Origin of the sequence: Flexivirga endophytica (assembly GCF_014640635.1) — a bacterium.
Taxonomy (GTDB): domain Bacteria; phylum Actinomycetota; class Actinomycetes; order Actinomycetales; family Dermatophilaceae; genus Flexivirga; species Flexivirga endophytica.
In genome coordinates this window covers 229,574-286,292 of record NZ_BMHI01000002.1, presented here as the reverse complement: position 1 = coordinate 286,292, position 56,719 = coordinate 229,574, and the positions used below count along the sequence as shown (strand labels likewise).

Annotated in this window: 54 protein-coding genes (1 of these 54 only partly in view); 25 read left to right on the top strand and 29 right to left on the bottom strand. The window is 68.1% G+C overall.

All coding sequences use genetic code 11. The features are described from left to right. Nucleotides 1-231: 231 nt before the first annotated feature. Nucleotides 232-699, bottom strand: a complete 468-nt coding sequence (locus IEX71_RS06325; protein ID WP_188836139.1) for an NUDIX domain-containing protein — start codon at nt 697-699, stop codon at nt 232-234. A 450-nt stretch (nt 700-1,149) separates the two neighbouring features. Here IEX71_RS06325 and IEX71_RS06320 point away from each other — a divergent pair, with 450 nt between their 5' ends. Then, nucleotides 1,150-1,641 (top strand): aminoglycoside adenylyltransferase domain-containing protein, encoded by a 492-nt coding sequence (locus IEX71_RS06320; protein ID WP_188836138.1) that lies wholly within the window; start codon nt 1,150-1,152, stop codon nt 1,639-1,641. 101 nt (nt 1,642-1,742) lie between these two features. Here IEX71_RS06320 and IEX71_RS06315 read toward each other — a convergent pair whose 3' ends face one another. The 3 genes from IEX71_RS06315 to IEX71_RS06305 form a co-directional block, all read right to left on the bottom strand. Beyond that, entirely contained in the window at nt 1,743-2,375 is a 633-nt protein-coding gene (locus IEX71_RS06315; protein WP_229749521.1) for a GrpB family protein, read from the bottom strand. Nucleotides 2,376-2,419: 44 nt separating this feature from the next. Further along, a complete protein-coding gene (locus IEX71_RS06310; RefSeq protein ID WP_188836137.1) occupies nt 2,420-3,181 on the bottom strand; it encodes a phosphotransferase in 762 nt (253 codons plus the stop codon). 333 nt (nt 3,182-3,514) lie between these two features. Then, the gene (locus IEX71_RS06305) at nt 3,515-3,934 is read right to left on the bottom strand and encodes a hypothetical protein (protein WP_188836136.1); all 420 of its coding nucleotides are present in this window, start codon (nt 3,932-3,934) and stop codon (nt 3,515-3,517) included. A gap of 38 nt (nt 3,935-3,972) precedes the next feature. Here IEX71_RS06305 and IEX71_RS06300 point away from each other — a divergent pair, with 38 nt between their 5' ends. The 3 genes from IEX71_RS06300 (at nt 3,973) to IEX71_RS06290 (ending at nt 7,776) form a co-directional block, all read left to right on the top strand. Beyond that, nucleotides 3,973-5,355 (top strand): MFS transporter, encoded by a 1,383-nt coding sequence (locus IEX71_RS06300; RefSeq protein WP_188836135.1) that lies wholly within the window; start codon nt 3,973-3,975, stop codon nt 5,353-5,355. Between the two features lie 33 nt (nt 5,356-5,388). Continuing rightward, nucleotides 5,389-5,952 (top strand): dienelactone hydrolase family protein, encoded by a 564-nt coding sequence (locus tag IEX71_RS06295; RefSeq protein WP_188836134.1) that lies wholly within the window; start codon nt 5,389-5,391, stop codon nt 5,950-5,952. A 243-nt stretch (nt 5,953-6,195) separates the two neighbouring features. After that, nucleotides 6,196-7,776 (top strand): DHA2 family efflux MFS transporter permease subunit, encoded by a 1,581-nt coding sequence (locus tag IEX71_RS06290; protein ID WP_188836133.1) that lies wholly within the window; start codon nt 6,196-6,198, stop codon nt 7,774-7,776. Nucleotides 7,777-7,835: 59 nt separating this feature from the next. Here IEX71_RS06290 and IEX71_RS06285 read toward each other — a convergent pair whose 3' ends face one another. After that, nucleotides 7,836-8,303, bottom strand: a complete 468-nt coding sequence (locus IEX71_RS06285; RefSeq protein ID WP_188836132.1) for a PPOX class F420-dependent oxidoreductase — start codon at nt 8,301-8,303, stop codon at nt 7,836-7,838. 124 nt (nt 8,304-8,427) lie between these two features. Between IEX71_RS06285 and IEX71_RS06280 the strand changes: the two genes are divergently transcribed. Next, nucleotides 8,428-9,477 carry an OmpA family protein gene (locus tag IEX71_RS06280; RefSeq protein WP_188836131.1) on the top strand — a complete coding sequence of 350 codons (1,050 nt, stop codon included), beginning with the start codon at nt 8,428-8,430 and terminating at the stop codon, nt 9,475-9,477. 69 nt (nt 9,478-9,546) lie between these two features. Further along, the gene (locus tag IEX71_RS06275; protein WP_188836130.1) at nt 9,547-9,861 is read left to right on the top strand and encodes a hypothetical protein; all 315 of its coding nucleotides are present in this window, start codon (nt 9,547-9,549) and stop codon (nt 9,859-9,861) included. Between the two features lie 20 nt (nt 9,862-9,881). Here IEX71_RS06275 and IEX71_RS06270 read toward each other — a convergent pair whose 3' ends face one another. Then, nucleotides 9,882-10,469, bottom strand: a complete 588-nt coding sequence (locus IEX71_RS06270) for a TetR/AcrR family transcriptional regulator (RefSeq protein WP_188836129.1) — start codon at nt 10,467-10,469, stop codon at nt 9,882-9,884. 95 nt (nt 10,470-10,564) lie between these two features. Here IEX71_RS06270 and IEX71_RS06265 point away from each other — a divergent pair, with 95 nt between their 5' ends. After that, entirely contained in the window at nt 10,565-11,617 is a 1,053-nt protein-coding gene (locus tag IEX71_RS06265; RefSeq protein WP_188836128.1) for an NAD(P)-dependent alcohol dehydrogenase, read from the top strand. 4 nt (nt 11,618-11,621) lie between these two features. Here the strand turns inward: IEX71_RS06265 and IEX71_RS06260 are convergent, their stop codons facing one another. From IEX71_RS06260 to IEX71_RS06250, 3 genes are read right to left on the bottom strand one after another with little or no spacing between them, the layout of a single operon-like run. Further along, nucleotides 11,622-12,281: a response regulator transcription factor gene (locus IEX71_RS06260; protein WP_188836127.1), complete on the bottom strand. Its 660-nt coding sequence runs from the start codon at nt 12,279-12,281 to the stop codon at nt 11,622-11,624. Further along, complete coding sequence (locus tag IEX71_RS06255) at nt 12,278-13,549, bottom strand: sensor histidine kinase (protein WP_188836126.1); 1,272 nt, start codon at nt 13,547-13,549, stop codon at nt 12,278-12,280. Before IEX71_RS06255 ends, IEX71_RS06260 begins: the two co-directional genes overlap by 4 nt. Then, on the bottom strand, nt 13,546-15,732 hold the full coding sequence (locus IEX71_RS06250) for an MMPL family transporter (protein WP_188836125.1): 2,187 nt from the start codon (nt 15,730-15,732) through the stop codon (nt 13,546-13,548). The genes IEX71_RS06255 and IEX71_RS06250 overlap by 4 nt, the downstream gene beginning before the upstream one ends. A 337-nt stretch (nt 15,733-16,069) precedes the next feature. Between IEX71_RS06250 and IEX71_RS06245 the strand changes: the two genes are divergently transcribed. Beyond that, entirely contained in the window at nt 16,070-17,416 is a 1,347-nt protein-coding gene (locus tag IEX71_RS06245; protein WP_188836124.1) for an aminoacyl--tRNA ligase-related protein, read from the top strand. A 64-nt stretch (nt 17,417-17,480) separates the two neighbouring features. Here IEX71_RS06245 and IEX71_RS06240 read toward each other — a convergent pair whose 3' ends face one another. After that, nucleotides 17,481-18,197, bottom strand: a complete 717-nt coding sequence (locus IEX71_RS06240; protein ID WP_229749520.1) for an ABC transporter ATP-binding protein — start codon at nt 18,195-18,197, stop codon at nt 17,481-17,483. After that, a complete protein-coding gene (locus IEX71_RS06235; protein ID WP_188836123.1) occupies nt 18,194-19,261 on the bottom strand; it encodes an ABC transporter permease in 1,068 nt (355 codons plus the stop codon). Before IEX71_RS06235 ends, IEX71_RS06240 begins: the two co-directional genes overlap by 4 nt. Before the next feature lie 183 nt (nt 19,262-19,444). Between IEX71_RS06235 and IEX71_RS06230 the strand changes: the two genes are divergently transcribed. The 4 genes from IEX71_RS06230 (at nt 19,445) to IEX71_RS06215 (ending at nt 22,717) form a co-directional block, all read left to right on the top strand. Beyond that, entirely contained in the window at nt 19,445-20,659 is a 1,215-nt protein-coding gene (locus IEX71_RS06230) for a sensor histidine kinase (protein WP_229749519.1), read from the top strand. Further along, the gene (locus IEX71_RS06225; protein WP_188836122.1) at nt 20,656-21,276 is read left to right on the top strand and encodes a response regulator; all 621 of its coding nucleotides are present in this window, start codon (nt 20,656-20,658) and stop codon (nt 21,274-21,276) included. The genes IEX71_RS06230 and IEX71_RS06225 overlap by 4 nt, the downstream gene beginning before the upstream one ends. Nucleotides 21,277-21,440: 164 nt before the next feature. Next, complete coding sequence (locus tag IEX71_RS06220) at nt 21,441-22,283, top strand: pepsin/retropepsin-like aspartic protease family protein (RefSeq protein ID WP_188836121.1); 843 nt, start codon at nt 21,441-21,443, stop codon at nt 22,281-22,283. A 101-nt stretch (nt 22,284-22,384) separates the two neighbouring features. Further along, the gene (locus IEX71_RS06215; protein WP_188836120.1) at nt 22,385-22,717 is read left to right on the top strand and encodes a PASTA domain-containing protein; all 333 of its coding nucleotides are present in this window, start codon (nt 22,385-22,387) and stop codon (nt 22,715-22,717) included. Nucleotides 22,718-22,764: 47 nt separating this feature from the next. On the opposite strand, the gene IEX71_RS06210 is transcribed toward IEX71_RS06215, so the two are convergent. The 3 genes from IEX71_RS06210 to IEX71_RS06200 all read right to left on the bottom strand — a co-directional run bounded on the left by IEX71_RS06210 (nt 22,765) and on the right by IEX71_RS06200 (nt 23,931). Next, nucleotides 22,765-23,079 carry a type II toxin-antitoxin system RelE/ParE family toxin gene (locus IEX71_RS06210; RefSeq protein ID WP_188836119.1) on the bottom strand — a complete coding sequence of 105 codons (315 nt, stop codon included), beginning with the start codon at nt 23,077-23,079 and terminating at the stop codon, nt 22,765-22,767. Then, on the bottom strand, nt 23,064-23,315 hold the full coding sequence (locus IEX71_RS06205; protein ID WP_188836118.1) for a ribbon-helix-helix protein, CopG family: 252 nt from the start codon (nt 23,313-23,315) through the stop codon (nt 23,064-23,066). The genes IEX71_RS06210 and IEX71_RS06205 overlap by 16 nt, the downstream gene beginning before the upstream one ends. Before the next feature lie 313 nt (nt 23,316-23,628). Further along, nucleotides 23,629-23,931 (bottom strand): hypothetical protein, encoded by a 303-nt coding sequence (locus IEX71_RS06200; protein ID WP_188836117.1) that lies wholly within the window; start codon nt 23,929-23,931, stop codon nt 23,629-23,631. Nucleotides 23,932-24,041: 110 nt separating this feature from the next. Between IEX71_RS06200 and IEX71_RS06195 the strand changes: the two genes are divergently transcribed. Beyond that, nucleotides 24,042-24,353, top strand: a complete 312-nt coding sequence (locus IEX71_RS06195) for a MazG-like family protein (RefSeq protein ID WP_188836116.1) — start codon at nt 24,042-24,044, stop codon at nt 24,351-24,353. A gap of 232 nt (nt 24,354-24,585) precedes the next feature. On the opposite strand, the gene IEX71_RS06190 is transcribed toward IEX71_RS06195, so the two are convergent. The 4 genes from IEX71_RS06190 to recC all read right to left on the bottom strand — a co-directional run bounded on the left by IEX71_RS06190 (nt 24,586) and on the right by recC (nt 34,995). Next, nucleotides 24,586-26,043 (bottom strand): HNH endonuclease signature motif containing protein, encoded by a 1,458-nt coding sequence (locus tag IEX71_RS06190; RefSeq protein ID WP_188836115.1) that lies wholly within the window; start codon nt 26,041-26,043, stop codon nt 24,586-24,588. A gap of 338 nt (nt 26,044-26,381) precedes the next feature. After that, nucleotides 26,382-28,253, bottom strand: a complete 1,872-nt coding sequence (gene recD, locus IEX71_RS06185) for an exodeoxyribonuclease V subunit alpha (RefSeq protein WP_188836114.1) — start codon at nt 28,251-28,253, stop codon at nt 26,382-26,384. After that, a complete protein-coding gene (locus tag IEX71_RS06180) occupies nt 28,253-31,618 on the bottom strand; it encodes a UvrD-helicase domain-containing protein (RefSeq protein WP_188836558.1) in 3,366 nt (1,121 codons plus the stop codon). Before IEX71_RS06180 ends, recD begins: the two co-directional genes overlap by 1 nt. Further along, on the bottom strand, nt 31,618-34,995 hold the full coding sequence (recC, locus tag IEX71_RS06175; RefSeq protein ID WP_188836113.1) for an exodeoxyribonuclease V subunit gamma: 3,378 nt from the start codon (nt 34,993-34,995) through the stop codon (nt 31,618-31,620). The genes IEX71_RS06180 and recC overlap by 1 nt, the downstream gene beginning before the upstream one ends. 118 nt (nt 34,996-35,113) lie before the next feature. Here recC and IEX71_RS06170 point away from each other — a divergent pair, with 118 nt between their 5' ends. The 4 genes from IEX71_RS06170 to IEX71_RS06155 all read left to right on the top strand — a co-directional run bounded on the left by IEX71_RS06170 (nt 35,114) and on the right by IEX71_RS06155 (nt 38,368). Beyond that, complete coding sequence (locus tag IEX71_RS06170; protein WP_188836112.1) at nt 35,114-35,437, top strand: antitoxin; 324 nt, start codon at nt 35,114-35,116, stop codon at nt 35,435-35,437. Nucleotides 35,438-35,687: 250 nt separating this feature from the next. After that, nucleotides 35,688-37,193, top strand: a complete 1,506-nt coding sequence (locus IEX71_RS06165; RefSeq protein WP_188836111.1) for an MFS transporter — start codon at nt 35,688-35,690, stop codon at nt 37,191-37,193. An 84-nt stretch (nt 37,194-37,277) separates the two neighbouring features. Then, nucleotides 37,278-37,955: a class I SAM-dependent methyltransferase gene (locus IEX71_RS06160; protein WP_188836110.1), complete on the top strand. Its 678-nt coding sequence runs from the start codon at nt 37,278-37,280 to the stop codon at nt 37,953-37,955. 32 nt (nt 37,956-37,987) lie between these two features. Further along, a complete protein-coding gene (locus IEX71_RS06155) occupies nt 37,988-38,368 on the top strand; it encodes a DUF1304 domain-containing protein (protein WP_188836109.1) in 381 nt (126 codons plus the stop codon). Nucleotides 38,369-38,463: 95 nt separating this feature from the next. On the opposite strand, the gene ald is transcribed toward IEX71_RS06155, so the two are convergent. From ald to IEX71_RS06140, 3 genes are all read right to left on the bottom strand, one after another. Further along, entirely contained in the window at nt 38,464-39,579 is a 1,116-nt protein-coding gene (gene ald / locus IEX71_RS06150; RefSeq protein ID WP_188836108.1) for an alanine dehydrogenase, read from the bottom strand. A gap of 120 nt (nt 39,580-39,699) precedes the next feature. Further along, entirely contained in the window at nt 39,700-40,230 is a 531-nt protein-coding gene (locus IEX71_RS06145) for a GNAT family N-acetyltransferase (RefSeq protein WP_188836107.1), read from the bottom strand. Between the two features lie 76 nt (nt 40,231-40,306). Continuing rightward, nucleotides 40,307-41,194, bottom strand: a complete 888-nt coding sequence (locus tag IEX71_RS06140; protein ID WP_188836106.1) for a MurR/RpiR family transcriptional regulator — start codon at nt 41,192-41,194, stop codon at nt 40,307-40,309. Between the two features lie 70 nt (nt 41,195-41,264). Here IEX71_RS06140 and IEX71_RS06135 point away from each other — a divergent pair, with 70 nt between their 5' ends. Then, nucleotides 41,265-42,050 (top strand): glucosamine-6-phosphate deaminase, encoded by a 786-nt coding sequence (locus IEX71_RS06135; RefSeq protein WP_229749518.1) that lies wholly within the window; start codon nt 41,265-41,267, stop codon nt 42,048-42,050. 14 nt (nt 42,051-42,064) lie between these two features. On the opposite strand, the gene IEX71_RS06130 is transcribed toward IEX71_RS06135, so the two are convergent. Next, the gene (locus tag IEX71_RS06130) at nt 42,065-42,358 is read right to left on the bottom strand and encodes a YrhK family protein (protein WP_188836105.1); all 294 of its coding nucleotides are present in this window, start codon (nt 42,356-42,358) and stop codon (nt 42,065-42,067) included. A 19-nt stretch (nt 42,359-42,377) separates the two neighbouring features. Then, on the bottom strand, nt 42,378-43,709 hold the full coding sequence (locus tag IEX71_RS06125) for a lipase family protein (protein WP_188836104.1): 1,332 nt from the start codon (nt 43,707-43,709) through the stop codon (nt 42,378-42,380). Nucleotides 43,710-43,851: 142 nt separating this feature from the next. On the opposite strand from IEX71_RS06125, the gene IEX71_RS06120 reads away from it, so the two are divergent. Further along, on the top strand, nt 43,852-44,271 hold the full coding sequence (locus tag IEX71_RS06120) for a hypothetical protein (protein WP_188836103.1): 420 nt from the start codon (nt 43,852-43,854) through the stop codon (nt 44,269-44,271). 22 nt (nt 44,272-44,293) lie between these two features. Here the strand turns inward: IEX71_RS06120 and IEX71_RS06115 are convergent, their stop codons facing one another. Then, nucleotides 44,294-44,878, bottom strand: a complete 585-nt coding sequence (locus tag IEX71_RS06115; protein WP_188836102.1) for a TetR/AcrR family transcriptional regulator — start codon at nt 44,876-44,878, stop codon at nt 44,294-44,296. A gap of 142 nt (nt 44,879-45,020) precedes the next feature. Between IEX71_RS06115 and IEX71_RS06110 the strand changes: the two genes are divergently transcribed. Both IEX71_RS06110 and IEX71_RS06105 read left to right on the top strand, forming a co-directional pair. Next, on the top strand, nt 45,021-46,019 hold the full coding sequence (locus tag IEX71_RS06110; protein ID WP_188836101.1) for a zinc-dependent alcohol dehydrogenase family protein: 999 nt from the start codon (nt 45,021-45,023) through the stop codon (nt 46,017-46,019). Between the two features lie 17 nt (nt 46,020-46,036). Next, nucleotides 46,037-46,513 (top strand): aminoacyl-tRNA deacylase, encoded by a 477-nt coding sequence (locus tag IEX71_RS06105; protein WP_188836100.1) that lies wholly within the window; start codon nt 46,037-46,039, stop codon nt 46,511-46,513. A 13-nt stretch (nt 46,514-46,526) separates the two neighbouring features. Here IEX71_RS06105 and IEX71_RS06100 read toward each other — a convergent pair whose 3' ends face one another. Beyond that, nucleotides 46,527-47,798 carry an MFS transporter gene (locus tag IEX71_RS06100; RefSeq protein ID WP_229749517.1) on the bottom strand — a complete coding sequence of 424 codons (1,272 nt, stop codon included), beginning with the start codon at nt 47,796-47,798 and terminating at the stop codon, nt 46,527-46,529. 82 nt (nt 47,799-47,880) lie between these two features. On the opposite strand from IEX71_RS06100, the gene IEX71_RS06095 reads away from it, so the two are divergent. Continuing rightward, nucleotides 47,881-48,549, top strand: coding sequence for a class I SAM-dependent methyltransferase (locus tag IEX71_RS06095; protein WP_229749516.1), 669 nt, complete (start codon nt 47,881-47,883; stop codon nt 48,547-48,549). Nucleotides 48,550-48,568: 19 nt separating this feature from the next. Here the strand turns inward: IEX71_RS06095 and IEX71_RS06090 are convergent, their stop codons facing one another. The 3 genes from IEX71_RS06090 to IEX71_RS06080 form a co-directional block, all read right to left on the bottom strand. Next, nucleotides 48,569-49,888 carry a lipase family protein gene (locus IEX71_RS06090; RefSeq protein WP_229749515.1) on the bottom strand — a complete coding sequence of 440 codons (1,320 nt, stop codon included), beginning with the start codon at nt 49,886-49,888 and terminating at the stop codon, nt 48,569-48,571. 78 nt (nt 49,889-49,966) lie between these two features. Further along, complete coding sequence (rocD, locus tag IEX71_RS06085) at nt 49,967-51,190, bottom strand: ornithine--oxo-acid transaminase (protein WP_188836099.1); 1,224 nt, start codon at nt 51,188-51,190, stop codon at nt 49,967-49,969. A gap of 24 nt (nt 51,191-51,214) precedes the next feature. Continuing rightward, entirely contained in the window at nt 51,215-52,213 is a 999-nt protein-coding gene (locus tag IEX71_RS06080) for a GNAT family N-acetyltransferase (RefSeq protein ID WP_188836098.1), read from the bottom strand. 177 nt (nt 52,214-52,390) lie between these two features. On the opposite strand from IEX71_RS06080, the gene IEX71_RS06075 reads away from it, so the two are divergent. From IEX71_RS06075 to IEX71_RS06065, 3 genes are all read left to right on the top strand, one after another. Next, the gene (locus IEX71_RS06075) at nt 52,391-52,660 is read left to right on the top strand and encodes a heavy-metal-associated domain-containing protein (protein WP_188836097.1); all 270 of its coding nucleotides are present in this window, start codon (nt 52,391-52,393) and stop codon (nt 52,658-52,660) included. Continuing rightward, the gene (locus IEX71_RS06070) at nt 52,657-53,604 is read left to right on the top strand and encodes a DUF8832 domain-containing protein (protein WP_188836096.1); all 948 of its coding nucleotides are present in this window, start codon (nt 52,657-52,659) and stop codon (nt 53,602-53,604) included. The genes IEX71_RS06075 and IEX71_RS06070 overlap by 4 nt, the downstream gene beginning before the upstream one ends. 62 nt (nt 53,605-53,666) lie before the next feature. Beyond that, nucleotides 53,667-55,952: a heavy metal translocating P-type ATPase gene (locus tag IEX71_RS06065; RefSeq protein ID WP_373284568.1), complete on the top strand. Its 2,286-nt coding sequence runs from the start codon at nt 53,667-53,669 to the stop codon at nt 55,950-55,952. Nucleotides 55,953-56,015: 63 nt separating this feature from the next. On the opposite strand, the gene IEX71_RS06060 is transcribed toward IEX71_RS06065, so the two are convergent. Beyond that, nucleotides 56,016-56,719, bottom strand: partial view of a lactonase family protein gene (locus IEX71_RS06060; protein WP_188836095.1) — the 3' portion only. The gene runs 454 nt beyond the window's last position; only the last 704 of its 1,158 coding nucleotides appear in the window; its start codon lies off the right edge, out of view; the stop codon is at nt 56,016-56,018.

Genomic DNA, 56,719 nt, shown 5'->3' with positions numbered 1-56,719 from the left:
GTTGGGGTGGCGTAGCTCGTCCGTGGTTCATCGTTGGTGCAGATCGCATGGCTGGTGTCGGCATGTTGGGACCGTAATGCGGCCGCGGTTGGGTCTCCAGGGACAGGCATGGGGAAGCGGCTGCGGTGATTCGCGTCTTCCCCGACCAGCTCTCTATGCCACTCCGTCGGCTAGGGGTCTCCGCGCCTCACAAGACGATCGGTCTGCGGGAAACCCACTGCAGCCGCGACCTCAGCTGTCAGGCCTGGCACGACGTGATCGGAACCAGTCCAAAGCCGCGGGAACGATCTCTGCCATGTCCTCCGCAAGGATCGCTGCCTCGAGGTCATCTGGGGTAAACCAACGGCACTCCAAGATCTCGATGCCATCGGGTCGCGGTCGGACCTCGCGGCACATGACGTGCCCGAACATCGTCACGGTGTAGCTCTCCGAGGACCCATCGGCGTATTGAACGGTGTAGATCGGGGACCCACCGAAGGTTCCGAACATCTCCAGGTCCCCGAGTGGGAGACCGGCCTCCTCACGCACCTCGCGCAGAGCCGCAACTTGAGTCGATTCGCCGGCCTCGACGGAACCGCCGAATGTTGCCCACCGATCGTCGTGCGCATGGCGACCGAGCAGCAAGCTGCCCGAGCCGTTGAAGACGGCTACCCCAGCAGCCGCAGTCGGCCCATGCGGTGACACGGAATCGATCGCCATAACGGGATCATGGCACGCACCCACATAGCCGCACCCAGGCTCCAGGCTTGATAATCCAGCTTCGCCGTATGTCGATCCACTTGCGGCGCAACTGTGTCGTTCGTTTCGACGACTCGGAGCTTTGGGACAAATGTATTGACGCACCCGGTTTGCGGTCACGAGGATGCGAGACATGGAGTCAGTCATCAAACAGTTGCTGGGGTACCTGGACCACGTTGCGCCAGGCAACCTGCGCGGTGTCTACCTGACGGGCTCGTGGGTTGTCGGCGACCGCGCTACACCACTATGCGGGACTCAACTGGGCTGCGGCCCGATAGCGATATCGATCTACTCCTCGTGACCGCCCGATCGTTGTCCTTCCATGAGCGAAATGAACTGATGGCCTTCCTTCTGCGATTCTCAGGACGGAGGGCCACAGTCACACCAGGACGTCCCCTGGAACTGACCTCAGTGGTGCTCGACGATGTCGTGCCATGGAAGTACCCACCAGTCTGCGACTTCCTCTACGGCGAGTGGTTACGGGACGAGTTCATCGATGGCGGCATCCCGCGGCGGCGAGTCAATCCCGATCTGGCCGTACTCATCGCCAGCTCACGACAGCACGCGGAGTGTCTACGCGGCCCGCACCCGCGCGACCTCCTCGATCCAGTTCCGAATGCCGATTTGCGCCAATCCATCCGCGACAGCGTCGAGCCACTGCTGAGCAACTTCCTCGGGGATGAACGCAACGTGCTTCTCACGCTGGCACGGATGCTTGTCACCGCGCAGACCGGTCAGATTGTCTCCAAGAACGAGGCAGCCGAACGGGTTCTACCGCTCCTGCCCTCACGACACCGGCGCGTCCTCTCCCTGGCCTCGGACGCTACGTGGGAAACGTCGTCGACGACTGGGGCCAGCACGAACACGAAGCGCACGACACGACAGAACACCTCACAGCCTTGATCCACGAACGGATCGCCAACTGATCCGAACGACACGAGGAACTGCCCAGTCAACGTTCCGCAAACGGATCGTCTACCGACGCAGGTCGAGCGTTGCGTGGGCTACGCGTCAGGTGACCAGCCCGTCTCGGTCGACCATTGCTCGGCCAGGTCCATTAGTAGTCGCCACGCCGGCTCCTTGATTGCTCCGTAGGCAGCCAGGTCGTCCGCGGCCTCGGCCGCCGCGATCTTGAAATGCGCCCAGGTCCGGGCATGCCCAGGGCTCGCACGCAGAAAATCGCGGAACAACAAAGCCACCCGTGTTGTGGGCACACCCGCAAGCCGCACGTGGATGTTCACCGCACGACCACCTTCGGGTGGAGCGAACACCATCTTCGGCCACAGCCGGCCCTGCGCCGGCTCATCGTTGTTCCACGGTTCCGGGCGGCGGCGGTATCCCACCTCGGTCAGCGACGTACCTGCTGTCGTCGTGTCGAGGTCAGCGACCACGATCATCATGTCGAGGCAGTCCTTGGCGCTCATGCCCGGGATCGAAGTCGATCCGATGTGCTCGACTACAACTGCGTCCGGAACCAGCGCACGCAGACGAACAGTGAGTTCGTGCGCCTCGTCTGCCCACTCCTGCTGATACCCGAGAACACGAACACCGGTCGGCGCGAGTTCGTCGGGAAATGGCACGTTCGAAGTGTAAAAGGCCTGAAGAGAACGGATGACTATCCACGCATCCGGTTGCACTGCGCGACAGTGCCACACACGAGCGTCGACCGATACCGGGTCGGCTACTCCGACGAGGTCGCGTGGTGCCAATAGGACTCGTGCAGGACGGCGTAGTCTGCCGCGTTCGCCCAGTAGGTGCCATGTCCGGAGGTGAACATGGCAGCCCAAGGTTGCCGACCATTGTCCGCCGCGGTTCGGAGTAGCTGGTGCATCGCGGCTGTCCTCTGAACGATCGCCGCCGGAAGCTGTTGCCGCATCTGCTCGTTGGGTGCGTATCCGGCGATGAGGCAGCTCAGCCGCCGGGCGGCAACCTTTGGGGCATTCGACGGGTCGATCCCCGCGAACGATTGCGCGGCATAGGCCAGGTCCCACACGCGGGTGCTCGGTCCTGCGCCGTCCCAGTCGATGAAGACCATCACGCTGCCGTTCAGCACAAGGTTCCATGGCGCTAAGTCGTTGTGACATAGCAGGCTCGCCGTGTCGGGTGGTGGAATCAACACATCCCAAGCCTCATCGACGAAAGGGATCGACTCGCTTGCATCGTGGATACGACGGATAAGCCGCCCGACCGCGGTGAGTTGTCCCTCGCTCAGCGGGCCATGCTCGTGAGCGAGCGTTCCATACATGAACTCGATGACTTGTCTGCCTCGGTTGTCGCAGCCGAAGTGTTGCGGCACGGGTACGGCACGAGTTGCCAACGCGTCGATGTACTCGCGTACCAAGGGCGTGCTTGCGGTCCATGGCTTGCGCACAGTGTCGCCGCGCCGAACTGCCCCACCGGGGGTCGCGTTGCCTCCCGTCAGTGGCTGCTCTCCCTCGGACATGCCACTCACTTTAGGTAATGACGGATCTCGTAGCCCGCCGATTCGTGGGCGCACGATCCTGCGCGCTGGCTGTCTCACATGACGTTCCACAAAAGGCGAACGGGAAGGTCAAGACGCGATCTACCCGGCCGGGCGATACCGATCCCCGCACAAGCCGTCCGGACTTCTTCCCCGGGACGGGGACGTCCTACGCGACGTCGAATCCTGAGGATCTGGACAAGATGATGGAATCCGCGTCTCCGCGGCCTTGTCAGCCCCCAGGCCACAGCGAGGTCGACCACGACGAGCAGGTGACGTCCAAGGGGCGTCGTGACTGCGGGACCAGCGAGCGGGTCAGGTGAGTTGGGCCACGACTTCTGCGACGTATGACGCCACGGCGTCGCTCGCGTGCGAAGTCCCCTCGAGTGGCGGGCCGACATACTCCGGTGCCAGCAGGCCGGCGTCGGCGAGCGCGTGCACCAAGGCGTGTTTGACCTGCGGGCGCGACATGCCCGCAGGCACCGGAAACGCATAGATGTCAGCGGCTTCGGTGTCGATCTTCGGGAAGCGCTTCCTGACCCTGCCGACCTCCTTGTCCTTGGAGTGCAGGTGCAACCAACTGCGCAGCGCCGGAGTCATCCCGGTCGTGCCGACATACAGGATGTTCGCGCGCGGGTCGGGACTGTCCGGCAGCCGCCAGACATAGACCCACGAATCCGGGCGATCGCCCACGAGCTCGCCGTCCCGGACATGCCAGACCTCTGTGTCGTCCACGTCCCAGTTGTACCGCGGATGCCGATACGTTTGAAGGCATGACGGAGTCGCGCCCTGATCTGACCAAGACTCCCGTGGCGGCAGCGCCACCTGCCGACGACCCGTTGCTGCGCAGCGCCGTGCGTCGGTCGGTGCGCAGACTCGTCCCGTTCGTGGCGTTGCTCTATTTCGTCAACTACCTGGATCGCACCAACATCGGGTTCGCCGGCCCGAACGGCATGAACGACGACCTGCACCTGTCCGGGTCGATGTTCGGCTTCGCGTCCGGCATCTTCTTCCTGGGCTACCTGCTGCTCGAGGTGCCGAGCAACATGGCGCTGCACAAGTTCGGCGCGCGGCGCTGGATCGCGCGCATCCTCGTCACCTGGGGCATCGTCGCGGCCGCGATCACCTTCGTGCCCAACGCCGGCACGCTCTACGTGCTGCGCTTCCTGCTCGGTGTCGCCGAGGCAGGCTTCTTCCCCGGCATCGTGCTCTACCTGACGTTCTGGTTCCCACAACGCGAACGCGCCCGGATGACAGCGCTTTTCATGGTCGCCGTCCCTCTGTCCAGCGCGATCGGCACACCGATCTCGTCGCTGTTGATCGAGCACGCGCACGGCTGGATCGGACTCGACGGCTGGCGGGTGATGTTCCTCATCGAGGGTGTGCCGGCGGTCGTGCTCGGTGTCGTCACGTGGTTCTACCTCACCGACCGTCCGGAGAACGCCAAGTGGATGCCACTGGCCGAACGCGACGCACTGCAACGGACTCTCGACGCCGAGGAACGCGGCCGCAGTCGCGCATACCAGGTCAGCATCCTGCAGTCGTTGACCCGGCCTCGTGTCTGGGCGCTCGCCTTCGTCTACTTCGGGATCGTCTACGGGCTCTACGCACTCGGCTTCTTCCTGCCCTCGATCATCTCCGGCTTCTCCGAGCAGTTCGGCACCAACTACTCGGTGGTGGAGCGCGGTCTGATCAATGCCGTGCCCTACGTCATCGGCGCCGCGGTCATGATCCCGTGGGCACTGCACGGCGACCGGACCCGCGAACGTGTCTGGCACGTCGCCGGTCCCACCATCGTCGGCGGGATCGCCATCCCGATCACGCTCTATCTCGGCAGCCCGTTCGCGGCGATGGTCGCGGTGACGATCTGCGCCGTCGGCATCATGTGCGCGCTGCCGACCTTCTGGGCGCTGCCGACGAACTTCCTGTCCGGCGCCGCCGCCGCGAGTGGGATCGCGCTGGTCAACTCGGTCGGCAACTCGGCCGGATTCTTCGCGCCATACTTCACCGGCTGGCTCAAGGACGGCACCGGCACCGAGAAGACCGGCCTCTGGCTAGTGGGCATCGTGATGGTCCTCGGTGGGCTGCTCGCCGTGCTGCTGCGTGCGGCGCCGCCGCCGAAGGACGAGAATGCTGCCGAGGCACTCGAGGCATGAACGCCTCACTCACGTGAAGGGAGCGATCAGCCAATGGCCACCATCCTGCTGTTGCACTCGGCGTTCGGACTGCGGCCGGCGGTGCTCCGCTTCGCGGACGCGTTGCGCGAGCGCGGCCACGAGGTGGTCGCTCCTGACTATTACGCCGGCAACGTCTTCGACGACACGTGTGCCGGTCTCTCCCATCGCGACGACGTCGGTCCGGCGCAGCTGCTCGCGCGAGTGCGTCCGGTGATCGACGAGCTGCCGGCCGACACCGTGCTGGCCGGGTTCTCACTCGGCGCGGCGTTCGCCCAACGACTCGCCGCCGACCGACCGGAAGCGGCCGCGGTGATCCTGATGCACAGCGTGGCGGCACCGCGGCACGGCACGTGGAGCGGGCAGCCGGTGCAGATCCATCGGTATGCCGAGGACCCCTTCGTCGACCCGGCCGATCTGCAAGCACTTTGCGACGCAGTCCGTGCCTCCGGTGCCGAGTTCGAGGACTTCGTCACTGCGGGCAAGGGGCACTTGTTCACTGACACCGACCTTCCCGACGGGGACGCCGCCGCGACCGCCTCGACGCTGGACCGGGTCGACGCGCTGCTGCATCCGTGACGCTGACCACAAAATAACTATTTCCGGAGACAGCCTCCGAGTAATACGCTGGTCGGGTTGCCCGGGGGCGGCGTGCGCGCTGTGCTGCAACGTTAGTGGTGAAACCATCGTGAAACCGGCCCCGGTCAGGCTACGGCTACCAGCTTTCGAATGTCCTGAAGGAGCCCTCAGCGTGTTATCCGCTGCCCTTGAATACCGAGAACAGTCCTCGCGGGCGCGAGGACACCAGATGAGGAGGCGCGCATGAGCACCAGCGCTGCCCCGGAATATCCCGAGGAGATCGACGGCGCTGTCCTGAAGGTCGCCGGCGTCGTCGTGCTCGGCGCGATCATGTCGATCCTCGACATCACCGTCGTCAACGTCGCGTTGCCGACCTTCCAGCGTGTCTTCGCCGATGGCGGTGACCCTGTTGCCTATTCGACCGTCGCGTGGACGGTGACGGCCTACACCCTCTCGCTCGCGACCGTCATCCCGCTGACCGGCTGGGCGGCCGACCGCTTCGGCACGAAGCGGCTCTACATCCTGGCGATCCTGCTCTTCACGATCGGCTCCGCGCTGTGCGCGACGGCCGGCTCGATCGAGGTGCTCATCGGCTTCCGAGTGCTGCAGGGCCTCGGTGGCGGCATGCTTATGCCGCTCGGTATGACGATCCTGACCCACGCGGCCGGCCCGAAGCGGATGGGCCGGTTGATGGCCATCCTCGGTGTGCCGATGCTGCTGGGCCCGATCGGCGGCCCGATCCTCGGTGGCTACCTCATCGAGCACGCGAGTTGGCACTGGATCTTCCTGATCAACGTCCCCATCGGCATCTTCGCGATGGTCTACGCGTGGTTCGCGCTGGAGAACGACAGCCCGACCCCGTCGGAGTCCTTCGACTTCGTCGGCATGCTGATGATGTCGCCGGGTCTGGCGCTCTTCCTCTTCGGTGTCTCGTCGATCCCGACCGATGGTGTGGGTTCGACCAAGGTGCTGGTCACCGGCATCATCGGCCTGGCCCTGATCGCGCTGTTCATCCGGCACACCTTCAAGCCGAAGCACCCGCTGCTCGACCTGCGGCTCTTCAAGAACAAACTGCTGTCGATGTCGACCATCACGATGTTCCTCTTCGTCGCCGCCTTCTTCGGTGGTCTGCTGCTGGTGCCGACCTACTTCCAGGCGGTCCGTGGTGAGTCGACCTTCGACTCCGGCCTGCTGGTGGCAGCACAGGGCATCGGCGCGATGATCACCATGCCGCTCGCCGGCTCCCTGGTCGACAAGATGCCGGTCGGACGCATCGTGCCGTTCGGTCTCGTCGGGATCATCGTCGGCATGTTCATGCTGACCCAGATCGACGAGAGCACCAGCTACTGGTACATCCTGCCGGTGCTGTTCCTGATGGGTCTGGGCATGGGCGGCACGATGATGCCGATCATGACCTCGGCGCTGAAGACGCTGAAGCACCACGAGATCGCACGTGGTTCGACGCTGATCAACATCGTGCAGCAGATCGGCTCGTCCGTCGGTGTCGCCGTGATGTCGACGGTGCTGACCGACCGCCAGAAGGCGTCGCACTACGTGCAGATCGGTCAAGCGGTGCAGGAGCGGGCGCAGCACAAGCCGCCGCTGCCTCCGACGACCGAGCAGATGCACGCGATCGCGCAGGCCGGTGGCCAGAAGCAGTTCATGGCCCACGCGCTGCACGACCTCGCGGGATCGTTCGGCACGACGTTCTGGGTGGCTGCCGTGCTGTGTCTGCTGACCGTCATCCCGGCGCTGATGCTGCCGCGCAAGCCGCTGCCGGAGCCGGTTGCCGGTGAGGACGCCGCACCGATCATGATGCACTGAGCCTCACCCCACGAAAGGCGCCCGTACTCAGTCGAGTACGGGCGCCTTTGCGTATGTCGTCAGTCGTTCGCCAGCTCGGGTGGGAAGCCGCCGGTTGCGATCGGTCCCCAGTCGGTGACGGTGACCGCGATGAGCGACTTGCCCTGGTCGCGCATGGCCTGGCGGTATTCGTCCCAGTCGGGGTGCTCGCCGGAGATGCAACGGAAGTACTCGACCAGCGGCTCGACCGAGTCGGGCAGATCGATCACTCGAGCCGTGCCGTCGAGCTGGACGTAGGCGTCGTTCCAGTCGTCGGACTGGATCAGCAACGACACCAACGGGTTACGTCGGATGTTCGCAGCCTTGGCGCGCTGAGGGTAGGTGGAGATCAGCACTTCTCCCTGCTCCCCCACACCACAGGTGACCAGCGACAGCTGGAGGCCGCCGCTGCGCTTGTGGGTGACGAGCGTGGCCCGGTGGCGAGTGCGGACGAAGTCCAGTAGCGCGTCACGATCGACGCGCTGTGCGGTGGCGATGCGAGGTGACATGCTTCGATCGTAGGGGCGTCGGCACCGGTGCGGTCCCACGTGCTCGGGTCGACGATGGAGCGTTTCGGGGCGTTGCTGCGTCATACCGTGTGACCCGGTGAGGAAAGCGGAAGGACCAGGGGACATGAAGCGAATCACGTCGTTGACCACGGCCACGGTGGTGCTGGCAACTGCCGGGATGTTGAGCGCGTGCCAGCAGCAGGACGGCCCGGCGGTCACCGCCGGCACGGCGTCGTCGCAGGCGACCGGCGGCGCGGACGCCGCGCCGACGTCGACCGGCGGGTCCAGCAGCGGGCCGTCGAAGTCGTCGGACTCCGCGAGCTCCGGCACGTCGACATCGTCCGGCAAGGTCGGACCCGAGGACGGCGCACTGGGCGACGACGGTGGTTGGTATGCCGAGGGCAGCAAGGTCACCTTCGTCTACAACAACGGCATCCGCTTCACCGTCGACGCCGGCGCGCCGGTGACCGACCTGCATCACACCAACAGCAAGACCCCCAAGGGATCGCTCACGCTGACCGACAGGCAGGCGACGTGGGTCGCCGCGAGCGGAGTGCCGTCCACGGTGAACACCAAGGGCGCCGGCGTGATCGCGGATCCGTCCGGCGTCATCGGGGTGCTGCCCGACGGCTCGGTCACCTGCGCCAACAAGAAGGGGCTGCAGTTCGTCGGCTCCGACGGCGCCAAGGGTTCGGCGGACGAGAGTGGCCTCTTCTACGTCGACAAGTCCGGAAAGAAGACCGTGGTCGGCAAGCAGCCGGACGGTGGCAAGCTCGCCGGTCGGTATGTCGTCTGCAACGTGGGCAACACCTCGACCGTCGACCTGAAGGCCGATGTGCTCTTCGCCTTCGGCAGCGCGAAGCTGACACCGAGCGGCAAGCAGGTGGTCGACCAGTCCGCCATCTCGATCAAGTCGCACGTCAAGGGCAAGACCGTCGCCGTGGTCGGCAACACCGACTCCAAGGGCAGCGACGCGTTCAACCTGAAGCTCGGCAAGCAGCGCGCCGATGCCGTCGCCGCGGAGTTGCGGAGCAAGCTGCCCGGCATACAGCTGAAGGTCACCAGCAACGGCGAGTCGAAGCCGATCGCCGCCAACACGAAGTCGGACGGCTCGGACAACCCGACCGGCCGTGCGAAGAACCGCCGGGTCACGATCTCCTGGCCCAACAAGTAGCCCCGTTGATCGTAGCGCTGGAGGAGTCCCGCGCTATATCGCTCAGACTCGCGGATTACTCTCGGCCACATGGCTTTTCGTAACGTGACCGACGTCCGGACCGCACCCATCGCCGCCCTCGGACTGGTCGGTGGATTCCTGACCGCCCGCGAGACCGGCATCCGCCCCCTCGGTGGTGTCGTACTGGCGGCAGCCGGTGCGTATGCCGGCCGCACCTGGCTGGCCAAGTCCGGCCCGGCCGGCACGGCCGCACTGAGCGCGCTCTACCTCGGGTCGTTCGGTGCCTCACACCCGCTGGCGAAGAAGATCGGCGCGTGGCCGTCGGTGTTCACCGCGGCTGCCGTCAGCGCGGGCGCGGCATACCTCGTGGCGGACCGGGGCTGACACCGTCCAGCGCCGACGCCTCAGTCGATGAGCACCGCGCGCCGGACGCATTCACGCAGCAGTTCACTACGAGCTCGGTGGACCCGCTTCGACTCCGCCGCGGTGGCGGCGTAAACGTTGCTGACCGGTGACCAGGCCATCGACATACCGATGACCAGCGCCATGATGTCGAACGGATCGCCCGGTTGCACCGACCCGGCTGCCTGACCCTCGGCGATGACCCGCAACTTCCGGTCGTCCAGCCGATCGACGTCCTCGACCAGGTGCCCGGCCGGACGGCGCTCGAGGCGGTGCCACGTGGCCAGCCGGATGAGGTCCGGCCGCCGCAGGTATTCGTCATACAGGCGCACCGCCCAGTCCGCGAGGTCCGCCGACTCGAGTGGGACGACCTCGACGATCCGCTCCAGCGACGCCCCGAAGATCGCGTCGAACAACCCGTCCTTGCTGCCGAAGTAGGCGTAGAGCTGCGCCTTGTTGGTGCCGGCAGCGGCGACGATGCGCTCCACCCGGGCGCCGGCGATGCCGTGCTCGGCGAACTCGGCGGTCGCCGCGTCCACGATCCGGCTGCGCGTCGCGGCCCCGCGCGCTGTCAGTTCCTTGTCGGGCATCACCCCACGCTACACAACAGACCGGTTGGTTTGTTTTTTGCCGCTGCGCGGCCGTACGCTGAAATAGACCGAATAGTCTGTTTAAGGATGACCTCATGCGAAGCACCCGAGGCTGGGCCGCTGCCGGACCCACCACCGTGCGCACGACTCTGCTCGAGCGGCGCGAGCTACGGCCCGACGACGTCGCCGTCCGCGTCGACTACTGCGGCGTCTGCCACAGCGACCTGCACGCGCTGCACTCGCACGCGCCCGGCTCCACGGTGCCGCTCGTACCCGGTCACGAGTTCACCGGTGTCGTCACCGACATCGGCAGCGCTGCCCGACGCTTCGCGGTGGGTGACCCCGTCGCGGTCGGCAACATCGTGGACGCGTGCCTCAGCTGCGACACGTGCGAGGCTGGTCAGGAGAACTTCTGTCGCGAGTTCCCCACACTGACGTATGGCGGGACCGACCGGCGAGACGGCCTGCCGACGTTCGGCGCCTTCGCCCGCGAGTACGTGGTGCGCGAGGAGTTCGCCTACCCGCTGCCCGCACCCCTCGACCCCGCTGCCGCAGCACCGTTGCTCTGCGCCGGGATCACCGTCTGGGAACCGTTGCGAACATTGGGTGTTGGGCCCAAGACTCGGGTCGCCGTCGTCGGGCTGGGCGGTCTCGGCCACTTGGCCGTCAAGCTGGCAGTGGCGCTCGGCGCCGAGACGACGGTCATCAGTCGCTCCGCGGACAAGGCCGACGACGCCCACCGGCTCGGCGCGCAGGGCATGCTGGTGTCCACCGATGCCGCCGCGATGTCCGCGGCCCGCGGTCGCTTCGACGTCATCATCGACACCGTCGCCGTCACCCACGACCTCGGCCCCTACCTCGCGCTCCTCGCCCTCGACGGCGCGCTGTCGCAGGTCGGTTATCTGGGGCCGGTCTCCGTCGACACGATGGATCTGCTGATCGGGCGCAAGAAGCTCACCTCCGCCGGCAGCGGTGGCCGGGCGCACACCGCGGAGTTGCTCGAGTTCTGCGCGGAGCACGACGTGGTGGCGGACATCGAGCTGCTGCCGTCCTCGCGGGTCAACGAGTCGCTGGAGCGACTCGGCCGAGGTGACGTGCGCTACCGGTTCGTCCTCGACATGTCGGATCTGGACACTCCTGCCCAGTGACGGCTCAGGCCAACCCGGTCCGGTAGGCGATGACGACCAGCTGTGCGCGGTCGCGCGCGTGCAGTTTGGTCATGGCTCGCTGCACGTGGGCGCGGACGGTGAACGGGCTGAGGTACATCTGCTCGGCGATCTCCTCGTTCGACCTCCCGGTCGCGACGTGCGCGACCATCTCCCGCTCACGCGGTGTGAGTATGGCGAGCTCCTCCGGCACCGGTGATCGCTCGTCGTCCGCCGGCGTCGCCAGGAATCGCTGCACCAGTGACCGGGTCGCGGCGGGCGACAGCAACGTCTCACCCTCCGCGATGGTGCGGACGGCGTTGATCAGGTCCGCTGCGCCGATGCCCTTGCCGATGAATCCGCTGGCGCCCGCCCGCAACGCGTGCGCGACGTGTTCGTCGGTCTCGTACGTCGTCAGGATCAGGATGCGACTGTCCTCGAGCTCCGGGTCGGCGCAGATCTGCGAGGTCGCGCTCAGGCCGTCCTGGTCGGGCATCCGGATGTCCATCAGCACGACGTCCGGGTGCAGCTCCCGGGTGAGGCGCACCGCTTCCCGACCGTCCGCGGCCTCGCCGACCACGGTGATGTCGTCGGCCGTTTCGAGCAACGTCCGGAACGCCTCCCGCAGCAGCGCCTGGTCGTCGGCGAGGAGCACACGCAGTGTCACGACGGCTCACCTGTTACCGGAGACGTGGATCCTGTTGCGGGCTGCGGCTTTTCGGTGTCCGCAGGTTGCGTCTCCTTGCGAGGCGGGACGGGCAGCATGACCGAAACAAGGAAGCCGCCTTCCTCGCTGCGACCGGCGGACATCTCCCCGCCGACCGCGGTGGCGCGCTCGCGCATGCCGATCAACCCGAACCCGGGTGCACGCCCCGACCCAGGTGCCGCGGCGGACACACCACCGCTCGGCGCGTCGTTCGCGACGGTGATCCCGACGCGGTTGCGACCCCAGGCGAGGCCGACCCGCGCGCGGCGGGTCCCCGAATGTTTGGTCACGTTGGTCAGTGCCTCCTGGATGATGCGATAGGCGGTCAGGTCGACACCGGGCGGCAGCGGCCGGGGCGTGCCTTCCTGGGTGACCGTCACGTCCAGACCTGCCCGGCAGAAGTCCCCGACGAGGGTCTCGAGACGGGAGAGTCCGGGCGCGGGCTCGGCCGGCGCGGTCGGATCGTCGGACTGGCGCAGCAGGCCCACGGTCGCCCGCAGGTCGTCGAGCGCGTTGCTCGTCGTCTCGACAAGCGAGTCCAGGTTCTTGCGGGTCCGCTCCGGCTGACTGTCGAAGAGGTGCGACGCGACCGTCGCCTGGGCGTTGGCGAGCGTGATCTGGTGGGCGACGACGTCGTGCAACTCCCGCGCGATCCGCAGCCGCTCCTCGGCCACCCGGCGTCGCGCCTCGACGTCGCGGCTCTGCTCCGCGCGTTGCGCGCGCTCCTCGACGGCCGCCAGGTAAGCACGGCGGTTCCGGGTGGCATGACCCAGGATGCCGGCGACCAGCGGCAACGCCACGACCGATCCCAACCGGCTGCCGTCCTGCCAGGAGAGCGCACCGGAGAACGAAGCCGTGGCCACCAGCAGTGCGACCCCGACCAGGAGGAACGCCGCCGCCGGCCGCCATTCGAGATGTATGGCGAGTGCATATGACGCGATCACGGCCGGCACCACGATCAGCGGTGTCAGCAGCAGTCCGACGGGTGTGACCAACATGCCGCAGGCGATGGTCGCGGCCAGCACGGCCACCGGTTGCCGATGCCGCCACAGAAGCGCTGCACAGGACAGCGCCGCGACGCCATACGTGACGGGCGGCGGCCGGCCCAGGCTGTTGTCGACCTGCGCCACTCCCCCGAGGATGCAGCACAGGAAGGCCGTGAGCAGAACGGCGCCCTCCGACCGCCGCCACTGTGGGCGGGGCCGGAGGACGCCGATGTCGTTCGTCATACCGATGTGAGCACCCGGTCGTGCTTGGCCAACGACTCGCCCTCGATGTCCACCTTCGGAAGCACACGATGGAGGATACGTGGCATCCACCACGCGCGCCGTCCGAGCAGAGCCAGCACCGCGGGCATGATCGCCATACGGACCACGAACGCGTCGAAGGCGACCGCGAACGCCAGGCCCACTCCCATCGTCTGGATGGTCGGGCTGTGGATGCCGATGAAGCCGGCGAACACGCTGCACATGATGATCGCCGCGGCGGTCACCACCCGGCCGCTGTGCCGGAAGCCTTCGATGAGCGCCTCCCGCGGTGGTCGGCCGTGGACGTAGGCCTCGCGGACCCGGGTGAACAGGAACACCTGGTAATCCATCGCCAGGCCGAAGACGATCCCGATGATCAGGATCGGCATGAGCGACATCACCGGTCCGGTCTGCTCGGTGCCGATCAGGTCCGCGGCCCAGCCCCATTGGAAGACCGCGACGAGCACTCCGAAGGCGGCGCCCACCGAGAGCAGGAAGCCCAACGCTGCCGTGATCGGGACCAGGACCGAACGGAAGATCACCAGCAGGAGCAACACCGCCAGCCCGATGACCACGGACAGATAGGGCAACAGAGCGTCCGACATCGCCTGGGAGATGTCGATGTTGACCGCTGTCGATCCGGTCACGAAGACGTCGGCGCCGGTGTCGGCCTCCAGAACGGACGCCTCGTCCCGGATGTGGTTCACCAGGTCCGTGGTCTCTTCGCTGGTCGGTGCGGTCTCCGGTATGGCGGTCAGGACCGCGGTGTCACCGGCCTTGTTGAGCACCGGTTCGCCGACCGATGCGACACCGTCCATCTGCTGGAGCGTGTCGACCACCCGGTTGGTGGCGGCCTGCGGGTTGTCGGCGGAGGCCGTGTCGACGACGACGGTCAGCGGTCCGTTGAAGCCCGGCCCGAACCCTTGGGAGAGCAGGTCGTACGCGTCGCGCTGCGTCGTGCCGACCGGCTTCGACTCGTCGCCCGGCAGGCCCAACTGGAGGCCCAGGGTCGGGAGCGCGACGGCGCCGAGCCCCAACACGGCGATGATCAGCACCTTCAGCGGGCGGCGCAGCACGAAACCCGCCCAGCGGCCGGCCAGCCGAGGCCGCTTGGCGCGGACCGGCCTACCGCGCCGCCGCGCCCTGCGGATGGAGCGGGCCAGCACCCGGTTGCCGAACTTGCCGAGCAACGCGGGCACCAGCGTCAGGGCGACCAGTACTGCGAGCGCGACCGCACCCGCGCCGCCGAGGCCGATCTTGGTCAGCTCCGGGATCCCGACAACACTCAAGCCTGCGAGGGCGATGATGACGGTCGCGCCGGCGAACACCACTGCGGATCCGGCCGTGCCCAGCGCTCGACCGACCGCCTCCTCCGGCTCTCTGCCCTGTGCTCGCTCGTCGCGATAGCGGGAGGTGATGAAGAGTGAGTAGTCGATGCCGACAGCGAGTCCGAGCATCAGCGCCAGGATCCCGACCGTGGAGGTCAGGCCGAGCGGCACGGACAACGCGGTGACGGCGCCGAACGCGATGAGCACTCCGGTGAAAGCGGTCAACAGGGAAAGCCCGGCGGCGACCAGCGACCCGAGGGTCAGGATCAGCACCACGGCCGCGACGACGACACCGATCATCTCGGTCGTGCCGCCGGGTTCGACCTCGGCGTCGAGCGCATCGCCTCCGATCTCCGCGGTCAGGCCCGCGTCTCGAGCGTGCTCGGCCGCATCCTCCAGCGCACTCTTGGTCGAGTCGCTCAGGCTGGTGGCGCCGGCCGTGTAGGTGATCGTCGAGTAGGCGATGGTGCCGTCCTTGCTCACCGCCTTGTCGTCATACGGATCGCTGACGGAGGCGATCTGGTCACCGTCCTTCAGCGAACCGAGGGTGTCCTCGACGGCCGCCTGCTGGCCGGGCGCGGTGATGCGTTGCCCGTCCGCGGCCTTGAACACCAGCCTGGCCTCGGCGCCTTCGGCGTCGTTGCCGGGGAATCGTTGGTTCAGCAGGTCGAAGGCCTGCTGCGACTCGGTGCCCGGCATCGTCAGGTCCTCCTCCTCCCCGGACGGTGCGGCCACCGCCGCGACGATGGCAAGCACCGCCGCGACGAGCCACATGCGGGCCACGAGCCGCCGGCGCCGGAACACCCACCGCCCGACCCTGCTGAGAAGTCTCGCCATCGTCATTCACTCCAGTCATGTAGTTCGTGGGAGCGTGAGAATCACGCGACTTCAAGACTCGTCGGCGAGGACCTGTCTGACATCGTGCTCAGCGACCGTCTTCGCCTAGTGCGCTCGCACCAGACCGGGCGGCACCCTGGTGCCGACAAATGCGGTTCCGGTTCGGGAGCCCGCGTCGTAGAGTGACCTTCATGTATGACGCGCAGCGCACGACGACGCCGGATCACTCCGGCTGCGCGGTGCTGCACTGAACAACCTGCACATCAACGCCCCGGAGTCATCTCCGGGGCGTTTTTCGTGCCGCGGGTGACTTCGGGCCCGACAACTCGAGGACGTCATGAATTCACCTGTCAATGAAGCACATCCGCCCCATGATCACCGCGACCTCGGTCGTGATCTCGACCTCTTCGCGGGCGACCCGCTCGTCGGGTCCGGGCTGCCGTTGTGGCTGCCCGCCGGCTCGGTGATCCGCGACGAGCTGGAGCGGTTGGCCCGCGACATCGCCCGCGCCGACGGGTGCGTCGGCGTGCACACCCCGGTGCTGGGCAAGCGTGCGCTCTTCGAGAAGTCGGGGCACTGGGCGAAGTTCGCCACCGACATGTTTCCCCCGATGGCACTGGGTGACGAAGCGCCCGGTGACCAGCTGGTGTTGCGTCCGGCGAACTGTCCGCACCACGCGATGGTGTATGCCGCCCGTCAGCACTCCTACCGCGAATTGCCGCTTCGTTTCAACGAACTCGCGCCGATGTTCCGTGCCGAGCGGTCCGGGGTGGTGTCCGGGCTGACCCGGGTCCGGCAGATCAACCTGGACGACACTCACGTCTTCTGCCGGCCGGATCAGGTCGCAGACGAGGCGGAGCGAGCGCTGCGGTCGGCGTTGCACGCGCAGCGCGTGCTCGGTATGCCGGTCGACTACGTGCGCCTGTCGCTGCCCGATGCCGATCCGGGACAACTGGGCGATCCGGCACGGTGGGCGGAGGCCGCCGAGGCATTGCGGCAGGCGTGTGCGGCGGTCGACCTGGCGTCATACGGGCTGGAGGTGGTGGAGGCGCCGGGCGAGGCCGCGTTCTACGGGCCGAAGCTGGACCTGCAGGTGATCGACGGCAATGCTCGCTTGGCGGGGTCCCCGCGAAGTATCGGAGGAGCGGAGCGGGGGAGAACTTCGCGGGGTGTCGGTGAGACCATCGCGACCGTGCAGCTGGACTTCGTGCAGCCGCAGCGTTTCGACCTCGTGTATGACGGCCCGGACGGCTCCGAGCACCAGGTGGTGATGATCCACCGCGGCACCGTCGGGTCGATGGAACGGGTCACCGCCGCGTTGCTCGAGCGGTATGCCGGGCGGATGCCGTTGTGGCTCAACCCGATCCAGCTGCGTGTGCTGCCCGTGTCGGAGACGGTCGACGACGTCGCGCGAGGGTTCGTCGATGCGTTGGTGGCGCGTGGGCTGCGGGCCGAGCTGGACGCTTCCGGGTCCCTGGGGGCACGGATCCGCGCGAGCCGAGCACGCCGGGACTACGCGTTCGCGGTGCTCGGTGAGTCCGAGGCCGTCGACGGGTCGGTGCAGGTCAACGACGTCTTTGCGGGCTACCGCGGCTCGGTCCAGCGGGGAGCCGTGGTCGACATACTCACTGATGCGTATGCCGCCCGCTGCGCGCTCAGCTGGCCACCAACCCCCGCCGAGTGACGGCTTCTTCGCCGAGTGACGGTCCTATTGGGCCGTCACTCGGCGAAGAAGCCGTCATTCGCGATCAGTCGACCGGCTCTTCCACTGCCAACTTCCCGTCGACCAGGCGGATCACCTCGTCGTCCGACCCGAGTGTGCCGAGGTCGTGGGTGACGACCAGCGTGCCGAGTCCACGCTCGTGGGTGAGCGTCCGCAACAGGTCGACGATCGCGACACCGCGTTCGTGATCCAGAGCTGACGTGGGTTCGTCGACCAGCAGCAGCTCGGGGTCGCCCATCAACGCGCGTGCGATGCCGACCCGCTGTCGTTGTCCGCCGGACAGGGTCGACGGGCGCTTGTGCATGACGCTGCCCAGACCGACCTGCTCGAGGAGGTCCTTCGCATGTTGTGTGGTCGCCGCCGAACGATCTCCGTCGAGTCGCGCGACCATCTGCAACTGCTCGAGCGCCGTGAGCGAGCCGAGCAGGTGCGGCTGCTGGAAGACGAAGCCGATGTCGCTGCGTCGCAGGTCCGTTCGGGTCTTGGCGGTCGCCCCGCCGACCTCCCGTCCGGCCAGTCGGACGGTGCCCTCGGTCGGGGTGAGCAGCAGCCCGGCAACCGCGAGAAGCGTGGACTTGCCCGAGCCGGACGGCCCTGTGACTGCGAGGAATTCGCCCGGTGCGACGGTCAGCGAGACGTCGCGCAGTGCATAGGTCCAGCCCTCCCCGTCGCGGAATCGCACTGTCACCTGGTCGATCTCGAGCGCCTGCACATCCATACCTTCCGCCATACCTCTCGTCATCGCGCACCTGCCAACGCTGTCAACGGGTCCACCGTCACCACGCGCCGCAACGCGGCGGTCGCGCCGAGCAGGCCGACCGCGACCATCAGGGCGAACGGCACGACGACGGTGCCCAGGTCGATCACCACCGGCACCTGACCACGCACGGCCAGCCCGAGTGCGAACGCAGCCGCGGTGCCGATGCCGCCACCGAGCAGCAGGGTGAGCAGTGCCTGCCCGAGCGCGTCCCGCAGCAGGTAGGTGGTGCGCGCACCGACGGCCTTCAGCACCGCCAGATCTCCCTCCCGCTGCACGGTCCAGACCGTGAAGAAGGCGCCGATCACCAGCGCGGAGATCGCGATGAGCAGCCCGCGGATCATCGTCAGCGAACCGTTCTCCGCCGAGTAGGACCCGATGGTCGACAGTGAGTCGGCACGCGACTTGCTGACCAATCCTGTTGCAGTGTCGAAGGATTGGGCGTCAAATCCTTTACCCGTCTGCAGGGCGAGCACCGTGCCCTCACTGCCGGCCGCTGCTCCCGTATGCCGCCACAGCGAACGCGGCACCCACACCACCGGCACGTGACTGAACGAAGCGTCGTCCACCACCTTCGCGACCCGCAACGTCGTGCCGTTGACGGAGATCGAGTCGCCAGCACGGATCGTGTGGTCCTTCACGAGTTCACTGCTGACGACGGCACTATCCGGGCCGATTCCCGACGGTGCGACCGCGGCCTTCGGGTCCACACCGAAGAGGGTCGCCGGTGCGGGCGTGGAGCCGACCGTGACCCGGGTCGTGCTGATGCCGATGGGATCCGCCGCGTTCACGCCCGACTGTGTCCTGGCCTTCTGCAGTGCGGCGCCGGTGATCCGGCTGGTCGACATCGAGAGCGTCTCGCCCGAAGCCGGCCGTTCGACGGCAATCTGGTCCGCGCGCAGCGACGTGATCGCCGACGTGCTCTGCCGGCCGAGGCCCTCCGTCAGGCCGGTCAGCATGACCACCAACAGGGTGATCAACGCGATGGCGCCCGCCATCAGGGCAAATCGGCCGCGGGCCCACCACAGGTCCCGGATCGCCAGGAACACTTCAGTTCTCTCCTTCTCGAGCAATGGAATTCGGTATGTCGTCCAGTCAACGGCCGATACGCGCGGAAGACATCGGGCAGACGGTGGAACCCGCTGATGGCCTTCGATGGAGCCGCGGGTCAACCGTTCGATGGATGCTGCAAGGGCGCGCGGACGGGCACCGATCCATTAGCGTTCGCTTCGATGCTCGAAGACCACGCCTCGACCGCCGGTACGTCGGTGATGCGCGCCCTGCAACTGGCGATGCACGGGCTCTTCGTGCTGCTGCTGCTGATCGGCACGATCCGCGGTGCCCAGGAGTCGTCGCACCCGGCGCCGCTCGTCCTCGGCTGCGTGCTGCTCTTCGCCTGGTATGCCGCGGGCCTGCGCCTCACTCCGATGCGGTTCGGTGAGCGACGTGCGGTCGCCGGACGAGTGTGGTTCGTGGTCCTGTTCCTCGGTTGGGCCGCGTTGGTCGCGGTGTCCACCGAGCTGAGCTGGGTGGCATTCGCGCTCTTCTTCCTCGCGCTGCACCTGTTGCCGCGCTGGTTCGCACTCGCGGCAGTGGTCGCGGGCACCCTCGTCGTGATCGTGGCGCAGTTGCACCAGCCGGACACGGCCACGGTGCCGTCGATCCTCGGTCCGTCGATGGGCGCGATCGTGGCGGTCGGCATCTCCTGGATCTATTCGGCGCTGCGGCAGGAGAGCGAGCAACGTCGGTTGCTCAACACCGAACTTGTTGCGGCACAAGAGGATCTGGTCGCCACGAACGACGCGTTGTCCGGAGCGCAGCGCGAGTCCGGCGTGCTCGCCGAGCGTGCCCGCCTCGCGCGAGACGTGCACGACACCGTCGCGCAGGGGTTCTCCAGCATCCTGCTGCTGTCCCGGGCCGGGCTGGCCGGGCGGCGCGATCCCGAGCAACTGGTCGAGGTGCTGCGCCAGATCGAGGAGTCCGCGGCGACAGGGCTGGACGATGCACGGACCGTCGTGCACGCCCTCACTCCTTCGGATCTCGAGCGGTCCCCGCTGTCCGCGGCGCTGCAGCGCCTCGTCGACCGGCAGGGCGGGGACCTCGATGCGCAGTTGGTGATCGACGGTGAGGAACGACCGTTGCCCACGGCGATCGAGGCCGCGCTGCTGCGGATCGCGCAGGGCGCACTGTCCAACGTCCGTCAGCACGCGGGTGCCACGCGAGTGGTCATCGCCCTCGGTTTCGGAGACGTGCTGACGCTCGACATCACCGATGACGGTGTCGGCTTCGACGCCACCATGCCGATCGTGCCGAGCGCGGCAGGCGGGTTCGGCCTGCGCGCCATACGAGAACGGGCGCGGGACGCCGGTGGCCATGCCTCCGTCGAGTCTGCGCCTGGCGAGGGCACCAGTGTCCACGTCGAGGTCCCGGCCGAAGGGCCGCGATGACCAGGGTGCTGCTCGTCGATGACCATCCCGTCGTGCGCACCGGGTTGCGAATGCTGCTGACGGCGGCCGGTATCGAGGTGGTCGCCGAGGCAGCCAACGGCCAGGACGCGGTACGGCTGGCCGGTGAGTATGACGTCGACGTCGTCCTCATGGACCTGCAGATGGGCCCGGGCATGGACGGTGTCGCCGCGACGGAGCGCGTGCTGGCCGCACCGGACGCGCCGCGGGTGCTGATCCTGACGACATACGACACGGACCAGGACATCCTGCGCGCGGTCGAGGCCGGTGCCTCGGGTTATCTGCTGAAGGATGCTCCGCCGGACGACCTGGTCGATGCCGTGCACCGCGCCGCGCGCGGCGAGACGGTGCTCGCCCCGGTGGTCGCCGACCGGCTGCTGGCCAGGTTGCGCAGTCCTCGCCCGACGCTGAGCGGCCGCGAGCTGGAGGTGCTGCGGCAGGTGGCGCTGGGACGTCCCAATCGCGAGGTCGCCAAGGAACTCTTCCTCAGTGAGGCGACGGTGAAGACGCACCTGGTGCACGTCTTCGAGAAGCTGGGCGCCGATTCCCGCACTGGTGCTGTCGCGCGCGCCCGCGAACTCGGTCTGCTGCGCGACTGAGCAGTCTCTCCTCCTGTTGGCGGATGGAGCCAGCCGATTCCGCGGCCCAGGTAGCTGTCCCGTGACCCGATCTCTCATTCGAGACTGAGCTGGGCACGGGACTGCGTGCCGCGCCCATTTCCCTGATGGCTACCACCGAATGTGGAGCGGGCTACTGTGCCGAAGTGTTCGAAGTTCCGTTTGACCGCGTCCACCACTTCGCTCGCATCCGGATCGGCTTGCCCGACGGCGCGAGCGCACGATTTCTGGTCGACACCGGCATCGGAATCACCATCGTCTCCACAGGCCTGGCCCGTAGCTGTGACTTCATCAAGACCGGCGACAGCTACACCGGCCACCGCATGTCAGGGCAGGCGGTCGAAGTCCCCCTGGTCGAACTGCCGTCGCTGGAGCTCCGTAGCGCAAGCCCCGCTGCGGCGTCCGGCGGTTTCGCCGTCGTGTCCGGACTCGCAGGCATCGCTGACCTTGGCGCGACGGACGGGCCTGAAGGCTTCGACGGCATCATCGGTCTCGACCTGCTCGGCGAGCTGATCCTCACCATCGATCCGTTCAGGTCGGTAGTCGGCCTGGGCGCACTGCCCGCCTCGGCTGGCGCACCCCAGATCGACGTACCTGTCCGAGTCCGCCGCGACGGCCCGGCCGTCGACCTGCGAACCGACCTCCAGCTGCCGGATGGCACTGTGACCGAGGTCGAGATCGACACCGGTTCAGCGGCAACGATTCTGGATGACCGCTTCATGAAGTCCTGCGCAGTCGACGGCACGGAGAGGGGAAGGCGCACGGACGAAGGCATCGACGAGACCGGCCACGACTACGTGCGGCGCTTCGTCCCGATCGAAGGAGACATCAGCATCGCCACTGCGCCCGAGACCGTACTTCGAGGTCCGACAGTGATGTTCCAGGACATCGCGCTGAACGGACTGATCGGTACCGAATTCCTCGACCGATATGTGCAGACCTACGACATCGGCCGCGGCGTCATGGCCCTCACCACGCCGGTGACGTAGTTGCCTACCCGCCCGTCGACGTAGAGACTTCGGCACTGAGTTCTCCGCGTGACAGTCGTCTTGATCGGGTGGACGATGGCTGCAAGGAGGGCTAGCCGTCCATGTCCCGTGATTCTTCGCGTTACGCCGACATTGTCGAAGTACCCGATGTCGTCGGTCTGCAGGTCCGCGACGCGGCCCGGGTGGCCTACGTCGCCCGCCTCAAACTCGCGCAACCGGACCCGGATGGACCACCACTGGCTGCTCTGACCTGGCCCGACGACTACTGGGTCACCGAGCAGGAGCCACCTGCGGGATCAAGTCGCCAGCGTTGGGATCCGCTCGTCGTTCACTGGTCGGCTTCGCCGGGCCGGGCCGGTGTTCGCGAGCCGCGACGACCGTCCTCGCCGGTAGGCACGCTTACCGGCGAGATCGACCCACCGACGGACCGTTAGCCGATAGCCCACTGGGCACTGTCATGCCCCGGATCAGCACACCGCGGTCAGTGGTCAAGGTGTCGGCTCGCGTCGCGGGAGCTGTGCAGCACGCGGACGACGAGGATGACGGGATCCTGATCGGGGGCGTCGCGGTAGAAGACTCCGTACGGGAATCGCCGCATTCGAGCTCGTCGCAGGCCAGGGAACCCCTCCACTGGTGGCGCGCCGTGCGGAAACGCCCTGATGCGGGAAACCACCATGTCGAAGGCGTCGGCGAAGTTGTGGCTCAGCGCGGGATCGATCCGCGCGTAGTGGTCCCGGGCGCGGCGCAGATCCGCGACGGCGTGCTCGCCGAGGGCGACCGTCACTCCTTCGGCCACAGCTCATGGCGGACGTCGTCCCATTCGCGTTGCGCGCCCGGGTTTTGGTCGAACTCGTCGAGAGCCTCGGCAAGGGCGCGACGCTCTGCGTCGGACGGAACGTAGACCGACTCGCCGAAGTGCGTGCGCAGCGCCTCTTGGATCACCTCCGAGCGAGAGCGATGCTCGATGCCCCGGGCCCGCTCGACCAAGTCGTACAGTTCCTCGGGCAACGTGATCGCCACCTTGTGAACCACGGCACCACCTCCACTCAGTATGACTAAATCATACCGTTGATAGGGCTGCCCTCGACAACCATTACGACGCCGACGGGGCCTGCCGGACTGAATCGTTCAGCTAACCGCATGCCTCGCACACCGATCGTCAAACGGGAATTCTGCGCCAAACCGTCGGTCGCCACATGTCGGGCAAGTCGAGCCGACCTGGTCAATGACGTCGCGCCCGTCGAGCGACGTCTCGCATCCGGCGCTCCACTGTGGACTTGCAGACCGGGTCGGTCTCGCTATCTCGTTCGGCGAGCATCGTCACCAACTGTTGGTCCGGCGGCCCCTATTGCCAGGCTGGAAGGCGTTCATAGAACCAAAGTTCAAACTCACCGATGGTGAGCAGACCGTTTCCGAAGCCGTCGATCCAGATCCAATAAGAATCGTCGGCACTCCCGCGGATCGGCATGCCCTGCTCGATGAGCATGTCAATCAGAACAGCCCGCGACTCCCAGAATGAAGCCGAGGGGCGAAGACACGCGACCTCCACAGTGGCCGGCGTGTTCGAGCCGGTCGCCAGCAAAGCGACCGCAATGGCGATCGCGTCGCGCATCTTCGGAACACGCGTCGTCTGCTCATCTACGGTCACGACCTGCAAAGCAAGCCTCCGGAGACGAGCGACGATGACCCCAGGGCCGGAAGTGCGGCCGAGTGCCCGGAACGCCACGTCTGACCGCGCGGAGCCTGTAGAACCGAGGCATGGACATTGCATCGGGGCAGCAAGTCGTCTTCGCGAACAAGGTCGCCAAGGGGTTCAACACCACCGACGTGCCACTTGAGTTCTGCCTACTGCAAGGGGAGATTGCGGAGGCGTTCGAAGCGTGGCATCGCGGCACAGGCACCGTGGGCGAGGAGCTGGCCGATGTTGCGATCTACCTGCTCGGACTCGCGGAGATTCTGAACGTCGATCTCCAAACTGAGATCGAGCGAAAGATCGATAAGAACGCCAATCGCGAGTACACCCGGTCGGAAGGTGGCGCCTTCGTGCGTCTCAGTGAAGGTGAGTCGTAAGCACCGCTCCGGACGCGGATGCCTGCCGGAGGCAGACCGCTGCCGTCTCGATGGTGGATTGACACGCGGGGCGTGCCACAAGACGTTCGCCATAGGAAGCACCATTGGTGCAATCGCACACTGAGACGTGCTGTTCCGTCGCGTGGCGACGCTCGTTCCCGTTACCTCGTTCGCCTGGACGTCCCGGGACCCGGGCCTGCTACGGCACGCGCGTGTCGAACCGCCGCGCGGCTCAGGCTGCTGCGGTCTGGTGGCCTGCCATCAGCCCAGGTGTGAGATCCCAGCGCACGCGGTCGGGTTGTATGTCGGCGGTGTAGCCCTTGCGGTGCACGGTCTGGTGGTGTCGGCCGCACAACATGGCCGAGTTCGCCAGGGAGGTTTCGCCGCCTGCCCACCACGGCCGGACATGATGCACTTCGCAGAAACCCGGTGGCCGGTCACAACCGGGGAACGTGCACCCGCCGTCGCGCAGGATGACCGCGGCCCGGATTGCTCTGGTGGCCAGGCGTTCTCGCCGTCCGACGTCCAACGGTGCGCTGGGTCCGCCGAGCACTGCGGGGATCAGGTCCGCGGTGCACGCGAACCTTCGTGCCGCACCGGCGTCGACCGTGTCACCGGTGGTCGTGGCCGCCGCGCCGAGGCCTTGGGTCAGGGTTTCCAGGCCCATGGTCAGCAGCACGGTGGCGGCACTGGATTGGGTGCCTTCCCCGGTTGCTGCGCGGGCACCGGCACCGACCAGGTCCAGCAGCGCGTCGACGCGTCGTTTGCCCGGGGTCCGCTCGTCACGCACCGATTCACCAGAGTCCACGGTCGAATCGGAGTCCTCGGGTGCATTGTCGGCGCCGAGTCCGAACGCCGCACCGGTACCGCCGGCACGACTCGGCCCCGAGGGCTCATGGGGCCTCGATACGCCGGCTCCCCCGCTACGCTCCTCCGCCGCTACTCGACCACCATCGGCAGGCTTCGCGGGATCGGGTGCGGACTTGGCGTTGATGGCGTCTTTGAGGATCGCGGCGTTCGCCGGCGACAACTCCGCCACCAGCCGAGTCATGCCGGTCGGGGTGGTGGACCAGGTCAACGACTCAGTCCGCTCCAGCTTCTCGTCATTGTCGGAGAGTTTGTCGGGGTCGAACCGGGCGATGATCTGCCGCGTCAACTGGGTGAGTCCGGCACACCCGAGGGCGGGGTCGAGTTGCAGGTACCAACCCAGAATCTCCTCACGCTCCGCAGTCGGAATCACGGGGGCGACTTTGTCGGCCTGGGTGAGCGCGGTCCGTGCGGACTCCACCGAACACGAACCGTCCCGCAACGCTTGCGTGATCACCGCGTTCTTTCGGTCCCGGCACGCATCAGCGACCGACGCCATCGCCCGCACCGTCTTCGGTTCCACCGGCACCCCATCGGCCAAGTGCCCAGCGACCCACTGCGCAGTGTTCGCCGCATCGGACCGGAGCAAACAGCCCTGTTCGACCGCGTCCGCCGTCACGAGCGTCGTCACCTGCGCCGCCCGTCCGTGCCACCGCAACAACACTGACACCAAGTCGCCCACCTGCGCCTCGCCGAGCTGATGCACCACACGCGGCACCTCGTCCAGCAATTGAACAGCAGCCTGCAGCCCGGCGAGCACTTCCGGTCCCCGCCCCGGCTCCGCGATCCAGGCACCATTCACTGTCGAATGATCAATGGTCATGGCGTGAATCCCCCTCCCCTGTAAGCGGTTTCGCTCAAATACAGGATACCGCGAAGCACTGTCAATGGCTAGGGCTTCATCGAACATATTTCGGTATTTCCGCGCGGCGTGCCCTCCGCGAACGGCCTCGCACGCTTGGATTCACTCAGGGTTGAGCTCAGCCCGACCGGACTCGATCCCAGTGGCGGACAACGACCACGCCAACTACATACCGGACCTCGACAGCACGGCGAAAACGCCCATGCTGGACCGCAACTGCGTTGATCGAACGCGGGCGCGGCGGCAGGGTCGGCCTACCCGGGCCATCCCTCCGCGTCGCCCGGGTCGCCTGCTCTGCACTAGCCGCCGAGTCGCCGACGCAGCCCGGTCGCGCGACGGATCTGCGCGGTGACCGCGGCACGAACCGTCTCCTCGCTGCCGACGATCGTGACGTGCCGCTGCGCACGGGTGACCGCGGTGTAGAGGAGTTCCTTTGTCAGCAAAGGGGATTCCTCCTGCGGCAGCAGCACGGTGATCGCGCCGGCCTCGCTGCCCTGGCTCTTGTGGATCGTCATCGCGTGCATCGTCTCGATGTCGGACAGCCGACTCGCGGCGATCGGTACCGGTCCGGCCGCGGTGCCGATCTGCGCGACCGCCGCGCCGTCCCCGCCCATCACGACGCCGGTGTCGCCGTTGTGCACGCCGAGTGCATAGTCGTTGCGAGTCACCAGGATCGGCCGCCCGACATACATCGGCTCCCAGAGGGGATCACCGGTCGCTTCCGACAGCCACTCGTCGACCAGGTGGTTCCACCAGCGCACGCCCCGCGGGCCGGTGCGCTGCGCGCAGAGCAGCCGGTGCTCACCGAGGACGGTGAGCGCACCGGCCGCGTCGCCTGCGACGGCGCGCTCGCGCAGTCGGAGTGCGTGGTCCAGCAGTCGGCCGCGGAGCACCGGCGCCGGATCGTGGTCCTCGATCCAGCTGACCGCCTCACCGCCCGCGCGCAGCAGCGCAATCGCCCGGTCCGGGTCGCCGGCACGCACCGCGGCCGCCAGGGAGCCGATCTCTGCGTCGAACCGATGTGAGGTGGTCAGTCGGCACACGGTTCGCGGGGCGAGCTGCTGGTAGCCCTCGACCAGGTCGGCCATCACGGCGCCCGCGTCGACCGACGCGAGTTGCTCGGCGTCACCGACCAGGACCAGTCGACTGGTGGGCCGGGTCGCCCGCAGCAACCGGGACATCATGGTCAGCGCCACCATCGACGTCTCGTCGACGACGATCAGGTCGTGCGGCAGACGATTGCTCTCGTTAAAGCGGATCTTGTTGCTGCTGCGGGAATTCCAACCAAGCAATCGATGCAACGTCATTGCGTCGAGATCCTGGATCCGCGCCGCGTCGCCGGAAGCGAGCTGCGCCGCCGCCTGCGAGACGGACTCCTTGAGTCGAGCGGCCGCCTTCCCGGTGGGCGCGGCGAGCGCGACCCGCAACGGCCGGGTCTGCCCGGACGCGTCCCATTGCTCACCGAGCAGCACCAGCAGCCGGGCGACCGTCGACGTCTTGCCGGTGCCGGGACCACCGGTGAGCACGGTGGTCCACTGCCGGACCGCGCTCTCGGCGGCGGAGCGTTGCTCGGCATACGTCTCACCGTCGAACAGCCGTAATAGACCGGCTTCGAGGGTCGCCGCATCGACGGCGGGCGGATCCTGCGTCGCCCGCTCGCGCAGGATCTGCGCGACGCGGACCTCCTCGCGGTGGTAACGGTCGAGGTAGACGAGCCCGAATTCGACTCGCAACACACCGGATCGGAGCAGAGCGCTGTCCTGCACGGCACGCAGCCACGCGTCCGCGTCGGTCGGCCAGTCCTCGTGCAGACCCTGTTGTATGGCGGGGTCGGCCGGATCGGGATCTCGATACGCCGCTGGTTCCTCGCGGCCACTCAGGGCTGCGCTCGATCCGCCCTCTTGCTCATCATCTGCCCGCTCGGTGTCCTCGACCGGCGTCAGCGCGGACGGGTCGACGGCCTCGTGCAGGTCGAGGCAGATCGACCCGCTCCGCACCGTGCGAACGGTCAGCGCGAGCGCCAGCACGACCGACGGATCCGCCTCTGCGGCAATGTCGCCCAATTGCCGGGCGACATGCACGTCGGCAGGCTCGAGAATGCCGGCACGGTTGGCAGCCGCCAACACGCCATCAGCGCGCCGCGCGATCCGGACGTCGTCGTCGACTGCCATCACACACCACCTTCGCCGTCGAGCAGGTCGGACAATTCGAGCACCAACGCGGCCGGTGGGCTCCACGAGAAGACACCGGTCGGATTGCCTTCCACCACAGGGGAATCCGCACCCGCCATACCTCGCAGGTATAGGTAGAGCACACCACCGAGGTGTCGCTCCGGGTCGTAGTCAGGCAATCGCCAGCGCAGATAGCGGTGCAGCGTGGCGGCATACAAGAGCGCCTGCAACGGATAGTCGGAGTGCCCCATCGCGGCCGCCAGCGGCTCGGGACCGTAGGCACCCAACAGCAGTGACTCGTCGGCGGGGCCCAGCCAGTTGGTCTTGTAGTCGGCGACCAGATAGCGCTCACCCACCCGCAGCACCACGTCGATCGACCCGGTGAGGTAGCCGCGCAGCACCTGCCCACCGAGCAGCTCGTTGTCGAGCAGTTCGGCGTAGGGCAGCAGCGGATCGCCGGCTGCCAGGTGCCGACGGAGTATGGCGGCCAGCTGACCCAACCGGACACGCTCGTCGCCGTCCTGAGCCCCCAGCGGTAGCTCGAAATCGAGCTCTGCCAGCTTGTTCCGGCCGACCGAGCGCAGCGTGACTCCGCCGGCGAGCGGTCCGAGAGGTGTGTCGTAGACCCTCACCAGCGCGTCGACCAGCACCTCCACGTCGACATCGACCGGCCAGCGGACCAGCTGCTCGTGGACCCGCGTGGTGAGCTCCGCGGCCAGGTCGGTCGCCGTCGGGTCGGCGGTCTCGAGGACTGCGTGGACGAGCGAGCCGAAGGTGGCTCCGACGGGCAGAGTAGCCATCGGGGACTCGCGGTCGAGACCGCTGTCGAGGTGCGCGGATCTCGATACGCGGTCTCGTTCCTCGCCCGCTACTCGATCAGCATGCTCGAGGAGCAGCTCGTCGTTCTTCACGTCGGCGTCGGGCTCGCTGCTCACACCGTCCGCGGCGGGAAGCTGCTCAAGGACACGGCTGAGTGCCGAGTACGACGTGCGACGCCAATCCTCGTCGATGACCCGAGTGAACCGGCGGACCGTGAGATCGGTTGCCGCGACTGCCGATCGGACCGGATCGGAGCCCGCCTTGGTGACCCGCTCCCACTGCGGCCCACCGGCATCCGACCAGCGCTGCAACAGGGCACCAGCCTCCGTCTCGCTGCGGTGCCCACGTGAGTCCGCGATCGCACCGGCGGCTGTCGGCGCTGCCGGATCGCGGTCGATCAGCATCCGATGAATCGCCGAGTCGGGTGCATTGTTGGACGGTCCCCACCAGGCGACGACCTGCGACTTGGCCCGGGTGAGCGCGACATACAGCAGGCGGAGTGACTCGCCGGCGTCCTCCTGCCGGGCCAGCTTGCCGGCCTCCCGGTCGGCCTGACCGACGTAGATCGACCGGCGCGGCGGATCGCCTGGCGCGTGGAACAGCGGGTTGTCGTCGTCGCTCACCCATCGGTCGGCGACGAAAGGTAAGTAGACAATTGGGAATTCGAGTCCCTTGCTGCCGTGGATGGTCAGCAGCTGGACGGCCTGCGCATCACTGTCGAGGCGCCGAGCCCGTGCGTCACCCGATGCGGGACGGTCCTGCTCGGCCTGCTCCTGCAGCCAGGCCAGCAGCGCCGGCAGTCCGCTCGCCCGCTCCATCGAGACCGCGTGCAGGGCCTCGGCGATGTGCCGCAGGTCGGTCAGCTCACGCTCACCGCCGATCTCGGCGAGCACCCGCGCCGGCAGACCGTCGATGTTGCAGATCTCGAAAACAGCTGCGATGCCTCGGCGTTCGTAGACCGACGCGAGCCAGCGGACCCGGTCAGTCACCTGCTCGGTGAGCAGCTCGCTGTCGGCGTCGAGCTCCGTCGCGGTCTTGCCGATGAAGGGTGTGAGCGCAGCGGCACGGATCCGCGCGGACCGATGCGGCTGGTCCATGGCCTCCAGCAGGATGCGCCACGCCCGCGCGGCCGGCGTGCGGAAGACGCTGCCGGCGCCACTGAGCACTGCCGGCACACCGACCTCGCGCAGTTGCTGCTGCATCAGCGCCAGGTGGTCGTTGCGGCTCGCCAGGACAGCGATGTCGCTGGGTCGGATCGGACGGGCATGACCCGAATCGTCATACGTGGCATTGGAACCCAGTAGTCGCGCGATGTCGTGGGCCGCGTCCTGCGCCGCGCGCTCGCGGTAGGCCGCCGCACGAATCGCGTCGTCCTTCAGCAGTTGGGACCGGGCGACCTGGTCGGCGCCGAGCAACCGGATCCGGAACGGCGCGGGCTCGGGTGCTCCGACCAGCCGGGTCTCGGTGTGGCTCGCGGTCACCGGGTGGACCAGGATCTCGGGGTCGCCGAGTGCGGCACCGGTCAGGAACCGGCCGAGCGCAGCGACCAGCGGCGCGTCGGAACGCCAGTTGGTGCCGAGCGTCCGCCGCACTCCTGCGGTGTGCGCGGCCTGCAGGTAGGTCGTGACGTCACCGCCACGGAATGCGTAGATGGCCTGCTTCGGATCGCCGATCAGCACCATCGTCGCGTGCCCGCGGAACGCCCGGTCGAAGACCTCCCACTGCACCGGATCGGTGTCCTGGAACTCGTCGATCAGCACGACCTTCCACTGCCGCCGCAGTCGCTCACGCGCCGGACCGTCGGGGTCGCGCAGGGCGTCGGCAACCTGGGAGAGCAGGTCGTCGTAGGTCAGGACGCCGAGGCGGCGCTTGCGACGGGCGAGCTCGCCACGCACCGCCCGGGCGAATCCGACCCGGCGGGCCGCCGGTGTGTTGGGCTCGGGCCGCAGCGGCACCAGTTGTGCGCTCGGGTCGCCCGCGACCCGGCGGGCGATCCGCCGCGCCTCGGCCAGGTCGAACTCCGGCCGGCTCTCCTGGCGTGCGAAACCGCGCAGGTAGAGGTCGTCGACAACCTCCATCAGCAGATCGTCGACGTCCTCGACGAGGGTGGCGCCGGCGTCGGTGTCACCGGCGATGCCCAGGCCACGCAGCACCTGGTGACAGAACTGATGGATCGTCGCGATCGTCGCCTCGTCGAACGCGGCGAGCGCGTCGCGGACCCGCCTGGCCCGTGTCGCACGCTCTGCCGGGTCGACGTCGCGCAGCGTCACCAGCAGCGGGTCGGTCGGTATGGCGTCTGGGTCGTCCAGCGCCTCGGCGCAGGCCACGAGCTGCTCGCGGACCCGCTCGCGCAGCTCCCTGGAAGCAGCGCGCCCGAAAGTGACCACCAGCAGTTCGTCGAGCGTGTGGACGCCCTCGGCGACATACCGCGTCACCAGCGCCGCGATCGTCCACGTCTTGCCGGTGCCCGCGCTCGCCTCGAGCACGGTCGTGCCGGTCGGCAGCGGGCCGTGTATGTCGAAGGGCTCGTCGAGGAGTGGGGTCATCACGTGTGTGCCGCCTGGTTCTGGAGCAGCGGAGCCCACACCCGCAGCGCATATTGGCCGAGCCGGCTGGTTGACGGATTCCAGGCCTCGTCGTCGACGGGCCGCTCGGCGAGCAGATCGGTGAAGGGGATCGGCCCGCCATACAGCAGCTCTTGGGCGGGCTTCTCGGCATCGCCGGGGATGCGTCGATCGCCGAAACCACTGCCGTCCCACTTGCGTCGGCCGAATTCGGCAGCGACGCGTTCGCTGCCGGAGCGCTGCAGCAGCTTCTCGGCATAGGCGAACGAAGTGTCCAGCGGCAGCGGGATGGCGTCGCACATGCCGCGGTCGTGGACGTCGACCAGGTCGGCGAGATGTCGCGTCGCGGTCTCCTGGTCGAGCCCGCCGGTCAGGTAGTAACCGGCCTGTCGCTGCTTGCCGCCGCGCAGCCACCCGGCGACCGCGGCCTGCCAGGGGTGGTCGGGTGCGCCGGCCGCCAGGGCGAGCAGGGTCAACCACGACTGCAGCCGTTGCTTGGCGCGCAGTGTGGAGAAGGTGATGGCGAGATGCACGTCGCCGCGCAGGTCGCCGACCGTGCCGGTCACCCGTCGACCGTCGGGCAGCCGGATGTCCAGGTCGATGCTCGAGGTCTCCCGCAGCAGCAGCTGCACGACCGGGTCGCGCAGCGCCTTGACGCCGTCGATCGTCGTACGTAGCACCTCCTGCCCCAGCGCACCGGGCGGTATGGCGCCCCGCAGCTGCTCCATCCGGGTGATGTCGTGGGGTGCGGTGCCGACCAGCGACTCCTGCAGCGCACGGTCGCCGATCTGCCACTTCTGCAATCCGTCGAGCGTGATCGGCATGGCGTCGTCCACGCTGTCCTCCTCGTAGGGCAGTGCGACGTCGAGCCGCCGCCGTACGAAATGCGCTGCGGGGTCGGCGAAGAAGCGCGCGAGGTCGGCGAAGTTGATGTCGCCGACGGGCTGCCGCGGCAACGGCGCACGCAACAGGCGCGGGTCGCGGACCCGCTGATGCTGGGCAGCGCGCGCGCCGACGAGCGCGGTGCGGTCGAAGCTGAACGCCGCTGCGGTGCCGAGCGCTCCCGGCACGAGGTTGCGGGCGTCGAAGGGCTGCAACGGATGACGCGTGACAACGTCGTGGCCCTCCGGCCAGATGGCGCACCGGCGGGCGGCGTCGATCAGCTCGCCCAGCGGCGCTGCCGGCGGACGCTCGGCACCGGTGCGCTCGCCGGCGCCGGTGTAGGTGACAACCAGGTGATTGGTCGCCGCCAGCACCGCGTCGAGCAACAGCTGACGGTCTTCACTGCGCGGATCGCGTTCTCCCGTCAGCGGATTGCGCGCAAGCACATCGTCGCCGTCGATGCCACTGGTGCGCGGGAACACTCCGTCGTCGAGACCGAGCAGGCAGATCACCCGGTGTGGCACGGACCGCATCGGCATCATGGTGCAGACGGTGATGGTCCCGGTGCGGAAGTTGGCCCGGGTCGCACGACCCTCGAGCCGGGCACGCAACAGTTGCCGCACGTCGCTGACCCGCAGGTCAGTGCCGCCGGCTGCGGTCGCACGCACGATTTGCAGCTCTCGGTCGAATTGTGCTTGCTGCCAGATGGTTTCGCGTGAAACGGCGCCGAGTCCACCGACACCCTCGGCAAGCGCGCCCATCCAGTCGTCAGCGGTGCGGGCGCCCTGCAACGCGCCCAGGGCACCGTCGATGCGGTCGACGAGCTCTGCGAACCGGCCGATCAGATCGATGTCGCCGCTCTCCACGTCGTCCACCGGCAGCACGTCACCGACCGCGGCACCGCCGGCGGAGCTCATCGCGACACCGAGCAGCAACCGGCGCAGGCCGAACCGCCAGGTGTTCTGGTCGATCTCCTGCAGCTCGAACCGCCGACGATGCTCGTCGTCCATCCCCCAACGGATCTCAGCCTCGGCGATCCACTCGGCGATGCGCTCGAGGTCCTCCTCGTCAAAGCCGAACCGCCGACGGACCGGCTCCCGTGCGATGAGGGTGCGCAGGTCACTGACCCGAAGCCGTCCGACCGCGAAATCGACCAGATCAGAGGCGATTTCGAATAGTGGGTTGACGCCGGCCAACGACCGGTCGGCGAGCTTGACACGCAACGTGTGCGCGGGGTGGCCAGCTGTCGTGCCGCCCGACGGCTCGCCCAGCCCGAACGCAGCCTGCACCAACGGCGCGTAACTCTCGATGTCAGGACACATCACCAGGATGTCCCGCGGCTCCAGGGTCGGGTCGTCCTGCAGCAGGCCGGTCAGCACCTCGCGCAGAACCTCGACCTGCCGCGCGGCACCGTGACAGGCATGCACCTGGATCGACCGGTCATCGGTGGTGACGGGCCGTTGCACGCGAATATCGTTCGCCGGCAACACATTCCGGTGTATGTCGTGCTGCAACCATCCCAGTGCGGTCGATGCTTCGGCCAGCTGTTGCCCTGCCTCGGTGCGGTCCTCCGCCGGCGGCAGCCCGCGCTGCAGCTCGCGCGCGTCCCGGCCGAGCGAGGCGAGCAACGGATGGTGCACCAGCTCGGCGCTGTCGTCATCGGCGCGTGCCACGACCCCGGCAGGTATGCCGGCAGCGGCCTGCCAGAGCGCGTCGGACGGTTGCGGCAGCCACAGATGCACATCCCGGTGTATGGCGAGAGCCTCCAGCAACTCGAGCTCAGTGACCGGCATGCGTGTGTGCCCGAAGAGCGAGATGCGTGGTGGCAGAGCGGCGTTCGGGGCCGGATCCTGACCTTCGCGCAATTGCTGCACGGTCCGCGCGTGACGGGCGGACGGCGTCGGCTCCGGGACCCCATCGGCCAGCAGTCGCCACAGCTGCGCCTGCCACACCAGATCCGGGTCGAGTGGGGTGGTCGTGCCGTCGGTCAACTGTCCCGCACCCCACGCCGTGAGCAGGCTCGGCCGCTGGGCGGCATACGAGGAGAAGAGGCCGGCGACCCGGCGCGCGACGGCATAGCGTCGACCGGCCTTGTGCCCGTCCGGGTCGTCGGTGCCGTGTCCGAGATGCTCGGCGAGAGTCCGGCTCCACGGCTCGTCGAGGTGGGCGTCGATCTGCTCGAGCAGCGGCCAGACCAGACGGTCGGGATGCCAGGGGTCGTCGCGTTCGCGCCCGGTCAGCAACGCGACCAGCGAGTGCGGCGCGACGAACCGCACCCCGGCGCAAATGCCGTCCCCACCGCGCGAGCCCGCGCCCAGCCGGTGCGAGAGCGATTGCGCCAGCCACCGCTCGACACCGCGCGTCGGCACGATGACCAGCTCCTGCACGAACGGGTCGTCGAGCGGGTCGCTCAGCAACCGCGCCAGGCCATCGGCGAGCACGTCGGTGCGCTCGGCACGATGCAGGATCAACGTCACGCGTTGACTGTATGACGACGGACCGACTCCGGCTCCGCGCCCCGCACCGCGGAACGGATGTTGCGTCGACGGCGTTTGGCATCAATAGTTGAAGGTCTACCAGTAAGGGAGTTGCACCGTGCCCAACAGTGAAGATTTCAAGAAGAACGCCGGTGACGCCGCCCAGCAGGCGAAGGAGAAGGCCGGCAAGCTCGCCCACGAGAATCGCGACAAGTTCGCCGGCGTCCTGGGCAAACTGACGTCGAAGATCGACGAGAAGACCCAGGGCAAATATCACGACAAGCTCGAGAAGGCGCAGGACGCGGCCCTCAAGGGCGCCGACAAGCTGGCCGAGCAGCGCCCGGACACCGGCGGTGCGCCGGGCACGACCGGACCGACTCCCGGCGACGGCCAGGTGCCGCCACCCACCGAGCCGGGCCAGACGCCGCCGTCCGGCAGCTGAGTTCACCAGTCGTCAGCCATCAGTGGCCCGTCCCGGCATTCTCCGGGGCGGGCCTTTGTCACCCCACGAAGTTTCTCCTCCGCTGCGCTCCCCGAATACTTCGCGGGGACCCCGACACGACCGAGCCGCGGGCCGGCCAGTCGCCATAGGAGCGGGCAGGGTTCCGTTGTCGGCCCGACAACATAGGATTGTGAAGTTCCCGGGGACGTCTCCCCGACCCTTTGATCCCACCCTCAGAAGGACCCCCCTCTTGGAGTTGCAGCAGGTCAATCCATGGCGCGCGTTGATCGCGTTGTGCATCGGGTTCTTCATGATCCTGGTGGACTCGACCATCGTGACGGTCGCCATACCCGCGCTCCAAGAGGGTTTGCACACCGACATCAACAGCGCGGTCTGGGTGGTCAGCGCCTACCTGCTGGCGTATGCCGTGCCGCTGCTGGTCGCCGGCCGGCTGGGCGACCGGTTCGGGCCACGCCGTCTCTACCTGATCGGCCTGGCGGTGTTCACGCTGTCCTCACTGTGGTGCGGGCTGACCGGCAGCATCGGCATGCTGATCGCAGCACGCGTCGTGCAGGGCGTCGGCGCGGCGATGATGACGCCGCAGACGATGGCGGTCATCACCCGCACCTTCCCGGGCGAGCGGCGCGGGCAGGCGATGAGCCTGTGGGGAGCCGTCGCCGGTGTGGCGACGCTGGTCGGTCCGGTCCTCGGTGGCGTGATCACCACCAACTGGGGCTGGGAGTGGATCTTCTACATCAACGTGCCGGTCGGCGTCGTCGGCTTCGCGCTCGCGTGGTGGCTGGTGCCGTCGCTGCCGGTGCACACGCACACGTTCGACTGGGTCGGCGTCGCGCTCAGTGGCGCCGGGTTGTTCTGCCTGGTGTTCGGCATACAGGAGGGTGAGTCCTACGACTGGGGCTCCGTGTGGAGCTTCGTCTCGGTGCCGTTGCTGATCGCGGTCGGTGTGGTGCTGCTGGTGATCTTCGTGTGGTGGCAGACGCGCACCAAGGCCGACCCGCTGGTGCCGCTCGTGCTCTTCAAGGATCGCAACTTCAGCCTGGCGAACATCGCGATCAGCATCGTCGGCTTCGTGATCACCTCGTTCGCGCTGCCGATGATGCTCTACGCGCAGGTGGTGCGTGAGTTGTCCCCGACCCAGGCCGGGCTGCTCTTCGTGCCGATGGCGCTGGTCAATGTGGTCGGCGCACCGTTCGTCGGCCAGATGGTGGACCGCTACCACCCGTCGCTGATCGGTGGGTTCGGTCTGGTCTGCCTGACGGTGTCGCTCTTCTGGCTGGGCGCGATCCTCGGGCCGGGCCTGCCGACCTGGCAGCTCGTGCTGCCGCTGGCGCTGCTCGGTCTTGCCAACGCCTTCATGTGGTCTCCGCTGTCGGTGACGGCGACCAGGACGCTGCCACCGCAGCGCGCCGGAGCCGGCGCCGGTGTCTACAACATGACCCGGCAGGTCGGCGCGGTCATCGGCAGTGCCGCGATCGCCGCGGTGATGGAGTCCCGCCTGCACGCGCACCTGGGTGAGTCCGCCGGTTCCTACTCGGCGACCGAAGGTGCTGCCGGGGCCGCCGGACACCTGCCGGCGTTCGTCGCCGACGGCTTCTCCCGAGCGATGGGCGAGGCGCTCTACTTGCCGGCGGGCATCGCGATCGTGGCCGTGCTCGCCGTGGTGTTCTTCCGCAACCCGCACGGCGAGCGCACCAAGATCGACGAGCCTCCGCAGAAGCAGACCACTGCGCCCTGAGCGGGCGCTGCGCCCTACAACGGCAGTTTGCTGATCTGGCAACAACGTTTGCCAAGTCTCTTGCAGGCTTGCCATGCTGATCGCATGCAGAGCAACGAGACCGCAGAGCACAAGCACCAGCACCAGCACGGGGCGAGCCCCACCGACCCCGACTATTTCGAGGCAACCTCCTGGAACGAGCGGTATGACGGAGCCGACTCGGTCTGGAGCGGAAAGCCCAACCCACAGTTGGTGGCCGAGGCCGGCAAGCTGTCGCCCGGCACCGCGCTCGACGTCGGCTGCGGCGAGGGCGGCGACGTCATCTGGCTGGCTCAGCAGGGTTGGCAGGTCACGGGCGCGGACTTCTCGAGCAAGGGTCTCGCCCGCGCAGCGCAGCACGCAGCGGACGCCGGTGTGGCCGACCGCACCCACTGGTGGCAGGTCGACGCCCGCGAGTTCGACGCCGCGGGCCGGTCCTACGACCTGGTCACCTCACACTTCCTGCACCTGCCGGACGGCCGGATGGTCGACGCCGTGGGTCGGCTGGGTGCCGCCGTCGCGCCGGGCGGGCACCTGCTGGTCGTGGGGCACTCTCCCGCCGCACACTTCGCCGAGCTGACCGAGAGCAAACGCAAGGCGATGTTCCTCGCCGAGGACCTGGTGCCGGGGTTGCCGGACGACTTCGAGGCGTTGGTGGTGCAGCAGCGCCCCCGCACCGTCACCCGTGACGGGCGGACCGTCGAGATCGACGACTCCACGCTGCTGGCCCGTCGCAAGGCCTGACCTGTCAACTCCCGGGTCAGTAAGCTCCGCGTATGTCGATCGTGGCCTCCGTGCTCCTCGTGCTCGCTGCCCTGCTGCACGTCTACATCTTCTGGCTGGAGTCCTTCGCATGGACGGCTCCACGCACGCGTGCCACCTTCGGCGTCAGCGCCGAACAGGCAGAGCAGACAAAGCCGTTGGCGTTCAATCAGGGGTTCTACAACCTCTTCCTCGCCATCGTCGTCCTGGTCGCGGTGGTGCTGCGCGGCACCGGTCCTCACTCCGCGTCGGTCGCGCTCGCCGTCGCCGGCGCCGGATCCATGGCCGCAGCGTCACTCGTGCTGGTCGCGAGTGACATGTCGAAGGCGCGAGCCGCCGCCACGCAGGGCACCCTGCCCGTGCTGGCACTGATCGCACTGGCCTTCGCCGGCTGATCGAGCGGCATACCGCTGCATCGAGCGGCTTGCCGAATCGGGTGGTTTCGCTACGCCGCTCATCCGTCGCCATGCCGGTCAATCCGACCAGGGAGCTACCCGAGCACCGTTGCCAGGTCGACGTGTTCGAGGCCGTGGGCCTGCGCGACCGGCTCGCACACGACGTCGCCGGCATACGTGTTGAGCCCGCGCGCGAGCGCCTGATCAGCTCGCAACGCATCGCGCCAGCCCTGGTTGGCGAGGCGGACGACATACGGGAGCGTGGCGTTGGTCAGCGCCCAGGTCGACGTGTTGGGCACCGCGCCGGGCATGTTCGCGACGCAGTAGAACGTGCTGCCGTGCACCTGGAAGGTCGGATCGGAGTGCGTCGTGGGGTGGGTGTCCTCGAAGCAGCCGCCCTGGTCGACCGCGATGTCGACCAACACGGAGCCGGGCTTCATGTTGGCGACCATCTCGTTGGTGACCAGCTTCGGCGTCAGTGCGCCGGGGATCAGCACGGACCCGATCACCAGGTCGGCGCCGAGCACCTGCTCGCGCACCGCGAGGGTCGAGCTGGCGATCTGCCGCACGCGGTTGTCGTAGCGCCAGAACGTCATTCGCAGTTTCTCGAGATCGGTGTCCAGCACGGTGACGTCGGCGCCCATGCCGAGCGCGATGTTGGCGGCGTTCTGTCCGGTCACACCCGCGCCCAGGACGACGACCTTGGCGCTGGCCACGCCACCGACACCTCCCATCAGCACTCCTGCACCGCCCTGCGCCTTCAGCAGCGCGTGCGCGCCGACCTGCGGTGCCAGGCATCCCGCCACCTCGCTCATCGGATAGAGCAGCGGAAGCATCCCGGAGGGCAATTGCACAGTCTCATAAGCGATCCCGGTGACCTTGCGACTCATCAGCTCCCGCGTCAGCGCCACGTCCGCAGCCAGGTGCAGGTAGGTGAAGAGCGTGAGATCGGCACGTAGCCGGTGATATTCCTCCGCCACCGGCTCCTTGACCTTCAGCACCAGCTCCGCGTCACCCCACACGTCGTCCGCGGCCTCGACGATGGTGGCGCCCTCGGCGGTGTACTGCTCGTCGGTGATCGAGCTGCCCTCCCCGGCGCCGCGCTGCACCAGCACCTCGTGGCCGTTGCGGACGAGTTCGTGGACGCCGACCGGGGTGATGCCCACCCGGAATTCGTTGTCCTTGACCTCGGTGGGGACTCCGATCTTCATGCGTGCGGCTCCTTCTCGTGACATCGTCGTGCTGCCTTCTCATGCAGCCTCGTGCGAAGGAGCGTCACGTCGTGGCGGCATCGCACACACTTCGAGAGTAGTCACCGTGCCGCACCGCCGTCAGCCGGATGACGACTCGACTCGTGCAAGCACGCTCAACACGATCTGATCGGCGAATCGGCCACCGACCCAGACCGATTCGCGCAACACGCCGTCCTGCACGAAGCCGACCCGTTGCGCGGCAGAGAGCATCGGCTCGTTGTCGGCGACGATCTCCAGCTGCACCCGATGCAGGCCACGGATGCGCAGAGCGTAGTCGACCAGCACGCGCAAGGTGTCGACGGCGAGCCCGCGACCGCGGAAGCGCGGTCGCAGCGCGAGACCGGCGTGCGCGGACCGGTTGTGCGGGTCGATCTGCCACAGGATCGCCTCGCCGGCGAGCTCGTCCGTTGACCGCTCGACGATCGAGAATTCGGCCGCCTCGACCCTCGCCCCGTGCGCCGCGTATGGCGAATCCGCAAGCCCCACAGGCATCCAGCCCCTCGTGTCGGCGCGGATCCGCGTCGGCACGTCGTCATACAACTCCTCGTGCAGGACTGCGACATCCGACTCCCGGCGGGCCCGCAGCACCACGTGTTCTCCGACCAGCATGTGCGCGCTCCTTCACAGCCGACTGGCGTGCCGCAGCCGGCACCTGCCGCACCCACGGTATGCCGCCAGGACGTTGTCAGCTGCCGGAGCTCACCCGGTGCGGGCGGACGGCACGACTCATCCGGTCGGCCGCCACCTCCTCCTCGCGCGGCGCCCGTGCCAGCAGGCCGAGGTAGAGCAGGTCCACGACATACAGCTGCGCGATGCGGGATGCGGTGCCGCCGGACTGGGCCCGCGGTTCGTGCGCGACGGGCCGCAACGTGTGGGTCGACGCCCTGCTCAACGCGGAGTTGGCAGCAGTGGTGATCGCGACGACGGTGACGCCCGCCTCTACGCCGGCCTGGGCGACCTCGACGCACTCCCGGGTGTCACCGGAATGACTGATGACGATCGCGACCGTTCCCGCGCCGGCGCGGGCCGTCATCGACAGGGCACGATGTATGTCGGTGGTCGTGGTCACCGGCACGCCGACCAGGCCGAGCTTGAAGTCCAGATCCGTAAGCACGGCACCGGCCGCGCCGACCCCGAAACCGATGACCTGGCGGGCCGCGCTGATCGCCTCGATCGCCAGCGCGGTCACCGCGATGTCGAGTTGCGCGAAGGTCAGGTCGACCGCATCCACGTGCGCGTTGCGGACGGCGCGGGCAATCGTGGCCAGGTCGCTGCTGCGCTGCACATCGGCCAACGACACGGGCGCCGGCTGCCGGCCCTGCGCGAGCGCCACTGCGATCAGCGATCGCAGCTCCGGGAAGCTCGCGACGTCGACACTGCGACAGAAGCGGGAGACCGCGGCGTCCGAGGTGTCGGCGAGCCGGGCCAGCTCCGCGGTGGACATGTGCACGACCTCCGCCGGGTTACCCGCGATGGTGTCCGCGATGCGCTGCAGCGCCGGGGTCAACTCGTCGCGGCGTGCGGCCAGCAGGCGCAACACGTCGACGGTTGCGGTCACCGACTTGTCGTGCACGCGCACCTCCGAAGCTGCTCGTTCGATCGCCGGTACCTGTGGAGTGGTGTTTCACCAGCCGGTGGATAGAATGAAATTCTATTACACGAACGAGGAAGGCCGCCGCACCATGCAGATAGAGGTCGTTGCCGACAAGGCAGCGCTGGGCGAGGTCGCCGCCGAGCGGATCCTGCAGGCGTATGACGCCGGAGCGCTCCAGGTCCTGGGCGTCGCGACTGGTGGCACTCCGATCAGCACCTACCGCGAGCTGGCCCGGCGCAGCGACGGCCGGTTGCACGACATCCGGCTGGCGGCCCTCGACGAATACGTCGGGCTCCCCGCCGACCACCCCGGCAGCTACACGACCTTCGTCCGCGAGCAGATCGCCGAGCCGCTCGGCATCCCGCACGGACAGGTCGGTGTGCCGCGCGCGGAGGCCGACGACCTCGCTGCGGCGGCGGCCAACTTCGAGCGTCAGCTGCAGGAGAACGGCGGGGTCGACCTGCAGATTCTCGGCATCGGCGCCAACGGCCACATCGGCTTCAACGAGCCTGGCTCGCAAGTGGATTCGCGTACCCGTGCGGTGACGTTGGCGGACCGGACGCGACGCGACAACGCCCGATTCTTCGACTCTCCGGAGGACGTCCCTCACGAGGCGCTCACCCAGGGCATCGGCACGATCCTGGAGGCGCGCAGCATCCTGTTGCTCGCGTCCGGTGCGCGCAAGGCCGAGGCGCTGGCACGGGCGATGGAGCAGACCCCGACCGCGGAGTGCCCGGCTTCCTGGCTGCAGTTGCACCCCGCCGTGTTCGTCGTTGCAGATGAGGCCGCGGCGGCGTCGTTGTCACCGGATTCCCTTCTCCGCCAAGAAGTCTGAGACCTTCCCGAGACTCAGAAGTCGCGCGCCGACTCGCCAGGGGCGCCCTCCGCGATGCGCCCCAGATGCAGTCGGCGCACCAACCGGATCGCCGGCCGGGCGACGAAGAGCACCGAGCCGACCAGGAAGAACCAGGTCGCCGTGACGGTGGTCGACTCCCAGAAGAAGAGGATGCTGCCGACGACGAACAGCACCCCGGCCAGGAAGTCGTTGGTGATGGACAGGGTTTCGTAGATGCCGCGGATGCGCAGCTCCTCGTGCCCGATCGTCAGGGTCACATCGCGTGGTGGATCAGTCTGTGCTGGCATGGTCCCACCTTGCCTTGACCTACTTCTTCGTGCAGTTCGAGGCCGGCTTCTTGCCCGCCATACGCGCATTGATCCAGGGCAGTGCGTCCGCCATCGCGTTCGGCACCTCGGCGACGTGACCCTTGCCGTTGTGGTAGATCCGGCGTTCGACGGTCCAGCCGATGCGGCATATCCGATCGAGCATCGTCTTGCTCAGGAAGGCCGGCACCACTTCGTCGTCGGCGCTGTGCAGGATCAGCAGTGGGGCCGCCGGCGCCTGCGACCCGTACTGGCCGGGGTTGCTCTCGCCGAGCCTGCGTTGCCACGCCGTGTTCGAGTCGAAGCCGGGCTTGACCAGATCGGACAACTTCTGGCCGCGCACCGCACCGGGGTAGGCGCCGCAATGCGCCTCGAACTTCTGCATCACCCGTATGCCGGCAGGGGTCAACACGTCGGACGGGTGCAGCTCGGGGTATGCCGCGGCATACCCCGCGATGATCATGAAGAAGAGGCTCGGCTCCATCGACGTCGAACCGAGGGTGTTCGCGACGAGGTTCAGCTCACTGACCGGACCGCCCGCGACGCTGCCCATGAGGTGTAGCTCCGGCGTCCACTTGGCGGCCAGGTCGTTCGCCCACGCGGCGGCGTGTCCACCCTGCGAATAACCCCAGATCGCAAAGCTTTTCCGCACCGGCGTGTGCGGAAGACGGCGCGCCGCACGCGCTGCGTCCAGCACGCTGCGGCGCTCGCTCGGGCCGACGAGATAGGGATGTACCCCCGGCGTGCCGAGGCCTTCGTAGTCCGTGAACGAGAGGACGTAGCCGGCCTTCAGGTAGCCGTCCTCGGCGAACCGCCGGTAGTCGCCCCGCGAGAGGGCGACCGTGTATGCCGATGTGGTGTCGACGTTCTCCGGCACGTCGAACCGCGAGGGTGCGCAGTCGTCGGCGATGCCGGTCGTGCCGTGGGCCACGCTGATCAGCTTCCAGCCGCCCTCGGGGGCGTTGCCGGTCGGCACCACGACGATCCCGGTGACGGCGATGCTTCTGCCGGCCAGGGAGGTGCTGGCGTACATCACCTTCCATGCGGTGCCGCCGGGGATCGTCAGCTTGGTCCGCTGATAACGCAGCAGAGTCCCGTGCGCGACCTTCGGCATCGGCTTCGGTGGGACGTAGAAGTTGGCCGGCGATCCGTGGAACTGCTGCGGTCGGTATGCCGCGGGCGATGCACCGGAGGCCGGTGGCGCGCTCGACGCCCCGGCCGCGCTCGAGTCGTCCGGCACCGGCGACGAGGGCGACGATCCACTGCGGGAACAACCCGCCGGCAGGAGCAGTATCGACAGGACCGCGAGGAGCCGGCTCATCGCAGAACGCATGCGCAGATAGTTCAACCTGCACTATCACTTTGTCAACCGCACGCTTCCCCAAGTACCGGGGTAGCCTCAGACCAGCGGCGACGGGCCGACCGCTGTTCCACCTGTCCAGTAGCCCGAACCGGACTGGCATCAGGAGGGTCTCGTGAGCATCGCCGCATTGGTCACCTGGGTGCTTGCCGCGTCGATGGGCGCCTTCCTTCTCACGACCTGGGTAGCCAAGGGTGGCCTCCAGAAAGGCACCGAGGGACGCGAGTCACGCTTCGCACCACCACTGATCCTGGGCCACGCCGGGCTCGCTGCGGTCGGCCTGGCGATCTGGGTCTGGTACCTCATCAGCGGTGCACGAGCGCTGCCCTGGGTCGCGCTCGGCGTGCTGGTCTGTGTCGCGGCACTCGGCCTGACGATGTTCGGCCTCTGGTTCGCGGCCGGCAACATCACTCGTGGTCGGCACGCGCACAGACCGCGGCACGCCGCGGAGGACCATCTGCCACCGCCGGCCGTCCTGGTGCACGGCATGTTCGCGGTGACGACCGTGGTGCTGGTGCTGCTCACCGCCCTGTGAACCGACGCGCCGGATACGCGGCTCAGACTCTCGCGCGCAGGCCGGTGACCAGCAGGTCGACCATCGCCCGCGCGTCGTAGTCGTGTGCATCGGTGGCGCCCGCGCACAGGCCGCCGATCGCCCGCATCAGGTGGATGCCGTCGATCTCGGAGGTGACTTCGCCCGACTCTCTGGCCGCATCGAGGAGGTGTGAGCAGACCGGCACCACGCCGTCCAGGAAGTAGTCGTGCAGCGGGTCGAAACACGTGTCGGTCGACTGCAGCACCGCGGCGAGACCGTGCTTGGTCACCAGGAAGTCGACGAACCGGTCGACCCAGGTCCGGAGGGCGTCGTACGCGTTGTCGGTCTCGCGCAGCAGGCGCGGACCGTCTTCGGCGAGCGCATCCACCTGGTGTCGGTAGACGGCGATGATCAACTCCGCGCGGGTCGGGAAGTGGCGATAGATTGTCGCCGTGCCGACGCCGGCCGCCTTTGCGATGTCACGGATCGGAGCCTCGACGCCGGAGGAGACGAACACCTCTGCGGCGGCGTTCAGCAGCGACTTCTCGTTGCGCCGCGCATCGGCGCGCTTCGCCCGCGGCGGCGCCGGAGTCGTGCTCTTCGGCATCGCGACATCTCCTTCCGAGGGCATCCGTTGTTAAACGGGACAGCGTCCCGTATATTTAAGCGTGACGCTGTCCCGCTTTCGTTCCGATGGTAGCCGACAACGCCTCGCCCACCACACCCTCCACACGAGGAGCCATCTCGTCATGACACGCACCGTCGTCTTCGATCGCACCGGGACACCCGATGTCCTCCAGCTCGCTGATGAACCACTGACCGACCCGGGCCCCGGCGAGGTCCGGGTGTGCATCGAGGCCGCCGGCATCAACCGGCTCGACTCGATGATGCGTTCGGGTGCGTTCCCGCGACCGTTCCGCCTGCCGCACGCACGGATCGGCTGCGAAGGCACCGGTGTCGTGGATGCCGTTGGCGCAGAGGTTGATTCGGTGTCCGTCGGCGACGCCGTCATCATCACCGCCGTCCCCGACATGGACGTGCGGGGCACGTATGCCGATCACACCGTGGTACCTGCCGAGCGGGTCGTCCCGCGACCGGATGGGTTGGATCCGGTGGCCGCGGCGGCGCTGTGGGTCTCGTACTCCACGGCGTATGGCGCCCTCGTGGAGAAGGCCGGCATGCGGCCCGGAGACACCGTCCTCATCACGGCGGCCTCGAGCTCGGTCGGCCTGGCCGCCATACAGATCGCAAACCAGCTCGGTGCGATCCCGCTGGCCGTCACGCGCCACACCGACAAGAAGGCGGCCCTCCTCGCGGCCGGCGCGGCGCACGTCATCGTCAGTGACGAGGAAGCGATCCCCGACGCGGCACGCGCTCACACGGGCGGCGTCGGGGTCGACATCATCATCGACTCGGTGATGGGACCCGGACTGGCCGAGCTCGCGACCGCCGCACGGCCCGGCGGCACCCTGCTGACCGTGGGATGGCTCGATCCGCGCCCGGCTTCGATGCCGCAGAACGCGCCGCTGACCATCTACCGCTACATGAGTTTCGAGCACGTCCTCGATCCCGCCGTCGTACGACGCATCGCGGCGTTTCTGGGGGCCGGCTTGCGCAGTGGTGCATTGCAGCCGACGGTCGCGAAGGTCTTCCCACTCGATCAGGTCGTCGCGGCGCACGAGGAGTTGGAGCGCGGCGGACAGATCGGCAAGATCGTGCTCACCACGGCCGGGCATGATGGGCGGTGACCCCGAGGAGGACAGCTGTGACGAAGACCGGTGAAGAGCGCGCGGCCGCGGCGCTCGCGGCTGCCGGCATCGCCTGCGACATCGTGCGGCATGGCCCGGTCGGTTCGCTCGCGGAGGCGGCTGCCGTGCGAGGGATCGAGCCTGCCCAGATCGCCAAGACGATCGTCGTACGCCGGGACGAGGACGACTACCTCCTCGTCCTCGTGCCGGGCGACCGGAGGATCTCCTGGCCGAAGCTGCGCGATCTGCTTGGCGTCAAACGGCTTTCGATGCCGGATGCGGCGACCGCGTTCGAGGTCACCGGCTACGAGCGGGGCACGATCACGCCGTTCGGCTGCCTGCATGCGTGGCCGGTCATCGCCGACTCGCGGGTGACCGGGACGATCTCGATCGGCGCCGGCGGACACGGAGTCTCGGCAACCGCGCCGGCCGAGGACGTCATACGGGCGCTGGACGCCGACGTCGCCGACGTGACGGAGCCGATCGACGAGTAGCCCCGCGCGTGCTTCAGTGGTGCGCGGTGATGTCCGCGTCGCGGAAGGACGAGAACGCGAGCACACAGACGGCGACTCCGAAGATGCCCGCGGCGACCATCAGGGATGCGCGCGTCCCGCCGAGTGTCACGAAAAGCCCTGCGATCGGGGCGAATACGACGATCACCGCGCGGTTGAACGCGCGCATGGTGATGTTCGTCCTGGCCTGGAGGTCATCGGGGGTCACGGCCTGCCGGTAGCCGGTCTCGTGCGAGTTGCCCATGCCCATCGCCACACCGTGCAGTCCCTGCCCCGCTGCCAGCGTGAGCGCCGCCGGCCAACCCGCATCGCCCAGCCCGGCGAGCGCCATCACGAGCACGCCGACGATCGACACCAGATGGGTCGCGATGACGGTGCGTCCCGTCCCGAGTCGATGCCCCACCCACGTGGTGATGACGGCGCCGACGATCGCGCCCACCCCAGCGACCGCACTGGTGATGCTGAACTGCAGCACCGACAGGCGCAGCGTCTGCAGTGCGTAGGTCGGCACGACGACTCCGAGGGTCGCGTTGGCTGCGAACCAGACGTGGGTGCCAATGGCCAACGACCGCAGGGTCGGACCGCCGTAGATCCAGCGCACGCCCTCACGGATGTCTTGGCGGACCGATGTCTTGGACATCGTTCGGACAGAACGTCTTTCGCCCAAACGTAGCGTCGCCATCATGCCGGCGGAGAAGATGTATGCCGCGGCGTCGACCAGCACCGCGAACGGAGCGCCGAGCACCCGGATGAGCACACCGGCCAGTGCCGGTCCGGCCGTCTGGGCCACTGCGGAGGAGCCGTCGAGTCGAGCGTGCGCACGCTGCAACTGGGCACGGGACACGATGCGCGGCATCACCGCCATCGAGGCGGCATCGTTGAACAGCGCCGAGGCGCCATACAGGAAGACGATCACCAGCAGCATCGGCACGGACAACCGGTCCAGCACCCAGGCCAAAGGTATGACGGCCAGCAGCACGCCGCAGGCGAGGTCGGTCGCGATCATGACGGGTTGGCGTCGCCGGCGCTCGATCCAGGCGCCGGCGAGCAGGCCGAAGAGCAGGTAGGGCAGCCAACGGCAGGAGTTGACCCAGCCGACATCCTGCGCGTCGCCGTGCAGCGTGACCAGGACCAGCACCTGCAGCGCGAGCAGCGTCACGTAGACCCCGAACGACGACACCGACTCACCGGTCCAGAGCCGCCAGAAGTTGGCCGACAGCCTCGCGTCGGCCGTGCCGGGCCTCGCGTCCGCGTGGTCGGGGGTCACGGTCGCGACTCTAGAGGTTGCACTGTCGGTGGTGCCCGCTTGACTGGCTCATCCCACGGCCGGCCTCCCGAATCGAGCACTCGTGAACCCATCGCCCCTGCGCCATCCCGCCGACCTCGAGACCGTGCGGGCCTCGTATGACGCCGTCGCCGACAACTACGCCCGGATGGTCGTCACCGACGGCATGGGTGACATACGCCGGCAGCCGTGGCTGCGCTCCGCGATCGACATCTTCGCCGATGAGGTCTCCGGCATCGGTCCCGTGCTGGACGTGGGCTGCGGCCCGGGCACGGTGACGGCATACCTGGCCGAGCGCGGAGTCGACGTCTCGGGGATAGACCTGTCACCGCGGATGATCGCCAACGCACGGCAGCGACACCCGCAGTGCCGTTTCGAGGTCGGCTCCTGGACCGAGCTCGACCTCGCGCCGGCGTCGCACGGCGGGATCCTCGCGTGGTGGTCGCTGTTCAACCTCCCCCGTGAGCTCGTGCCGCCGGTCCTCGCGCACTGCGCGCAAGCACTGCGGCCGGGCGGGCAGTTCATCGTCGCCACCCACGTCGGCGACGAGGACGTCCAGCGCAGCGAGGCGTATGGCGCAGTGCCCGTGCACTGGACCACGCACCGCTGGCGGCCGGAGCCGCTGGTGGAGCTGCTGCGCACGTCAGGCCTGCGCCCGACCGCGGAGCTGCGGCTCACCCCGCCGGACGGAGCCGGACCGGCGGTGGTGCTGGTCGCGCAACGCGACGAGTGAGCTCCCCTGCCGCGTCGCTTCAGTCGGTCGGCAGCGGCGCCAACGAGTTTCCGGGTGCGATGTGGCCGCAGCTGGACGGCGCGGCCTTGTCGGCGAACCGGTCGTTGAGCCAGCCGAGGGCCTGGACCGCCCAGCCCGGCTCGGCGGTGTTGTGGCTCAGCAGGTCGTACTGGCTGTAGCTGATCCTGTTGCCGTCGGCGCAGAACTGCCGCGCGAGTGCTCGCACGTCGCCGGTGACGGTGATGCCGTCGCCGGGGCCGATACCCGGTCGGTTGTTGGTGAGGGTGCCCTCGAGCGCGCCGTTCGCCCCTTGACCCAGGAACATCGGCACGGTCGGCGTCGGGGCCGTGCCCATGTTGATCCTGTTGAGGGTGCGGGCCAGCGGCGGGATCGACTGGAGGGTGGAGTACTGCGGCTTGAAGAGCTGCTGCCAGCGCAGGAACGGGTAGCGGCCGAGGACGTTGACCATCGCCTCGTGGCTCAGCTTCGGGAACACCTGCTTGCCGTAGTCGCTGAGGTATGGCGAGAGGTCGACGCCATACGCCCGGGCGGTGGTCGCCATCATCGTCGGCATGACACCCGCCCACAGCAGGCTGCCGTTCGCGTACTCCGTCATGTGGGCCGGGTCGACGACGACACCACCGACCGCGGCACCGGTGAGTTGCTTGTCGACGTCCGGCGCGTAGGTCGGCGCGAGTTGCGCCGCCCAGGTCGTGGCCACCGAGCCCCCGGAGTAGCCGATCATTCCGATCCGGGTGCTGGTGTTCAGCCCGGTCGCCGCAGCGTGGGTCGTCGCACGGATCGAGTCCAGCGTGTTGGTGCCGTACTCCGGGGCGGCCAGGAAGTCGGCCGTCTGCCCCTCCGTGTCGGCGATGATCACCGAGTAGCCCTGGGTCAGCAGCGGCACGATCAGCAGCGTCTCGGTGTCGAAGAGCGCGCTGCCGAGACGCACGTCGCCGGCGATCGCCCGGGACGGGCCGTCTGCGGGGTTTCCGGAGTCGTAATAGGACTGGTATGCAACGGCTTTGGCCGGGTCACCGCCATCGATCGGCTTCAGGATCGAGGTGACATTGGCCGTCGGCCGTCCCTGCGCGTCGATAGTGCGGTAGAGGATCTGGACCGCTTTCACCGGCGTCGGGATGCCCAGCACGTGATAGGACAGCGTCCGTGTCTTGAGCACTGCACCCGGCTTGTACGACGACAGCGGCGCGCTTCCCGTGTAAGTGAAGAACGGGTCGGTGGTCGTCGCATGCGCGACGGGTGCCACGCCGACGCCTGCGGCGGAAGCCGTGAAAGTCAGTGCGACGGCTGCGACGGAGCGGATCATCGAGTGCTTCATCGGCTGCTCCTGAGGGTGGTCGGAGTGTGCTGGGCGCGCCAAAGTTACCACCGAGTAATAGCCGTGGTGCGTCTGTCGTCAGTCGGTTCGCCCGGTGATGACAGCACCGATCTGCTCGAGCATCCAGTCCAGATCGCCCTCCTCGATGACCAGCGGCGGCGCGAGCCGGACCGTCGAGCCATGCGTCTCCTTCGCGAGGACCCCGCGGGCGGCGAGCCGCTCACACAGCTCGCGGCCGGACATCAGTGCCGGGTCGACGTCGACGCCGGCCCACAGTCCGCGAGCACGGACGGCAAGAACTCCTTGACCGATGAGCGCGCGCAAACCCTCGTCGAGCCGCTGCCCGAGCCGAGCTGCGCGTTGTTGGTACTCCCCCGTCGCCAGCAGGTCGACCACCGCGTGACCGACGGCGGCGGCGAGCGGGTTGCCGCCGAACGTCGAGCCATGGTTGCCGGGATGTATGACGTCGAGCACGTCGTGGTTTGCGACGATCGCCGACACGGGGACGATGCCGCCGCCGAGCGCCTTGCCGAGGATGTAGATGTCGGGCACGACCTCTTCCAGGTCGCAGGCGAACGTCGTGCCGGTGCGGCCGAGCCCGGACTGGATCTCGTCGGCGACGAACAGCACGCGGCGGCGCGTGGTGAGCTCCCGGACCTCGCGCAGGAAGCCTTCCGGAGGCACGATCACTCCGCCTTCGCCCTGGATCGGCTCCATCAGCACCGCAGCCGTGTTCTCGTCGATCGCAGCGTCGAGGGCGGCGAGGTCGCCATACGGGACCGAGCGGAACCCGGGTGTGAACGGGCCGAACCCGTCACGAGCACCCGGGTCGTCGGAGAACCCGACGATCGTGGTGGTCCGCCCGTGGAAATTCCCTTGTCCGACAACGATGTTCGCCTGATCGGCGGGGACGCCCTTGACGTCGTACGCCCACTTCCGGGAGACCTTGATGGCGGTCTCGACCGCTTCGGCGCCGGTGTTCATCGGCAGCACCATGTCCTTGCCGGCGAGCGTCGCCAGCGCCTCGCAGAACGGTCCGAGCTCGGCGTTGTGGAACGCACGGCTGGTCAGGGTGACCCGGTCCAGTTGGCCATGTGCGGTCGCGAGCAGCTCCGGGTGGCCGTGGCCGAAGTTGAGGGCGGAGTAGCCCGCCAGGCAGTCCAGGTAGCGCTTGCCGTCCAGGTCGGTGACCCAGGCCCCGGCCGCCTCTGCGACCACAACGGGCAGCGGATGGTAGTTGTGCGCGACATACGTCTCGTCGACCTCGATCGCCGCGGTGTTCTTCACATTCGCTGTCGTCATGCCTCCCAGCATGCCGGACGTGGGTCATCCTGGGGCGGCGTCCGACCCGATCCGGGGCCTCAGTGATGCGGCGAGGTTGACCCAGGTGTTCGTGACCTCCATGCCGAGGCCGGTGTAGAGACCGAGTGCACCGGTCCGGGAGTCGGTCGACAACTCGCAGCCGGTGGCGCCGCGGTCCAGCCCGATGGAGAACACGTCGGCGAGCAGTGCGCGCGCGAACCCCTGGCCGCGTGCATCGACGCGAACTGCGAGCCGGTCGACGAAGAGCGCACCGCTATTGGTGTCGATGATCGAAAACGCAGCGCCCACAACGCTTTCGCCATCCGCGGTGTCGCGACATACGACGCGCATGTGCCAGTCGGCGAAGCCGGGACGCTCATAGGTCTGTGCGGCGAAGTCTGCGTACGGGTCCTTCTCACGGTCGGACCACTCGAGAAAGGCGTCCTCGATGACGTCGTATGCCGCGTGCCGATCGTGCGCCGACGTGGCGTTCTTGATCCGGTGGCCTTCCGGTAGCTGGAGTTGCGGCAGGCGAACGTGCGCAGGCAGCCTCAGCGACCACGACGTCCAGCGCTCGGCAAACCCGAGCCCTCGCAGCAACTGCTCGCCCGTGGAGCCTTGCGGCACCGGCATTCCGACAATCTTCGCTCCGGCGGCGCCCGCGCGGGCGCAGACCCACCGGACCAGCGCGGTGCCCAAACCCCTTCCGCGATGGTCGGGTTCGACCGTCGCGTCATAGCGGTCGTGGCCCGGGTATTCGGCGTATGCCGCGAGCTCGCCCTCCGCAGTGAAGACCCCGACGGTGCTCGCGCCGACGTCGAAGGACGGCCGATGCCAGTCGCCCAGGATGTCGGCCTCTTCGATGGCCACCTCGCCCGTGTCGTGCAGTTGGGATGCCGCCATTGCAGCCGCGACATCGGCGGCGTCGGTGAGTTGGAGCGCTCGCACGTCCCAGCCCGGGAAGTGTTTCGGGTCCAACCCCAGCCCGGCGAAGTCGGCGCCGGCGGTGCGCTCTGTCGTCATACCGCTGATCTTGGCCGTTGGACGATGCTCACCGCAGCAGATTTTCCGCTCTGGTCGCGCCACCCACTTGCGGCTATATACCCAGTGGGGGTATACATTGAACGTACCCCTGGGGGGTATGCCGTTGCGATCACGACCCGCCGCAACTTCGACGACACTCCACCGAGAGGACGCACCATGTGCACTTCCTGCAACTGCGGCACCCAGACGACCGACACGATCGACACCACACCGCCGGTCTCGATCGACGCGACGTCATACACGGTCTCCGGTATGACGTGCGGGCATTGCGTGACCTCGGTGACCGAGGAGGTCGGCGCGATCGACGGCGTCCGCGACGTGCACGTCGACCTGGCCTCCGGGGTGCTGACGTTCACCTCCGACGAGCCAGTCGCACGCGACACGGTGGAAGCCGCGGTGCGTGAGGCCGGCTACGCGCTGGCATGAACACCCCCACCCGCCTCGGTGCGTATGGCGCCGGACTGTTGCTCCTGGCCGGCGGCGGCTACACCGTGGGTGGTCAGGTCGACACCGGATCACCGACGGCCACGCACCCGTCCCACTCCGCGCACTCCACCACCAAGCCCACGATGGACGACGGGATGAACATGACCGAACCCACGAGCCTGCCGCAAGGAGTTATCGCCAGCCGGCAGGGCTACACCCTGGACCTCGTCCCCGCCGTTCATCACGGCGGACAACAGCGCGTGACCTTCCGCATCCTCGGACCCGACGGTAAGCCGGTGACGGCATACCAGACCTCGCACGATAAGAAGCTGCACCTGATCGCGGTGCGGCGCGATTTCAGCGGTTTCCAGCACGTCCACCCCACCCTCGACACGGCGACCGGAAGGTGGTCGGTGCCGCTCGATCTCATGTCCGGCACGTGGCGCATCTACACGGACTTCGTGCCGACCGGCGGCAAGAACCTCACCCTCGCCAGCGACGTCACCGTGCCCGGCGACCCTGGCCGGCAGTCCATGCCGCAGCCACGCCGCACCGCGCAGGTCGACGGCTACACGGTCACCGCGACCGGCTCGTTGACGGCGGGTGAGCACTCGATGCTCGACTTCCGCGTCACCAAGGCGGGCAAGCCGGTCACCGACCTGCAGCCCCATCTGGGCGCGTACGGGCACCTGGTCGCACTGCGCGAAGGGGATTCGGCATACCTGCACGTGCACCCGGACGGCGAGCCCGGCGACGGCAGGACGAAGCCGGGCCCGGAGATCGGCTTCGGCGCGGAGGTGCCGAGCGCGTCGCGCTACCACCTCTTCCTCGACTTCCGGGTCGACGGCAAGGTGCACACCGCGCAGTTCACGCTCGACGCACGCGGCAGCACCGGGCACACACCGGGCGAGGACAATGGAACAGAAGGAGGCGACCATGAGTGAGCGAAGCGAGCGACCAGAAGGAGCAGAGCTCATGGCGGCACCCGAGGAACGAGGGGACCGGCATGAGCATGACCACTGACACGACCCAGCCGTCGACCAGTGGCACCGATGTCGAGCTGCTGCTCACCGGCATGACCTGTGCCTCGTGCGCCAACCGCATCGAGCGCAAGCTCAACAAGCTCGACGGTGTGACCGCCACGGTCAACTATGCCACCGAGAAGGCCAAGGTCACGTATGGCGAGACCGTCACCCCGGACGACCTGGTCGCCACCGTGGAGTCCGCCGGGTATGGCGCCAAGCTGCCCGAGCCACCGGAGGCGGATGACGCCGACCACCCGAACACCGAGGAAACTGCAGCGGATTCGGCTGTGCGCGATCTGCGCACCCGGCTGATCGTCTCCGCCATACTCTCCGTCCCGGTGGTCGCGATGGCGATGATCCCGGCCTTGCAGTTCGACAACTGGCAGTGGTTGTCGCTGACTCTCGCCGCGCCCGTCGTGGTCTGGGGCGCGCTGCCGTTCCACAAGGCGACCTGGGTCAACCTCAGGCACGGTGCCGCGACCATGGACACCCTGGTGTCACTGGGCACCGGCGCCGCGTTCGCCTGGTCGGTCTACGCGCTCTTCTGGGGCGATGCCGGCATGCCGGGCATGCGTCATCCCTTCGAGCTGACCATCGAGCGCACCGACGGCACGTCGAACATCTACTTCGAAGCCGCAGCCGGCGTCATCACCTTCATCCTGCTCGGCCGCTACCTGGAGCATCGCGCCAAGCGCAATGCCGGTGCCGCCCTGCGTGCGCTGCTCGACCTGGGCGCCCGGGACGTCGCTGTGTTGCGCGACGGCACCGAGCAACGGATCCCGGTGTCGCAGTTGGCCGTTGACGACCGCTTCGTCGTCCGGCCCGGCGAGAAGATCGCCACGGACGGCGTCGTCGAGGAGGGCCGGTCCGCAGTCGACGCGTCGATGCTGACCGGCGAATCCGTGCCCGTGGAAGTCTCCCCCGGCGACGCGGTCGTCGGTGCGACGGTCAACGCAGCCGGCCGGCTCGTCATACGCGCCACCCGCGTAGGCTCCGACACCCAACTGGCCCAGATGGCCAAGCTGGTCGAGGACGCCCAGACCGGGAAGGCGGCCGTCCAACGGCTCGCCGACCGGATCTCCGGCATCTTCGTGCCGACCGTGATCGCCGTCGCCGTAGCCGTTTTCGGCTTCTGGCTCGGCACCGGCGCCGGCGCGGCGGGCGCACTGACCGCGGCCGTCGCCGTGCTGATCGTGGCCTGTCCCTGTGCCCTCGGTCTCGCCACTCCGACCGCGCTGATGGTCGGCACCGGGCGAGGAGCCCAGCTCGGCATCCTCATCAAGGGACCGGAGGCGCTGGAGCAGACCCGCACCATCGACACGATCGTGCTGGACAAGACCGGCACCGTCACGACCGGTGCGATGACACTCGCCGACACCGCCGCCGCCGATGGCGAGGAGACCGCGCAGGTGTTGCGTATGGCGGGCTCCTTGGAGGACGCGTCCGAGCACCCGATCGCGCGCGCCATCGCCGACGCGGCCCGAGAAGCCGGCGAGCTCGGCACGGTCGAGGGCTTCGCCAACATCGAGGGACTCGGCGTGCAGGGCATCGTGGACGGGCACGCCGTTCTCGTGGGTCGTCCGCAACTGCTCGCACAGTGGTCGCAGCACCTCGACAATCACCTGCAGACGGCGTTCGACGACGCTCAGGACCGCGGGCAGACCGCGGTCGCTGTCGGCTGGGACGGTCGGGCACGGGCGGTGCTGGTCGTCGCCGATCGGGTGAAGGACACCTCCGCGGAGGCGATCACCCAGCTGCGCGGGCTCGGGCTGCGCCCGATCCTGCTGACCGGCGACAACGAACGTGTGGCGCGCACCGTGGCCGGACAGGTCGGCATCGATGCGGCGGACGTCTTCGCCGAGGTCCTGCCCGCCGACAAGGTCGACGTGGTCAAGCGGCTGCAGTCCGAAGGTCGCGTCGTCGCGATGGTCGGCGACGGCGTCAACGATGCAGCGGCTCTGGCACAGGCCGATCTGGGTCTGGCGATGGGCACCGGCACCGACGTCGCCATCGAGGCGAGCGACCTCACTCTGGTGCGCGGCGACCTGCGGGTGGCGGGTGACGCGATCCGGCTGTCGCGTCGCACGCTCGGCGTGATCAAGAGCAACCTTCTCTGGGCGTTCGGCTACAACGTGATCGCGATCCCGATCGCCGCGGCCGGCCTGCTCAACCCGATGCTTGCGGGTGCCGCCATGGCGTTCTCCTCGGTGTCGGTCGTCGCGAACAGCCTGCGGCTCAGGGGTTTTCGTTCGTCACTTGCCGAGTGAGACCACCGCGTCCCTCGTCTCGTATGGCGCTGCGCCATACGAGACGAGGGGGAGGGCGACGGCTCAGAGCGCGACGATCCCTTCGGCTCCGACAGCGTTCGGCACAGTGACCGAGCCGGTCCTCGTCAGCGCGCCGTCCGCCTGGACCCGGTAGGCGTCCACGATCCCCTGGGCGCCGGTCTGCGCATAGAGGTAACGGCCGTCGGACGACGCCGCCGCGTCGACGGTGCCCGGGTCGGTGGCGGTCACGCCGTGACTGGTCAGGGTGCCGCTGTATGACGTCGTGTAGCGCGACAGGTTCGCGCTGCCGGCGTTCGACGCGTAGACCTTGTTGCCGATCGTTGCGATCCAGCACGTGGCCGCTTGTCCGGTGGTGGCGGAGTCCAGTGCTGCTGCCCGTCCGCTGCGTGAAACCGCAAATGTGGCAACGCTGTTCGTTCCGGCTTCGCTGAGCACGAGGTGGCCGCTGGCGTCGAAGGAGAAGCCGAAGGGCACCTTCCCCGGCAAGGAGGTGACGACCGGGTGCGCCGATGGCCCGAAGAGTCCGATCGGGAACGCCTCGAGGGTGTTGCCGCCGTTCTTGGTCGAGACCAGCAGCGTGTGCCCGTCCGGCGTGAAGCCGATCTGGCCAGGCGTCGAGGTGAACTCATCGGCATGCCCCGGGGCGGAGGTGTTCAGATGCAGCTCGCGGTGCCAGACCGGGACGGGCAGCAGCCGGGCGCCGACACGCAGGTAGCCCGAGATCGAACCGCCGTCACGGGCGTTCA

Bases quoted from the DNA above. Each gene is read 5' to 3' on its own strand.
- IEX71_RS06325 (WP_188836139.1), bottom strand. From the start codon at position 699: ATGGCGATCGATTCCGTGTCACCGCATGGGCCGACTGCGGCTGCTGGG.
- IEX71_RS06310 (WP_188836137.1), bottom strand. From the start codon at position 3,181: ATGTCCGAGGGAGAGCAGCCACTGACGGGAGGCAACGCGACCCCCGGT.
- IEX71_RS06300 (WP_188836135.1), top strand. From the start codon at position 3,973: ATGACGGAGTCGCGCCCTGATCTGACCAAGACTCCCGTGGCGGCAGCG.
- IEX71_RS06295 (WP_188836134.1), top strand. From the start codon at position 5,389: ATGGCCACCATCCTGCTGTTGCACTCGGCGTTCGGACTGCGGCCGGCG.
- IEX71_RS06290 (WP_188836133.1), top strand. From the start codon at position 6,196: ATGAGCACCAGCGCTGCCCCGGAATATCCCGAGGAGATCGACGGCGCT.
- IEX71_RS06285 (WP_188836132.1), bottom strand. From the start codon at position 8,303: ATGTCACCTCGCATCGCCACCGCACAGCGCGTCGATCGTGACGCGCTA.
- IEX71_RS06280 (WP_188836131.1), top strand. From the start codon at position 8,428: ATGAAGCGAATCACGTCGTTGACCACGGCCACGGTGGTGCTGGCAACT.
- IEX71_RS06275 (WP_188836130.1), top strand. From the start codon at position 9,547: ATGGCTTTTCGTAACGTGACCGACGTCCGGACCGCACCCATCGCCGCC.
- IEX71_RS06270 (WP_188836129.1), bottom strand. From the start codon at position 10,469: ATGCCCGACAAGGAACTGACAGCGCGCGGGGCCGCGACGCGCAGCCGG.
- IEX71_RS06265 (WP_188836128.1), top strand. From the start codon at position 10,565: ATGCGAAGCACCCGAGGCTGGGCCGCTGCCGGACCCACCACCGTGCGC.
- IEX71_RS06255 (WP_188836126.1), bottom strand. From the start codon at position 13,549: ATGACGAACGACATCGGCGTCCTCCGGCCCCGCCCACAGTGGCGGCGG.
- IEX71_RS06250 (WP_188836125.1), bottom strand. From the start codon at position 15,732: ATGGCGAGACTTCTCAGCAGGGTCGGGCGGTGGGTGTTCCGGCGCCGG.
- IEX71_RS06245 (WP_188836124.1), top strand. From the start codon at position 16,070: ATGAATTCACCTGTCAATGAAGCACATCCGCCCCATGATCACCGCGAC.
- IEX71_RS06240 (WP_229749520.1), bottom strand. From the start codon at position 18,197: ATGACGAGAGGTATGGCGGAAGGTATGGATGTGCAGGCGCTCGAGATC.
- IEX71_RS06230 (WP_229749519.1), top strand. From the start codon at position 19,445: ATGCTCGAAGACCACGCCTCGACCGCCGGTACGTCGGTGATGCGCGCC.
- IEX71_RS06225 (WP_188836122.1), top strand. From the start codon at position 20,656: ATGACCAGGGTGCTGCTCGTCGATGACCATCCCGTCGTGCGCACCGGG.
- IEX71_RS06215 (WP_188836120.1), top strand. From the start codon at position 22,385: ATGTCCCGTGATTCTTCGCGTTACGCCGACATTGTCGAAGTACCCGAT.
- IEX71_RS06195 (WP_188836116.1), top strand. From the start codon at position 24,042: ATGGACATTGCATCGGGGCAGCAAGTCGTCTTCGCGAACAAGGTCGCC.
- IEX71_RS06190 (WP_188836115.1), bottom strand. From the start codon at position 26,043: ATGACCATTGATCATTCGACAGTGAATGGTGCCTGGATCGCGGAGCCG.
- recD (WP_188836114.1), bottom strand. From the start codon at position 28,253: ATGGCAGTCGACGACGACGTCCGGATCGCGCGGCGCGCTGATGGCGTG.
- IEX71_RS06180 (WP_188836558.1), bottom strand. From the start codon at position 31,618: ATGACCCCACTCCTCGACGAGCCCTTCGACATACACGGCCCGCTGCCG.
- IEX71_RS06160 (WP_188836110.1), top strand. From the start codon at position 37,278: ATGCAGAGCAACGAGACCGCAGAGCACAAGCACCAGCACCAGCACGGG.
- IEX71_RS06155 (WP_188836109.1), top strand. From the start codon at position 37,988: ATGTCGATCGTGGCCTCCGTGCTCCTCGTGCTCGCTGCCCTGCTGCAC.
- ald (WP_188836108.1), bottom strand. From the start codon at position 39,579: ATGAAGATCGGAGTCCCCACCGAGGTCAAGGACAACGAATTCCGGGTG.
- IEX71_RS06145 (WP_188836107.1), bottom strand. From the start codon at position 40,230: ATGCTGGTCGGAGAACACGTGGTGCTGCGGGCCCGCCGGGAGTCGGAT.
- IEX71_RS06135 (WP_229749518.1), top strand. From the start codon at position 41,265: ATGAAATTCTATTACACGAACGAGGAAGGCCGCCGCACCATGCAGATA.
- IEX71_RS06130 (WP_188836105.1), bottom strand. From the start codon at position 42,358: ATGCCAGCACAGACTGATCCACCACGCGATGTGACCCTGACGATCGGG.
- IEX71_RS06125 (WP_188836104.1), bottom strand. From the start codon at position 43,709: ATGCGTTCTGCGATGAGCCGGCTCCTCGCGGTCCTGTCGATACTGCTC.
- IEX71_RS06115 (WP_188836102.1), bottom strand. From the start codon at position 44,878: ATGCCGAAGAGCACGACTCCGGCGCCGCCGCGGGCGAAGCGCGCCGAT.
- IEX71_RS06110 (WP_188836101.1), top strand. From the start codon at position 45,021: ATGACACGCACCGTCGTCTTCGATCGCACCGGGACACCCGATGTCCTC.
- IEX71_RS06090 (WP_229749515.1), bottom strand. From the start codon at position 49,888: ATGAAGCACTCGATGATCCGCTCCGTCGCAGCCGTCGCACTGACTTTC.
- rocD (WP_188836099.1), bottom strand. From the start codon at position 51,190: ATGACGACAGCGAATGTGAAGAACACCGCGGCGATCGAGGTCGACGAG.
- IEX71_RS06080 (WP_188836098.1), bottom strand. From the start codon at position 52,213: ATGACGACAGAGCGCACCGCCGGCGCCGACTTCGCCGGGCTGGGGTTG.
- IEX71_RS06075 (WP_188836097.1), top strand. From the start codon at position 52,391: ATGTGCACTTCCTGCAACTGCGGCACCCAGACGACCGACACGATCGAC.
- IEX71_RS06070 (WP_188836096.1), top strand. From the start codon at position 52,657: ATGAACACCCCCACCCGCCTCGGTGCGTATGGCGCCGGACTGTTGCTC.
- IEX71_RS06065 (WP_373284568.1), top strand. From the start codon at position 53,667: ATGAGCATGACCACTGACACGACCCAGCCGTCGACCAGTGGCACCGAT.